The following is a 56816-nucleotide window of genomic DNA, read 5'->3' as shown; positions in this document are numbered from 1 at the left end:
GCATCGCATACATTGCTTTCCGGCGGCCCTTGCATCAAGGCCGCCGGACTGGTTATGACAGAGGAATGTCTCTCGAATCCGTCCGCGCCTTCTTCGCTGAAAACGCCCCCGACATCGACGTTCTCGTCACCGAGCAGAGCTCGGCGACCGTGACGCTCGCGGCCGAGGCGCATGGCGTGGCGCCCGAACAGATCGCCAAGACGATCTGCCTGCGGATCGGCGAGGAGACCGTGCTTCTGGTCGCAGCCGGTACGGCGCGGCTGAGCAACCGGAAATTCAAGGATCGTTTTGCGGCAAAGCCGCGCATGCTCGATGCCGAGCAGGTGCTGGCCGTCACGTCCCATCCCGTGGGCGGCGTCTGCCCCTTCGGCCTGCCAGCGCCGGTTCCAGTCTATTGCGACGTGTCGCTGAAACCCTTCGACGAGGTGGTTCCGGCGGCGGGTGCGACGAATGCGGCGGTGCGCATTGCACCCGACCGTATGGCAGGCCTCGTCAAGGGCGAGTGGGTCGACGTCTGCGAGTGATGCGACAGGCATCGTGAAAGAGTTTCGCGAAAATCCGGGGAAATGCCCGGCTGGCAAAATTGCGTTCCAGCAAGCAATATGACGAAACTGTGATCAACCGCGGCCGGCTTCCGGCGGACAGCGGCGCGCGGACGCGGGGTGACCCGCGGGCAGGCGGTTCGCAGTCGCGAGGCGTCGGCTTGGTTCCGGGCTGCTGGAGGAGCATCTGGCCCGGAGGTTTTGCACGGCGCGCCTCAGGCAGCGCCAGGGGGAGAAAACATGTTCGAAAAGCTTTTCAAGCTGAGTGAGCACGGCACGTCCGTGCGCACCGAAGTGGTGGCGGGTCTGACGACCTTCCTCACCATGTCCTATATCATCTTCGTCAATCCGGACATCCTGTCGACTACGGGCATGGACCGCGATGCCGTCTTCGTGGCAACCTGTCTGGCCGCAGCCCTCGGCTCGCTCGTCATGGCGCTCGTCGCCAACTGGCCGATCGGCATGGCACCCGGCATGGGTCTCAACGCCTTCTTCGCCTTCACCGTGGTGGCGGCCCTCGGCTTCACCTGGCAGCAGGCGCTCGGTGCGGTCTTCATCTCCGGCATCATCTTCGTGCTGCTGACGGTTACGGGGGTGCGCAGCTGGCTGATCGAAGGCATCCCGCATTCGCTGCGCAGCGCCATCGCCGCCGGTATCGGCCTTTTTCTCGGCATCATCGCCCTGAAGAACGCCGGCATCGTTGTCGATAACCCGGCAACGCTCGTCGGCCTCGGCAGCCTCAAGGCGACCGGCCCGCTGCTGGCCATCCTCGGCTTCTTCATCATCGCCGTGCTCGATGCGCTGCGCGTCAAGGGTGCGATCCTGATCGGCATTCTTGCCGTGACGATCCTGTCCTGGATTACCGGCGTCAGCCAGTTCCAGGGCATCGTCTCGGCCCCGCCCTCGATCCTGCCGACCTTCCTGCAGCTCGACATCATGGGCGCGCTGCATGGCGGTCTCGTGCATGTCATCCTGGTCTTCGTGCTCGTCGAAGTGTTCGACGCCACCGGCACGCTGATCGGCGTCGCCAAGCGCGCCAACCTCATCCAGGAAGGCAAGAAGAGCCGTCTCGGCCGCGCGCTTCTCGCCGACAGCACGGCGATCGTCGCCGGCTCGCTGATGGGCACCAGTTCGACCACGGCCTATGTCGAAAGTGCCTCGGGCGTGCAGGCCGGCGGCCGCACCGGCCTGACGGCCCTTACCGTCGCCGTCCTGTTCCTCGCCGCCCTCTTCATCTCGCCGCTCGCCGGCTCGGTGCCGAGCGTCGCGACCGCCCCGGCGCTGCTCTATGTCGCCGGCCTGATGATGCGCGAGCTGACGGAAATCGAGTGGGAAGACCTGACGGAAGCGGCTCCGGCGGCGCTCACCGCGCTCGCCATGCCCTTCACCTATTCGATCGCCAACGGTCTTGCCTTCGGCTTCATCAGCTACGTCGTCATGAAGCTCTTCACCGGCAAGTGGAAGGACATCCATCCGGCAACCGCCATCGTCGCTCTCCTTTTCGTCATCCGCTTCGCCTTCTTTGCGGAATAGGACGATAGTCATCATCAAGAAAACGGGCCGCGCTCTCCGCGCGGCCCGTTTGCGTTTCAGGGCTTTGAAATGGCATCGAGCCAAGCTTGCCACCTGGGTCGCGCGGCGGTAGCCGTCGCGCCGGCCTTGGCACCGTAGAAGAAACGGCAGAGGCTGAGGCGGATCGTTTCGCCTGCGTCATAGAGCCCGAACAGGCCAACGCCGGGCGCGTCGCCGTCGATGCGCAGGATCACATAGCGCTGCACCGCGTTCTGGCGGACCTCGACGACTTCGCCGAACAGCGTCCCGCCTGCCTCGATCGTCCAGTTCTCCCCGACATCGGCCGTCTCGTGGCCGAGCCCGTCCAGCAGCCTGCGCCAGATGACGAGGGCATCGCCCCCGGCTTCGGCGAACGGCTGGAAGGAGGCGGCCTCCTCTCCGGCGTGATGGGCGAGGTACAGCCTGAGAACCGCGATGAAGCCCGGCCAGCCGGATTCGAAACCCTCCATCTGGCCGTCCCATTGCGACGACGGACTGGCGATGGAATGGGCCATGCGCACGAGGCATTCCTCAGGCGAGCGCGCGACGATGGTGATGTCGGTCGCGACGGGCGGGGCGCTTTCGGCCCAGTCGGCTTCGACATAGCCGAACCGGCAGGGCGGCTCCCAATGGGTGACGGTGCCGTGGCCCGTGACATCTGGCGTGAAATGGAAGGTGATGCGGCCGCCGATGTTCTCCTCGATCTCGGCGGCGGTGAACCAGGCCGTGTTGCCCGCACCGGTCGCCATGGCGTGCCAGACTTGTTCCGGTGTTCCTGGAACGAGAAATTCCAGCTCGATCCAGCGTCTGCCGTTTTCATCGAATTTTATCGGCATCGGTCTTCCTTTCGCTTGCGAAGGAAGCAGCCCTGCAAAGGCAAGCCGCTCCCGATATCGCGCGCAGGGTAACACGCGACAGGAGGAGCGGTCGTCACGCATCCGTGAAGACGAAAATGCCGGCCCGTGGAGGCGGGCCGGCGGATCCGCGTCTCCCCGGTGGTGGATCAGCGGACCAGGAAGGATTCCTGGTAGAAATGTTCCTCGAGGTTGACGCCCTCGCCGCCGCGATCGACCACGGCGAAATCCGAGGTCTTGTCGAGCGGCGTCAGGATGCCGTGCCAGACATTGCGGCCAATATTGACGCCCTGGCCGGGGGCGGTGCGGAAGGCGATGGGCTCGGCGGGGCCGTTTTCCGTTTCTTCCGCCACGACGACCAGGAAGGTGGCGTCGCTGAGCGGAATGAACGCCTGACTGCCGAGCGGGTGGCGCTCCACCATTCCCAGTTCCAGCGGCAGCGGGTAGGGCTCACCGCGCAGCAGGCTGATCATCGGGCGTGCCTTCTCGCCCGTCGTCTCGATGTTGGCGAGATCGTGGAAACGTGTGCACTTGCCCGCATTGATCGGGAAATTGTGTGCGCCGTCCTGTTCGATGACCTGGCCGAAGGGCGCGAAGGCCTCGCGGGTCAGCTCTCTGATTTCGATGGTCTTCATGTCTTTCCTCCCTCGGCCGGATGGCCAAAAACCCTCAGACGGCTGATGCCGCCGTCCGGATGAATGTTCAGGCGGACATGCGTCACGGCACCCGCCTGCTTCACGAGATGGCCATCGAACGTATGGATACGGTCGGCGGCCAGTTTCTGCTCGGGCAGGATTTCCTGCCAGAACATCGACGCGGCGGTGACAAGGGTGGGGAGGTCCCCCGTCGTGCCCGTCAGATCGGCGGCCTGCAGGGAGCAGGCATCCGGATAGTTGCCCTTGAAATGGGCGGTATCGACGACGATGCTTTCGACCGTCGCGCGTGCGGCGAGCTTCACCACGATCCACTCGTGGCCCGGCTGCCGGCGGCGGCTGGTCTCCCAACCGTCACCCATATTGATGCCACGGCCGGGCGCGAGCAAGCGCTGATGGCCGTAATGCCCGTTGGAAAAGGCGATCACCTGTCCACCCGAAAGCGCCGAGGCAAGGTCGATCGGCCCTTCTGCGGGACCGAGCGCCGGAATACCGTAGACGCGAAGCCGCGCCACGCCGCCATCGGGATAGATTCTCAGCCTGACATGGCTGAACATGCTGTCCGTGGCGCAGTCGAAGAAATGCTGGGCGCTCGGCCCGAGCGGGCTTGGCGCCAGAAGCTCCACCCATTGCGTCGTCTCGTCCGGGCCGCCGGGCGCATGGCAGGCCTCGATGGCGCAGGCCGTCGGGTAGTTGCCGGTGAAGAAGGCCGTGTCCACGTCGAAGCCGCGAATCCGGCCCGATGTCGCCAATGCCACAACGGCATGGTCATGGCCCGGCCCGCGCCGTCGCCGCGTCTCCCAGCCGTCCATCCATTTGCCATGCGCGTCGTAGACGCCGGCATGGTAGACGGCGGGTTCGTCGGACAGCATGCGCGACAACGGCCCGAAGAACTCGTCGGTGGCGAAAAGCGCCCTGGCCCCGAGACCCGCCGAGGCCAGGTTGATCGTTCCGCGCGCGAAGGCGGGCAGGGCGGCGGTCGACATGGCCGCGTCTCTCAGGCCGGTAGCAGCGCCTTGAGCCGCAACAATCCGATCCGCTCGACCTGCTTGCAGGCCGTGGCGAACTCGGCGTCTCGGTCATGGGCGATGCGCTTTTCGAAGGCGGCGAGGATGCTGGATTTCGTGTTGTCACGCACGGCGATGATGAAGGGAAAGCCGAACTTCCTCACATAGCGCTCGTTGAGATCGGTGAAGCGGGCACGCTCTTCGTCGGTCAGCGCGTCGAGACCGGCCGACGCCTGCTCGTCCGTGGAGCTTGCGGTCAGGCGCTTGGCCTGTGCGAGTTTGCCGGCAAGGTCCGGGTGGGCGACCAGCACGCCGAGACGCTGTTCGTCGCTTGCCGCGCGGAACTGGAAGGTAAGGGCTGCGGCCAGGCCGATCGCTGTATCGTTCGCCGGTGAAAGTTCGTCCGCCCAGGCACGCCGTGCGATCCACGGCGAATGCTCGAAAATGTCGCCGAAATGCTGGACGAAAGCCTCTTCCGACATCTGCGAGGGACGGTCCGCCAGCGGCTGTGGCGGATGGGTCCTGGCCCAGTGCTCGGCGATATCGACGCGCCGGGGGATCCAGACCTTCTCATGGCTCTGGATGTAATGGATGAAGCGGGCGAGCGCCATGACGCGGCCGGGGCGGCCCATCAGGCGGCAGTGCAGGCCGATACTCATCATCTTCGGGCTGCCGGCCTTGCCTTCGGCGTAGAGCGCGTCGAACGAATCCTTCAGATAGGTGAAGAACTGGTCGCCGCTGTTGAAGCCCTGCGGCGTGGCGAAACGCATGTCGTTGGCGTCGAGCGTATAGGGAATGATCAGCTGCTGCCGGCCGTCGTGCTCGTACCAGTAGGGCAGGTCGTCGGCATAGGTGTCGGAAATGTAGTCGAAGCCGCCGGCCTCGGCGACGAGATCCACCGTATTGACCGAACAGCGGCCGGTGTACCAGCCGCGCGGGCGTTCGCCGGTCACCAGCGTGTGCAGGCGGATGGCTTCGGCAATCGCTTCGCGCTCCTCCTCGGGCTTCATGTCCTTGTGCTCGACCCATTTCAGGCCGTGCGAGGCGATCTCCCAGCCGGCCTCGATCATCGCCGCGACCTGGGCGGGGGAGCGCTTCAAGGCGGTCGCCACGCCATAGACCGTGACGGGCACGTTCCTTTCCGTCAAAAGCCGGTGCAGGCGCCAGAAACCGGCGCGCGCGCCGTATTCATAGATCGATTCCATGTTCCAGTGGCGCTGGCCCGGCCATTGCGCGGCGCCGACGATTTCCGACAGGAAGGCTTCGGAGGCCGCATCGCCGTGCAGCACGCAGTTCTCGCCGCCTTCCTCGTAGTTCAGCACGAATTGCACGGCGACGCGCGCATCATCAGGCCATGCGGCCCTGGGCGGGGTCTGGCCGTATCCGTGCATGTCACGGCAATATCGCATGGAACGCTCCTCCAAACGTTTCTGATGTGCAATGTCTAACCCGGAATCACGTGCATCATTTCTCCGGAAATTTTGAAAGTCTCGAACGATACCGCCGCTTTTCAGAGGAATGCGCCTGACAGATAGTGGAAGGAGGAGCGCTGTGCTCGGGAGGAAAACATGCAGTCTCATTCGAACGGAGCCGGCCGGCTCACGACCCACGTTCTGGACACCGCGCGCGGCAAGCCGGCCGAGGGTCTGCGCATCGATCTCTACCGGGTCGAGGGCGAGGCCTTCCACCTGATCAAGACGACCGAGACGAACGACGACGGCCGCTGCGATGCGCCGCTGCTCTCCGGAGAGACGATGAGGTCCGGCACCTACGAGCTGCGCTTTCACGCCGGCGATTATCTCGGCCGCACGGATAATGGCCCGCTGTTCCTCGACATCATCCCGATCCGCTTCGGTCTTGCCGACGAAGGCGCGCACTATCATGTGCCGCTGCTCGTCTCGCCCTTCAGCTATTCCACCTATCGTGGGAGCTAAACCCATGGCGGCCCCAGAAATCCGCTCCGAACTGCGTTTCATCCTCAACGGCCAGGATGTCTCGCTTCGCGCCGTCGCGCCCGATCAGACGCTGCTCGACTGGCTGCGCCTTTCCAAGCTGCTCAAGGGCAGCAAGGAAGGCTGCGCGGAGGGCGACTGCGGCGCCTGCACGGTGCTGGTGGGGCGGCTCACGCCTTCCGGCGGCCTCGTCTATGAAGGCGTCAATGCCTGCATCCGCTTCCTCGGCTCGCTCGACGGCTGCCATGTCGTGACGGTCGAGCATGTCGCCGCCCGCGATGGCAAGTTGCATCCCGTGCAGCAGGCGATGGTCGATTACCACGGTTCGCAGTGCGGCTTCTGCACGCCCGGCTTCGTCATGTCGCTCTATGCACTGTGGATGCAGGTGCCGAACCCGAGCGACCAGCAGATCGAGACGGCGCTGCAGGGCAATCTCTGTCGCTGCACCGGCTATGAGCCGATCCTGCGCGCGGCGCGGGCCATTTCCAGCTATGGCGGCACGGAGAAGGATCCGCTGCTCCTCGAGCGCGACGCGATGATCGCACGCCTCAAGGCGCTGAAGGACGGCGCCCGCGTCGAGATCGGTGACGGCAAGAGCCGCTTCGTCGTTCCCGCCAATCTCGACGATTTCGCTGCCGTGCTGGAGGCCTCGCCGACTGCGACCGTCGTTGCCGGCTCCACCGATGTCGGCCTCTGGGTCACCAAGCATATGCGCGATATCTCGCCCGTCGTCTTCATCGCCGGGTTGGATGAGCTGAAGTCGATTTCGGTCGAAGGTGACACCGTCACCATCGGCGCCGGCGTCACCTATACGGAAGGGTTGAAGACGCTGGCGAATCATGTGCCGGCCCTTGGTCCGCTCATCGAGCGCATTGGCGGCCAGCAGGTGCGCAATATGGGCACGATCGGCGGCAACATCGCCAACGGCTCGCCGATCGGCGACACGCCGCCGGCGCTGATCGCGCTCGATGCGAAGCTGACCTTGCGCAAAGGCACTGAGCGGCGCACCATCCGCCTCGAAGACTACTTCATCGCCTATGGCAAACAGGACCGCCAGCCGGGCGAATTCGTCGAGGCCGTGCATGTGCCGGCCCCGGCAGTCGGCGAAAAATTCGCCGTCTACAAGGTGACGAAGCGCCGCGACGAGGACATCACGGCATCGCTCGGCGCGTTCCGCCTGGCGCTTTCGGCCGATGGCACCGTCACCGGTATCACCATTGCCTATGGCGGTATGGCGGCGACGCCGAAGCGCGCCTTTGCCGTGGAGCAGGCGTTGCTTGGCCAGAAATGGACTGAGGCAACGGTGGAAGCGGCCATGGAGAAATATGCGGAGGATTACGCGCCGCTGACCGACATGCGCGCCACCGCCGAATACCGCGCTCTGGTGGCGAAAAACCTGCTGCTACGGTTCTACACGGAAACGATTTCAGGCGCGGCATCCGCGCAAGTGTCCAGATACGAGGCTGCGTGAGCCATGAACAAGCACACACCCGATCTCAAGGCTGAGAAAATCCAAGGCGGCGTCCATGCGAGCGTGCGCCACGATTCCGCGCACAAACATGTGGCCGGAACCGCCGTCTATATCGACGACATCACCGAGCCGGCCGGCACGCTGCATGCGGGCCTCGGCCTTTCGACCGTCGCGCACGGCCTGCTGAAAACCGTCGATCTCTCGGCGGTTCGCGCCGCTCCCGGCGTCGTTGACGTGCTGACCTACGAGGACATTCCCGGCGTCAACGACATCTCGCCTTCGGGCATGCATGACGACCCGGTTCTGGCGGAAGGAAAGGTGCAGTTCCACGGCCAGCCGATCTTCTGCGTCATCGCGGAAACCCGCGAGGAGGCGCGCCGCGCCGCCCGCCTCGCCAAGATCGAATATGAGGAACTGCCGGCCAATATCGATATCTGGGATCTCGACCAGACGACGCATCCCCAGGTGTTCCCGCCGCTGACGCTGAAGCGCGGCGATGCGGCCGCTGCACTTGAAAGTGCGCCGCGCCGCGTCAAGGGCCGCATGCGGCTCGGCGGACAGGACCATTTCTATCTTGAGGGACAGGTGTCACTTGCCGTGCCCGGCGAGGACGACGAGGTTCTCGTCCATTGCTCTACGCAGGGTCCGAGCGAGACGCAGCACATGATCGCGCATGCGCTCGGCGTGCCGAGCAATGCGGTTGCGGTGGAAGTGCGCCGCATGGGCGGCGGTTTCGGCGGCAAGGAGACGCAGGCCAACCAGTGCGCCGCGCTCGCTGCCATCGCGGCCAAGAAATTGAACCGCGCCGTCAAGGTTCGCCTCGACCGCGACGAAGACATGGTCGCCACGGGCAAGCGGCATGATTTCGCCATCGACTACGATGTCGGCTTCGACGACGAGGGCCGCATCCTCGGCATCGACTACACGTTCGCTCTCCGGGCCGGTTTCTCGGCGGACCTCTCCGGCCCGGTGGGCGACCGTGCCCTCTTCCACTGCGACAACGCCTATTTCTTCCCGCATGTGCATGCCAAGTCGGCGCTTCTGCACACCCACACGGTGTCCAACACCGCGTTTCGCGGTTTCGGCGGTCCGCAGGGCATGGTGGGTGCGGAGCGCGTCATCGACGAAGTGGCCTTCGCCGTCGGCAAGGACCCGCTCGATATCCGCAAGCTGAATTTCTATGACGCCATGGGCGTCGAAGGGACACGCAACCTCACGCCCTATCACCAGAAGGTCGAGGACTGCATCATCCAGCGCATCGTCGCCGAGCTGGAAGAGAGCGCCGACTATGCCGGCCGCCGCAAGGCGATCCAGGAATTCAACGGGAACAGCCGCTTCATCAAGCGCGGCCTGGCGCTGACGCCGGTGAAGTTCGGCATTTCCTTCACCAAGACGGAATCCAACCAGGCCGGCGCGCTGGTGCATGTCTACACGGACGGTTCCGTGCACATGAACCACGGCGGCACGGAAATGGGCCAGGGCCTGCATCTGAAGGTGGCGCAGGTGGTGGCGGAAGAATTCCAGATCGATCTCGACCGCGTGAAGATCACCGCGACGACGACGGCCAAGGTGCCGAACACCTCGCCGACCGCCGCTTCCTCGGGTGCGGACCTGAACGGCATGGCCGCGCAGGATGCCGCCCGCCAGATCAAGGACCGGCTGACCGATTTCGCGGCTGAAAAATACCAGATTCCGCGCGATCAGGTGGTCTTCCTGCCCAACCGCGTGCGCATCGGCAATGCCGAGATCTCGTTCAACGACCTCGTCAAACAGGCCTATATGGCGCGCGTCCAGCTCTCGGCGGCCGGCTTCTACAAGACGCCGAAGATCCATTGGGACCGTTCGAAGGGTCGCGGCCACGCCTTCTACTACTACGCCTATGGTGCGGCCTGCTCGGAAGTCTCCGTGGATACGCTGACAGGCGAATATATCGTCGAGCGCACCGACATCCTGCACGATACCGGTCGTTCGCTGAACAAGATCATCGATATCGGCCAGATCGAGGGCGGCTTTATCCAGGGCATGGGCTGGCTGACGACGGAGGAGCTGTGGTGGGACGGCAAGGGGCGGCTTCGCACGCATGCGCCTTCCACCTACAAGATCCCGCTCGCGTCGGACCGCCCAAAAATCTTCAACGTGAACCTGACCGACTGGTCGGAGGCCTATGAGCCGACGGTTCATCGCTCCAAGGCGGTTGGCGAACCGCCGTTGCCGCTCGGCCTCGCCGTGCTGCATGCACTGTCGGATGCCGTGGCGAGCGTTGCGGACCACACGATCTGCCCACGGCTCGACGCGCCGGCGACGCCCGAGCGGGTACTGATGGCCATCGAACGCCTCAAGGCCCAGAAGAAAGGGTAAAAAATGCCGGCCGCGCGCGAAGATATCCGGGATTTTCTGCGCCGGGCGCAGGCAGTCATCCTGGTGGAGGTGACGGGCGCGGCGGGCTCGACGCCGCGTGACACGGATGCCTGGATGCTGGTGTCGGAGCGGGCGATCTTTTCGACGATCGGCGGCGGGCAGCTGGAATATATGGCGATCGACCATGCCCGCCGGGCGCTGCGTCTGGGCGCTGCCGCCGAGCCGATGAACGTGCCGCTCGGGCCGGAGATCGGCCAGTGCTGCGGCGGTCGCGTCGGTCTCTCCTTCTCCGCCGTCACGCCACTCGTCGCCCGCGATCTGATAAGCCGGAGCGACCGCGAGATGGCCACAAGACCGCATGTCTACGTTTTCGGCGCCGGCCATGTCGGCGATGCGCTCGCCATGGCGCTTTCGCTTGCGCCGCTGCGTGTCGTTCTGGTGGATACGCGGGAGGACGAACTGATCGCCTCCACGGTGCCGCGCATCGAGACCTGCCTCACGGCGATGCCGGAAGCCGTGGTGCGCGATGCGCCCGCCGGCAGCAGCTTCGTCATCCTGACGCACGATCACGCGCTCGATTTCCTCATCGCCGCCGAAGCGCTGAAACGGCCGGACGCCGCCTATGTCGGCATGATCGGCTCGAAGACCAAGCGCGCCACCTTTCGCAACTGGCTGTCGCGCGAAGTCGGCCAGCCGGATATCTTCGAAAATCTGGTCTGCCCGATCGGCGGCGCTGATGTGAAGGACAAGCGCCCCGCTGTCATCGCGACGCTTGCCGCATCGGAGATTCTGACGGCCGCCCTGAACTGGTCGGCAAAAGGCGCTCAGTCCTCGTCGGCGGTTTCGATGGCCGGCTCCTCGCCGAGCAGCTTGCCGATCAGCCGCTGACATCGCTCGGCCATGAAGTCGATCATCAGGCGCACCTTCGGGTCCTGAAAACGCTTGTGTGGATAGATGGCGGCGAGCTGGACGGAGGCGGGCGGCGTCTCCTTCAGGATTTCCACCAGACGGCCTTCGGTGAGGTGAGCCTTCACCTCGAAGAGCGGCTTGTTGATGATGCCGCGGCCTTCCAGCGCCCATTGGGTCAGCACGTCGCCGTCGTCGCTGTCATAGGGGCCGCCGACTTCGAATTTCCGCGTGCCTTCGGGCGTGACGAGTGTCCAGAAATATTCCTTCGAGCCGGGATAGCGCAGCAGCAGACAGTCGTGTTTGTCGGCGATCAGCGCATCGGCATTGGCGGGCGTTCCCCGGCGGGCCAGGTAGTCCGGCGAAGCACAGAGCACGCGCTCGCATTTGAGGATGCCGCGCATGCGAAGATTGGAATCCTCGAGCACGCCGAGCTTGAAGGCGACATCGACGCCCTCGGCGAGAATGTCGACATTGTGGTCCGACAGGCGCACGCGCACCTCGATATCGGGATACTTGTCATGGAATTCCGGAATGCCGGAGGCGATCAGCCGCCGGCCGATACCGAGCGGCGCGGTGATGCGCAGCGATCCTTTCGGATTGCGCGAGAGATCGGCAATCGCCGCCTCCGCCTCGTTGACCGCTTCGATGATCTTTACCGCGCCTTCGTAGAACACGCGGCCATGCTCGGTCGGCGAGAGCTTGCGCGTCGTGCGGTTGAACAGCCGCACACCGAGATGGCGCTCCAGTTCCTTGATGCGATTGCTGGCGACTGCCGGTGTGACGCGCTGGTCGCGCCCCGCTGCCGAGAGGGTACCGAGTTCGACCACGCGAACGAAGACACGCACATTATCGAGATAGGACATGGCTCTTTCTACCACATCGGCGTGCGGAACAAAGAGGCGGCTATCTTCTAGTTTTTTTTGAAAGTGTTCGGGATTCACCGGGATTTTCGGGAAAATCACTTGATGGCAAACAATCCGATGAAAATCGGGAGGAGGTCCCCATGTACGAATATGCCATAGCCTGGGACTGGGCCATGTTTGCGGTCCGCTGGCTGCACGTCATCACAGCCATCGCGTGGATCGGCTCGTCGTTTTATTTCGTGGCACTTGATCTGGGCCTGAAGAAGCACCCCGACCTGCCGCCGGGCGCCCATGGCGAGGAATGGCAGGTGCACGGGGGTGGTTTCTACCACATCCAGAAATACCTCGTGGCGCCGGCCAAGATGCCCGAGCATCTGGTGTGGTTCAAATGGGAAAGCTACGTGACCTGGCTCTCCGGCTTCGGCATGCTCTGTCTCGTCTACTATGCAGGCGCCGACCTCTACCTCATCGATCCGAGCGTGCTCGACGTTTCCAAGCCGGTGGCCATTGCCATCTCGCTCGGTTCGCTCGCCGTCGGCTGGATCCTGTACGACCTCATCTGCAAGTCGCCGTTCGGCAACGACAACACGCGCCTGATGGTGGCGCTGTATTTCATCCTCGTCGTCGTCGCCTGGGGGTATACGCAGCTGTTCACCGGTCGTGCCGCCTTCCTGCATCTCGGCGCCTTCACGGCCACGATCATGTCGGCGAACGTGTTCTTCATCATCATGCCCAACCAGCGCATCGTCGTCGCCGACCTCATCGCCGGCCGCACGCCCGACCCGAAATACGGCAAGATCGCCAAGCAGCGCTCGACGCACAACAACTACCTGACGCTGCCCGTGCTGTTCCTGATGCTGTCGAACCACTATCCGCTGGCGTTCGGCACGGAGTTCAACTGGATCATCGCCTCGCTGGTCTTCCTGATGGGCGTCACCATCCGCCACTATTTCAACACGACGCACGCCAATGCCGGCAACCCGACCTGGACCTGGCTGGCCACGGCCCTGCTCTTCGTCATCATCATGTGGCTCTCGACGGTGCCGAAGGTGCTGACGGGCGAAACTGCCGATGCCAAGGTCTCGGCCGCGCAGCAGCCCTTCGTGACGGCCGAGGCCTTTCCGCAGGTGCGCGACACGGTGCTCGGCCGCTGCGCCATGTGCCACGCCAAGGAGCCGGGCTGGGAAGGCATCGTCACGCCGCCAAAGGGCGTGACGCTCGAAACGGATGCCGAGATCGCCAAACATGCCCGCGAAATCTATCTGCAGGCCGGCCGCTCGCATGCCATGCCGCCTGCCAACGTCACCCAGATATCGGATGAAGAACGCAAGCTCTTCGTCGCCTGGTACGAAACCGCAGTGAACGGGGAGAAGACCCAATGACCGAACGCCTGATCCGCGGACGGGTGCTGACTTTCGTCGCCGAGCCCAAAGGCATCGACGACACGGCCGCCTGGCGCTACTTCGAGGACGGTGCCGTTCTCGTGCGTGGCGGCAAGGTGGTGGACACAGGCGACTATGCTGACATCAGCAAACTCGCCGGCGCGGATGTCGAGGTAGCCGATCATCGGCCTCACCTCGTTCTGCCGGGCCTTATCGATACGCATTTGCACTTTCCGCAGACCCAGGCGATCGCCTCCTACGGTGCCCAGCTTCTCGAATGGCTGAACACCTATATCTTCGTTGAGGAGCAAAAATTCGCTGAGGCCGCCCATGCGGCTGCCGTGGCGGACCGTTTCATGGACGAGCTCCTGTCGAACGGCACCACCACCGCCGTGGCCTATTGCTCGGTGCATGCCGAAAGCGTCGACGCCTATTTCACGGCGGCCGAAGCGCGCGGCATGCGCATGATCGGCGGCAAGGTGATGATGGACCGCAACGCGCCGGATGCGCTGCGCGACACGCCGCAGCAGGGCTATGACGAGACCAAGGCGCTGATTGCGAAATGGCATGGCCGCGGCCGGGCGCTCTACGCGATCAGCCCGCGTTTCGCCATCACCTCCACGCCGGAGCAGATGGAAATGAGCCAGACCCTCGTTGCCGAGCACCCGGAATGCTATGTCCAGACGCATCTGTCGGAAAATCGCGACGAGATCGCCTTCGCCACTTCGCTTTATCCGGCCGCGAAGGACTATACGGATATCTATGCCCGCTACGGCCTGCTCAATGAGCGCATGCTGCTCGGTCACTGCATCTATCTGAGCGATCGGGAGATTTCGGCTCTTGCGGAAAGCGGCGCCGTCGGCGTGTTCTGTCCGACATCGAACCTGTTCTTGGGGTCGGGCCTGTTCGACCGCGACCGGTTCGACAGGCTCGGCGCGCGCTGGTCGGTCGCCACCGATGTCGGCGGCGGCACGAGTTTCTCCATGCTGGAGACGATGGACGAGGCCTACAAGGTGCTGCACCTCCAGGGCCAGCGCCTGACGCCGTTCGCCTCGTTCTATCGCATGACGCTCGGCAATGCCCGGGCTCTGGGGCTGGAAAAGCAGATCGGCTCGCTGCATGCCGGGGCGGATGCGGATATCGTCGTGCTGGATTCCAGCGGCAAGTCGGCGATGGAATACCGCATGCGCACGGCGCGGTCGCTCGCCGAGGAACTCTTCATCCTCCAGACGATGGGCGATGACCGCTGCGTGGCGGAGGTCTATGTCGCCGGCAAGCCGATGAAGGCCAAGGGCAAGCGCGCAACGGCGGCAAGCCGCTTTCTCGAAAACGCCTGATCCTTCAAACGTCGAAGATTGTTTGCGCCGCTGTGTCCTTGGGATGCGGCGGCGTTTTGTGTCGGCTCAGCGGACCAGCCGCCCGCCCATCGCTTTCGTCAAACCTTCCGCCGCCGCCCGGATGACCGGGCCGAACGCTTCGATCTTGCTGTCGGGCAGACGTACGGCCGGGCCGGAGACGGAAATGCCGGCGACCGCCTCGCCATATTCGTCAAAGATCGGTGCGGCCACGCAGCGCATGCCGAGCGTGTGTTCCTCATCATCGATCGACCAGCCGCGGGCGCGGATTTTCGCGATATCCGCAAGCAGCGTCGGGATCGTGTCGCGCGTCTTGTCGGTGAAATGCGCCAGCGTGCGGCCGGTCAGCAGCGTTTCGATGCGCGCGTCCGGCCAGGTCGAGAGGATCGCCTTGCCGATGCCCGAGGCATGGATCGGCCCGCGCCGGCCGGGGCGGAAGAAGGCGCGCATCGGCGCATGGCTCTCCACCTGCGAGATGAAGACCACGTCGCCGTCGTCCTCGATGGCGATATTGGCGGTCTCGCCGCAGCCTTCCATCAATTGTTTTAGGAAGGGGCGACTGATCGTGCCGAGCTTGCGGAAGCGCAGATAGGCGGTGCCGATCTCGAAGGCCTTGACGCCGATGGTCCAGGCGCCCGTCTCGCCGTCATGGGTCACCATGCCGTGCTGGGCAAGCGAGGTGAGCAGCCGATGCACCGTGGACGGCGCCATGCCGGACTGATCGGCAAGGTCGGTAAGGGCAGCGCCATCGGCCTGCGCCACGAGATCCAGCAGTTTCAGGCTCCTGTCCAGCACCTGTACGGAGGACGGTGCGGCATCGGCCGCCGGTTTGCGGCCGGGCCGCCCGCGCGTCTTTTCCTGATGCTCCGCCATGTCTTTCTCCCTCGCCGATGCATCATTCCATATCCGGCCTGAGGCGATTGTTCCAGATTCGTTGAAAATGTTTATTTCCATCTGATGAGATTGATTTCCATTTTATGATTGCGCGCCGAACGGAATCCGCTACCTTCGCTTCCAAGAGACGGAGGAAATTCCCATGGCAAAAATGCGTGCTGTCGATGCAGCGGTTCTGGTTCTGGAGAAGGAAGGCATCGATTGCGCCTTCGGCGTTCCGGGCGCTGCGATCAACCCCTTCTATTCGGCGCTGAAGGCGCGCGGCTCGGTCCGCCACGTTCTGGCCCGCCATGTCGAAGGCGCAAGCCACATGGCCGAAGGCTATACCCGTGCCCGCGCCGGCAATATCGGCCTGTGCATCGGCACATCAGGCCCCGCCGGCACCGATATGATCACCGGCCTCTATTCGGCCCAGGCCGACTCGATCCCGATCCTCTGCGTCACCGGCCAAGCACCGCGTGCCCGCCTCGACAAGGAAGATTTCCAGGCGGTCGATATCGCCAAGATTGCCGCGCCGGTCACCAAATGGGCTGTCACCGTCATGGAACCGGGCCTCGTTCCCTATGTCTTCCAGAAGGCGTTCCACACCATGCGGTCGGGCCGTCCCGGCCCTGTCCTGGTCGACCTGCCCATCGACGTCCAGCTCGCCGAGATCGAATTCGACATCGACGCCTACGAGCCGCTCGAGCCCTACAAGCCGGCTGCGACGCGCGCCCAGGCCGAAAAGGCGCTTGCGATGCTCAATGAGGCCGAGCGTCCGCTGATCGTCGCCGGCGGTGGCATCATCAATGCGAACGCTTCCGACCTGCTGGTCGAGCTTGCCGAGATCACCGGCGTCCCCGTCATCCCGACCCTAATGGGCTGGGGCACGATCCCGGATGACCACCCGCTGATGGCCGGCATGTGCGGCCTGCAGACCTCGCACCGCTATGGCAACGCGACGCTGCTCGCTTCGGACTTCGTCTTCGGCATCGGCAACCGCTGGGCCAACCGCCACACCGGCAACATCCCGACCTACACGGAAGGCCGCAAGTTCGTCCACGTCGATATCGAGCCGACCCAGATCGGCCGTGTCTTCACGCCGGACCTCGGTATTGTTTCGGATGCGGGCGCTGCTTTGCAGGTCTTCGTTGAAGTTGCGACCGAATGGAAGGCTGCCGGCAAGCTGCGCGACTGGTCCAAGTGGGCCGGCGAGTGCCAGGACCGCAAGCGCACCATGCTGCGCAAGACGCATTTCGACCAGATGCCGCTGAAGCCGCAGCGCGTCTATGAAGAGATGAACAAGGCCTTCGACCGCGACACCTGCTACGTCTCGACCATCGGTCTTTCCCAGATCGCCGGAGCACAGTTCCTGCATGTCTACAAGCCGCGCAACTGGATCAACTGCGGCCAGGCCGGCCCGCTCGGCTGGACGCTGCCGGCAGCGCTTGGTGTTCGTGCCGCCGATCCGGACCGCAAGATCGTCGCGCTCTCGGGCGACTACGACTTCCAGTTCATGATCGAGGAACTGGCCGTCGGCGCCCAGCACAAGCTGCCCTATCTGCATGTCGTCGTGAACAACTCGTATCTCGGCCTCATCCGCCAGGCCCAGCGCGGCTTCAACATGGACTTCGAGGTCTCGCTCGCCTTCGACAACATCAATGCGACGGGCGATTCGGAAGCCGGCTACGGCGTCGACCATGTCGCGGTTGCCGAAGGTCTCGGCTGCAAGGCGATCCGGGTGCGCAGCGCCAACGAGTTCCAGGAGGCCTTCAACACGGCTGAGAAGCTGATGAAGGAACACCAGGTCCCCGTCGTCATCGAGTTCATCCTCGAGCGCGTCACCAACATCGCCATGGGCGCCGACATCAACGCTGTCGTCGAGTTCGAGGAACTGGCAGAACGCGGCGAAGATGCGCCCACCGCCACACTGGCCGCACTGCTGGATTGATTTTAGGGAGAAGAAAATGCCGAAATTTGCGGCCAACCTGACCATGCTCTTCAACGAGGCGCCCTTCATGGAGCGCTTCGCCCTCGCCGCCAAGGCGGGTTTCGAAGGGGTCGAATATCTCTTCCCCTACGACTTCGACAAGGACGCGATCCGTGCTGCTCTCGACCTGCATGGCCTGACGCAGGTGCTGCACAACCTGCCGGCCGGCAACTGGTCGAGCGGCGAACGCGGCATCGCGGTCCTACCGGATCGTGTCGACGAGTTCCGCCGCGGCGTGGCCTCGGCCATCGACTATGCGACGGCACTCGGCTGCAAGCAGGTCAATTGCCTCTCGGGCATCGCCCCGGTGGGTGTCTCGCACGAGGTGCTGCGATCGACTTTCGTCGCCAACCTGAAGCTGGCAGCGAATGAGCTCGGCAAACACGGCATCAAGCTCTTGATCGAGCCGATCAACCGCTTCGACATTCCCGGCTTCTATCTCAACACCCCGGATCAGGCCGCCTCGATCATCGCGGAGGTTGGTTCCGACAACCTCTACATCCAGTACGACCTCTACCACCAGCAGCGCACCGAGGGAGAACTGATCGGCACGTTCAAGAAGCACCAGGCGCAGATCGCCCATGTGCAGCTTGCCGACAATCCGGGCCGCAACGAGCCGGGCACTGGCGAGATCGCCTATCCCTTCGTGTTCAAGGCGCTCGATGCGCTCGGCTACGGCGGCTGGATCGGCTGCGAATACAAGCCGCGCGCCACCACCGAGGAAGGCCTCGGCTGGCTGGCTGAAGTCGGTCGCTAAACCAACAAGAATTCAGATTGGGAGTAAACATCATGGCAAATATCGGTTTCATCGGCCTCGGCATCATGGGTACCCCCATGGCGCGTCACCTGCAGAATGCCGGCCACACGGTCATCACCTCGAAGTTCTTCATCCCGCCGCACAAGGATCTGGTCGATAACGGCCTGCAGATCGTCGACAGCCCGAAGGCGCTGGCCGAGACCGTCGACACGATCATCCTCATGCTGCCCGACACCCCGGAAGTGCAGGACGTCCTGTTCGGTGAAAATGGCGTCGCGCTGGGCCTGAAGGCCGGCAAGCTCGTCATTGACATGAGCTCGATCTCGCCGATCGCCACCAAGGAATTCGCCAAGAAGGTCCGCGAGACCGGTGCCGAATATGTCGATGGTCCGGTTTCGGGCGGCGAAGTCGGCGCCAAGAACGCCTCGCTGTCGATCATGGCCGGCGGCTCGCAGGAAAGTTTCGACCGGGCGCTGCCGCTCTTCCAGCTGATGGGCAAGAACATCACGCTCGTCGGCGATTGCGGCGACGGCCAGGTGACCAAGGTCGCCAACCAGATCATCGTCGCCTTGACCATCGAAGCGGTTGCCGAAGCCCTCGTCTTCGCCTCGAAGGCCGGTGCCGATCCAGCGCGCGTCCGGGAAGCGCTGATGGGCGGCTTTGCCTCCTCGCGCATTCTCGAAGTGCATGGCGACCGCATGGTCAAGCGCACCTTCGATCCTGGCTTCCGCATCTCGCTGCACCAGAAGGACCTCAACCTGGCCCTCCAGGGCGCCAAGGCGCTGGGCGTTTCGCTGCCCAACACCGCCTCGACGCAGGAACTCTTCAACCAGTGCGCCGCGCACGGCGATGCCGGCCTCGATCACTCAGGTCTCGTCACGGCGCTGGAGCGCATGGCGAACCACGCCGTCGCTTGACGACGGCCTGACCGGGCGGGGAGGGGAGCCCCGCCCGGTCATCCCTTCTGGAGGAGACATGACCCCTCATCCCGCCTCGCCTTCTCTCATCCGGGAAACGGCGTGGCTTGCGGATGAGGGGTTATGTTTTATAAGACCTGCGCACCGCAGACTTGGAGGAACCCGATGCCCGCTATCGTAGACCCGCGCGCCTTTCTCGAAACCCTGTTTTCCGTCGCGGTCGCCGCTGCCGACCCGGAGAAGGTGCTTGCCGCCAATCTGCCGGAAAAGCCCAAGGGGCGCACGGTGGTGATCGGCGCCGGCAAGGGTGCGGCACAGATGGCCCGCGCCTTCGAGCGCCTGTGGGATGCGCCGCTGACCGGCGTGATCGTCACGCGCTATGGTTATGCCGTCCCGTGCGAACGTATCGAAGTCCTCGAAGCCGCCCACCCGGTGCCCGATGACAGCGGCCTTCTCGCCTCCGGCCGCCTGATGGCTGCCGTGCGAGACCTGACCGAGGACGATCTCGTCGTCGCGCTGGTCTGCGGAGGAGGATCCGCTCTCCTGCCGGCCCCGGCCGGCGACCTGACGCTGGCCGATGAAATAGCCGTCAACAAGGCACTTCTGGCCTCCGGCGCACCGATCAGCGCCATGAACGCCGTGCGCAAGCAGGTCTCGCGCATCAAGGGCGGTCGGCTTGCGGCCCTCGCCCATCCGGCCCGCGTCGTCTCGCTCGTCGTCTCCGATATTCCCGGCGACAATCCGGCGCTCGTCGCCTCCGGCCCGACCATCGCTGACGCCACCACGCGCGCCGATGCGCTGCGTCTCATCGAACGCTACCGCCTCGATCTGCCTGAGGCCGTCATGCGCCATATCCAGGGCGGCAAGGATGAGCCGCCGCTGCCGACGGACGCCTGTTTTGCCCGCAACGAGGTGAAGCTCGTCGCGTCCGCCGCCGTGTCCTTGGAGGCTGCGGCCGACGCCGCCCGCAAGGCCGGCGTCGAAGCCGTCATCCTGTCCGACGCCATCGAGGGCGAGGCCTCCGAAGTCGGCCGCGTGCATGCCGCCATCGCCGCCGAAGTGGTGCGTCGCGACCGGCCGTTCACGAAGCCTGTGGTCATTCTCTCGGGGGGCGAGACCACCGTGACGATCAAGGGGAAGGGCAAGGGCGGCCGCAATGGCGAATTCCTGCTCTCCTTCGCCTGCGCCACCGATGGTCTGGAAGGCCTCTATGCGCTTGCCGCCGATACGGACGGTATCGACGGTTCGGAGGACAATGCCGGCGCCTTCGCCGACGGCACCACCGTCGCCCGCCTCGCCGACAAGGGCAAGGATGCTGCCGAGTACCTCGCGCGCAATGACAGCTGGTCCGTCTTCGACGCTTTGGGCGATCTTTTCGTGCCAGGGCCAACGGGCACGAATGTTAATGACTTCAGGGCGATCCTCATTCAGTAGCCCAAACGAAAACAGCCCCGGTTTCCGGGGCTGTTTTGTTATAGGCGATCGTTATCCTCCGCACTGACGTCATCCTCGGCCTTGAGCCGAGGATCCACGCCCCACCCGCAGCGGGTGGGATGCTCGGGTCGAGCCCGAGCATAACGGAGGAAAGGGCGCGTGCCTTAGGCAGCCGGCTGCTTGGTCTTGCGCAGGTAGGGCAGAACCGTATCGAACGAGCCGAAGCGCGCGATGGCGTCCTCGTTGGAGACGGCGGCGGTGATGATGACGTCGTCGCCCTGCTGCCAGTTGGCCGGGGTCGCGACTTGGTGCTTGCTGGTCAGCTGAATCGAATCGATGGCGCGCAGGATTTCCGCGAAATTGCGGCCCGTCGTCATCGGGTAGGTGAGGATCAGCTTGATCTTCTTGTCGGGGCCGATGACGAAGACCGAGCGGACCGTCGCGTTGTCGGCAGGCGTGCGGCCCTCGGAGCTATCGCCGGCGGCGGCCGGCAGCATGTCGTAGAGCTTGGCGACGGCGAGGTCCTTGTCGCCGATCAGCGGATAATCGACGTCGAAGCCGGTGGCGGTGCGGATGTCGGCCTTCCACTTGGTGTGGCTGTCGACCGGATCGACGGAGATGCCGATGATCTTGACGCCGCGCTTGCGGAATTCGCCCTCGATGCCGGCCATGGCGCCGAGCTCGGTGGTGCAGACCGGGGTGAAGTTCTTCGGGTGCGAGAAGAGCACGGCCCAGCCATTGCCGATCCACTCATGGAAATTGATCGTGCCGGCGGTGGTTTCGGCGGTGAAATCAGGAGCGATGTCGTTGATGCGAAGGCTCATGGGTCGTCCTCTCTGTCGTGCGGGATCGCAGGCAGAGCCCGCGAAAAGTGTATCCGGGCGGTTAGATAGACCGAAAATCTCCGATTGCCTATAGCGGCCGGGTGCAGACGGACGAGGGGCGGCGAGCGCATCTTTGCGCCGTTTTCGCCCCTGGAAAGAAGGCTTTCGGCGAGACCAGCGCCGCACGCCAAACCGTTCCGCCAAGCCGCTTGCGAATGGAAAGGTGATTTTATTTCGCGGAAAGCGTGAAGCAGGCCCTATTCGCCGATTTCGGCACGCCCGCTCGTCAGATCGACGATCAGCCGCAGCGTTTCTTCCGCCCGCTCCGAGGGAATGCGGAAGAACAGGCGCGCGCCGCTATCATGGAAAACCTCGTCATCGATCATCAAGCCGGGCAGCGCCGCAAGCCGCGCCTTGACCAGCGACAGATCGGAAAAGCCGAGCGAGACGGAAAGTGCTGCGCGTTCGACATATTCGGTCTTCGCCGCCGCCCGCAGGCAAAGTGCTGCCGTGCCGCCATAGGCGCGCATCAGTCCGCCGCTGCCGAGAAGAATGCCGCCGAACCAGCGCGTGACGACCACCAGCGTGCGGTCGAGCGTCTGGCCGTCGATCGCCTGCAGGATCGGTTTGCCCGCCGTGCCGCTCGGCTCGCCGTCGTCGCTGAAACGGTAAGCTTGTCCGATGCGCCAGGCCCAGCAATTGTGGTTTGCCGAGAGATCGGAAACCTCCGCCAGCCGCGCCTTCGCCTCCGCCTCGTTCTCGACCGGGCAGGCGATCGCCAGGAACCGGCTCTTGCGGATCTCCTGCTCGAAATGCTCGGTCTGGTCCAGTGTGTACAAGGGGTGGCATCCGTTGGTCTGTATCGCCTCCTAGCCGCGCGGACGTCCTCCAGCAAGTGCAGAATAGAGCACAAATTCTATAGACTATTGACAGTCGCCACGATTCCGCCATGATGTTTGCCGGGACGTTAAGGAAACGGAGTAGCGCATGATGTATCTCGGCGGCGTGACGCTTGGTTATTTCAACCTCTATCCGGTCGGCTTCCAGCCGAAGGACGAACAGGTGCGTGAGGACACTACGGCCGGTGCCGTCAGCGAAGAACGTCTGCCGCTTGAAGGCAGCCGCCTCTCGTCCGCTCGTCGCCCCGTGCAGTGGCCGCTGCATGTCTTCTTCTGAGGGTTGATGGCGCGACCACAGGAAATGACGGGTGATTTCCTGTGGTCAGGGTTTTTCCGGTTTGGCCGGAACGGCACGCATCTGTCGGTTTTTTTGGGGCCATTCATCCTGCATTAAGGTTTTGTAGACAAATTGCGTGAGACGGGCGGGAGACCGCACCGTCGCCGCCACCATCGATCGTTTGCAAGGCCTGCTCATGTTTCCGGACGATCCGGTTTTTCTCCTGTCGATGGTTGTCGCAACGCTCGGTCGCTCCAGCGAGCTTGAGCTGCTTTTCGCTTCGCTCGCCGCCTTCGGCCGGCGCGATTTCGAAGTCATCCTCGTCGATCAGAACAGGGACGACCGTCTCGTGCCCGTCGTCGCGGCCTGGGCCGACCGCCTGCATATCCGGCATCTGAGAACCGATCGCCCCGGCGTCTGCCGCGCCCGCAATCTGGGTGCCGCCGAGGCGCGGGGCACATGGCTCCTCTTCCCGGATGACGATTGCTGGTACCCTGCCGATCTCCTGAAACGCTTCGATGCGGTTTCCGCCGCCGCTCCGGTCGATTTCTATTGCGGCCGCGCCGTCAATGCCCAGGGCGAGACGATCATGGGGCGCTTCTCGTCCATGCCTCAGCCCATCGAGCGGGAAAACGTCTGGACGACGCTGATCGAATGGATGCTGTTCGTCCGCCGCGAGGCTTTTGCGAAAGCCGGCGGCTTCGACGCCCGCATTGGCCCGGGTTCCGGCACGCCATGGGGCGCCTACGAGGTGCAGGATCTGGCCTTGAACCTGCTCTCGGGCGGTGCGAAGGGTCGCTACGACCCCGATCTTACCGGCCATCATCCCGATGACCGGCTGCTTGCCGAAACCCCTGACGGCGCGCGTAAAATGCGTGTCTACGGCGCGGGACTTGGCTACGTCATGCGCAAGCATGGCTATCGTTTTCTCGATTACCTGCCCCATCTCCTGCGCCCGGTCGCCGGCATGGCGGTCTATACGCTGACCGGCCGGCCCGCCCTTGCCCGCCGTTCGCGGGAAATCCTCGCCGGCCGCTGGTCCGGCTGGCGCGCGGCCCCCGGTGGAACGACGATATCTTAAGGGTTTCGCCATAGGGTTCCCCCGTGAAGAACCGTAGGATTGTTACGGTTGATGCGGCGGATGGAACGACCGATGAGCAAGGGCATCATGTCCAATTCGATCATGAACGCGGCGGCGGGCATGCTGCTGCTGGTGACGGGTTTTGCCTGCTCGATCCTTGTCGCGCGCCTGCTCGGACCGGAGGCGAACGGCACCGTCGCCTTCGCGCTCTGGATCGGCGCCACGGGTGCGCTGGTCGCCGAACTCGGCACGGGCGTGCTGCTGCTGCGCCTCCTGCCGCAATTGAAGGCCCGCGGCGTTGACGAAGCGGGCCGGCGCGGCTTCGCGGCCTATCTCGCGCTGCCGGTCATCGCATCGACCCTCATTCTCGTTGCGCTCTATTTCGGCCTGTCGTTCAAGACGGAACTGCTCTACGGCACGGATGTCACGACGGGCATCGTCGTGCTCACCGCCACCCTGCTGCTCATCCAGTCGATCGGCTCGTTTTCCAAGAACTTTCTGATCGGCGAGCAGCGCGTCGGCACCTTCTTCCGCATCACGGCGCTCTCCTCCCTCCTCCAGATGACCTTCGTCATCGCCGGCGCCGTTCTATACGGCATTGAAGGCGCGCTGTTCGGCTATATCACCGGCCAGTGCGTGCAGTTTCTCTTCACGCTCGGCCTGTTCGGCGTGCGCCGCGACAGCGCGGGCTATCGCCGTCGCTACCTGCTCGCCACTTCCGCGGTTATCTTCGTCGAATATGTCGTCAGCGCCATCTTTCTCAACCGGCCGGAACTGTTTTTCCTGCAGCATTTCCGATCGCTCGGCGAGGTCGGCTTCTATGCGGTGGCGCTGTCGCTTGCCAACCTGGCGTTGCAGCTTCCGGTACAGCTGACCGGGAGCCTGCTGCCCTACTATGCCGAGCGGCGCGAGGCCTCCGGCGATATGGCGCATGCGGCGATATTCGATGGCGTGGTGCGTAGCTTCGCCTATATCACCTTCCCGCTGTGCTTCGGCCTTGCCGCGATCGCCCATCCGCTGGTCACGGCCGTCTATGGGGCACCCTTCGCCGAGGCTGGATTGATCGTGGCGATCCTGGCGGCAGGCTCGCCCGCTTATGTTCTCGGCCAGCTCATCACCCAGTATCTCTATTCCATGGACCGGGTGAAGATTCGCCTCGTCGCCAGCGGTATCGGTGCGACGCTGATGGTCATCGGCTGCCTGCTCGTCGTGCCCGCCTGGGGCGGGACAGGAGCGGCGGCGGTGCGCGGCGTGGTCTTCGCCGTCATGGCCGTGCTGCTTCTGACCGGCGTCGGCCGTGGCGCCATGTCCGCGCGTCTGCCGCTCGTTCTGGTCAAGGTGGCGGTTGCCGGTGCCGGCTGCGGCCTTGCTGCCTGGCCTGTCGCGGAGGAGATCGGCGGCTTTGTCGGCGTCGGGGCCGGGATCGTTGCCGGCGCCACCGCCTATGCGGTGCTGCTGCGCCTGCTGCGCGCCGTGCCGCCGGAAGACGGGGCGGTGATTGACGGCATGCTGAAATCGCTGCCAATGAAGCCCGGCCGCATCGCGCGCCGGCTGCTGGCCTTCGTTGTGCCGCTGCCGTCCGCCCAGCCGGCCGGGGAATGAGGGTGGCATGCACCGGGACGATGGCAAGAGCGAAGCAATGTCAGAGAACGCAGCCGTGCCCGCCTGGCATCCGGGCGAGGCGGCATGTCCCGTCGTTTTCGCAGAAACCGTCGGTCTCTATACGCCGCCGGCGGCTGGAAGCCTGCCGTCAGATGCCGCCGTGCTGTTCCTCAGCCCCTGGGGCTTCGAAGAAATGTGCACGCGAAAACTCTGGCGTCTTCTCGCCGAACGGGCCGCGGTACAAGGTCTTGCCAGCCTGCGCTTCGACTATCCCGGCACCGGCGATGCACTCGATCCGGCAGCCGCGCCCGATCTCGAAACCTGGGATCTGGCTGCCGCCGAAGCGGCACGCACCCTTCGCCGCCTCTCCGGCGCCCGCCGGCTGGTGCTGATCGGCCACGGCCTCGGAGCCACGTTCGCCACCCGGCTCGGCATGACGCTCGGCGCAGACGCGGCCGTGTTGATGGCCCCCGTCGTCAGCGGCCGATTCTATCTGCGCGAGCTCTCGGCCTGGTCGAAGATGGTCGACGAGGGACTGGGATTGCGGCCGGAGCAGCGCATTGCCGGCGGCATTGCCATTGCCGGTCTGGTCCTGCCGGAAAAGATCGCGGAAAGCGTACGCGGCCTCAATGTGGAGCGGCTGGAAGCGCTGCCTTTTGCGAAGACCCTGGTGGTCGAGCGGCCAGGGCGGGACAAGGATGCGGCCCTTGCCGCCCATCTTGCCAGCCTCGGTGCAGAGGTGGCCCGCCTCGACTATGCCGGTTATGACGATCTTGTTTCAAACCCCACGCTGGCGCGTCAGCCGCTGGCGGTGATCGACGGCGTCGCGGAGTGGCTTGCGCGGTTCGCGCGTGAGGAAGCAGCCGCCGGCGCGACCGAGCCGTTGCCTTGCCCGGCCCTTCTGCAAGGGGACGGTTTTGTCGAGGAGCCGCTGCGCTTCGCCGAAAACGGCCGCCTTGCCGGTACGCTCTGCACGCCCGCTGGCCCGCGCCGTGGCGCCACCGTCCTCCTCTTCGGTACGGCGTATGACCGGCAGGCCGGCTGGGCAAGGGGCGTGACGGAAACGGCGCGTCATCTTGCCCGAAACGGCATCGCCTCGCTGCGTTTCGACGCGGCGAATGTCGGCGACAGCCCGCCGGCGCCCGCCGCGCCCGAGCAGGTACAGTACAGCGATACGCAGCTTGCCGATGCGCGTGCGGCGCTCGACCTTCTGTCTGCACGCGGTTTCGGGCCGGTCATTGCTGCCGGCCGGTGCAGCGGGGCCTATCTCGCCTTCCGTGCCGCCGTTGCCGACAGCCGCATTGCCGGTGTCGTCCCAGTCAATGTCTATACGTTCCGCTGGGATCCGGACATGTCGGTCGACGAGGCGCTCAGGGCCAATCCGCGCTCGCTCGGCGACTACCGTCAACGCCTCTTCGACCCGGCAACCTTCCGTCGCCTTTTCGCCGGGGATATCAATCTCGGCCGGGCGCTGTCCAATGTAGGCCTGCAGATCCTTCGCCGGCTTGTCGCGCTGGCGCCCGGTCTTTTCGGTCGCTTCACCCGCGCCGGCCGGCTGAGCCTGGCGGCGCATGGCGATTTCCACGATCTTGCGGCCCGCAAGGTTCCCGTCCTGTTGATCTACAGTGAAGGCGACGTCGGGCTGGAGCGTTTAAAACTCGATTTCGGCCGCCGGGGCCTCTCGCACCACGGCAATGTCACGATCGCGACGATCGCCGATGCCGATCACAACCTGTCGCCGCCGCAGGCGCAGGCTGCCTATCGCGCGCTGCTGCTCGATACGGCCCTGAAGGCCGGCTGACCTCAGAAGGAAATGACGGTTTCCGCGCCGATGCCGCGGACGGTGCCCTGCGGCTTTGCCGCGGTGTCTGTACCGACGCGCGGTGAGAGCCGGATAGACTTGATCCTGCCCGGCGCCAGATGAAACCAGCTGTCCCCGGCCAGAAAGCCCTCCGCCTCGATGGCGACGGACTGGACGAAGCGGTCCGTCGACAGATCGAGCACCCAGTTCTCGGCATCTTGCCGCAGCTCTGCCGAAAGCATGGCGGGCGACATTGCCTTCGCCCGGCCGCGCGGAAAATGAAAGGCCTCGGCCACCGTCCGCCCCTCGCCATCCACCAGCCGGCCGACCGTGATGTCATGGGCCGGCGGGCCGAAGCGGAACGCGTAGGTCGTGTCGAAGAAGGCGCCAAAGAGATCGGTCGCCGGCAGCGTCGTGGATGAATGCGGGGCGAGCGCCATCTCGCGCTTGCCGGAAACGACGGTCTGTCGGCCGTGGCGCAGGCAGGCGAGTTCCAGCGTCAGTTGATGTTTGCGGGCGCTGTCGTTGCGCACATGTACATCGAGGCCGTTCGTGCCCTCGTCGGACAGCGTGACCTGCACGGGACGGAAGGCGCGGCGCAGCGCATGCCAGGCGGATTTCGGCAGGCCCGTCGCATCGACGATGCCCCAGCCCGCGCCGGGCAGCAGGTCCTGATATGTCCAGACCAGCGCGCCGTTGCAGGTCGATCGTTCGCGCCGCCATTCGGCAAAGGTCGCTTCCATCACCTCGGCGACGGCCGCGCGGGAGAGATCAAGATAGCGCGAAGGGTCTTCGCGGCGCAGGCGGGCCGGGTCTTCTTCATAGAGCAGGCCGAGATAGTGGTCGCGCACATCCTCGAAATCCCAGGAGGCGCCGCGGTCGCGTGGCACGCGGGCTTTCCAGCGCGGATCGTGCACCGCCGGCACGGGCAGATGCGCATCGAGCGTTTCCTGCTCCGGCACATTGGCGAAGGCGAGGCTTTCGGCGGCAAAGCGCACTTCCGCGCGGCGCGCATCGTCCAGCGCCCGGCAATAGGCGCCGACGCCATAATAGTGCGTAACGCCGGTATTGGGCGAAAAGGGCATGGCGCCGCCACTGGGTGAATTTTCGACATAGGGCACGTCGGGTCGGTGCGCCGCAACGAGCGCCGGCAGGATGTCTAGCGTCAGCGGCCCGGCCCAAGCCGTCTCCGGCAGGCCGAGCATCGCCGCCTGCTGGTCGATCTCGCTGCCGCCGCAGAGTACAGCGAGTGACGGCGAAGCGGCGGTGGCGTCGAGGAACTGCGAAACTTCCGTCTGCACATTCGCGACGAAAGCCGGGTCGTTCGCCGGGTAATCAAAATTGGCGAACTGGAAATCGTGCCAGACGAGGATGCCGAGTTCGTCGCAGAGCGCGAAGAACTCCGGCGTCTCATAGGCCATGGTGCCGCCGATGCGCAGCATGTTCATGTTGGCGTCGGCGGCGAGCCTCAGCAGCGGTTCGTAGCGCTCGCGCGTGCCCGGCAAGTCGACGATATCGGCATTGGTCCAGACCGCGCCGCGGCAGAAGATCTTTGTGCCGTTGACGACAAGCGCGAAGTCGCGGCCGTCGGAACCACGGTCGATCTCGATGCGGCGGAAGCCGGTGCGGCCGAGGTTTTGCCTGACGCCATCCACCACGAGGGAAATGTCGTGCAGGACGGGTCCACCATGGGTGTGCGGCCACCAGGCTTCGACGCCAGGAATGGTGAGGCTGGCGCTGAAGCTGCGGTCGCTGTTCGGGATCGCTTCGACGGCAACGCCGGCGCATTCAACGACCGGCGCTCTCGCACTGTCGAGCGTGAAGCCGATCTCCAGCTGGCCCTTGCCGTTTTCGTGCAGGCGCGCGGAGAGGCGGATATCGCTTGCCATGGCCGGCGTCGGCCGCGTCAGGCGCACCGGTCGCCACGGACCAGTGGCATGGACCTCCGGGCACCAGCCAGGCATGCGGCCGAGCAGCGTGGTGCGCACGAGGCGCAGGCCCTGCGGCGTGATCATCTGCGGGCGCCAGCGGGCACGGGCGGCGCGTTTTTCCAGATGCGGTTTCAGCGCACGAAAGCAGAGAAAGAGCCGATCGTTGCCGGTCAGCGTGACCGGAAGCGCGTGGCGCACGAACATGCTGTCGGAGGCGAGCACAAGCGCGCCGTTCCACCAGATTTCGGTGATCGTCGCGAGGCCTTCGAAATGCAGCATGGCCTCGCCCGGCGCCTCGCCCGCGAGGTCGAGCACGTACCAGGCGTCGAGATGGTCGAGCGGTTCGGGCGCGGTGCGGTCGAAGCGGCCGGCGCGTTCCAGCGCACCGGCGACAGTGCCGGGCACGGGGGCATCGAGGAGATCGGAAAGGCTTTCCAGCGCGGCCGGGTCGGCGGCGGCATTGGCCGCGGTCAGCGCCATGCGCCAGCCGGTGGAAAGCGCCTTTCCGGTCTCGGACATTTCGTCTTCCTCAGTCGATGCGGGTGGCCAGATCAGCCATCAGTGTATCCCACGCTTCGATCGCCGGATCGAGTGCTGTCGCCAGCGGATCGAACTTCCGGCGCGTCACGGCGCGGGCGAGCTGGAACTGCACCGACTTCGCCGTCTCCGAGATTTTGCGCGCGGTGTCTCCGCCATCAAGACCGAGCCAGTCGAGATGGCTGCCGGCCAGCTCGAAATTGGCGCCGAGCTGGCGCAGCGTGTTGAAGGCATATTTGTGGAAGAAGCCGAAGGGACGCTCCGCCACCGCCTCGACCTGCTTCGGAAACACCTTCGCGAAGGCCGCAACCGGGTTTTCCGTCGGGCGCCGGCCGAAATGGAAGGCGAGCAGGCGCTTGGCTCCGCGGCGCAGATGCGCTTCGTCGGGCCGCTGTTCCGGGAACTTGGCGAATTCCGTATAGGGCAGGAAGGGCAGAGCGTCCGGGCCGTTGTTCAGCTGGAGCAGGCCATCGAAATCCTCGCCTTCCAGCCGGAAGAAGCCGGCATTGTGGAAGTAGTCGAGCTGCTTGTTTTCGAGATCCAGCCGGTTGATGGCGACCGTCGTCTTGCCGTGCTCCTGCCGGTAGGCCACACCGCGGGTATCAGGCATGTAGAAGCTATCCATCTCGACGAGGCAGAGGCGGCCGCGGGCGATCTGCGTCGCGACGTGGCTTTCCACTTTATCGAAGATGGCGAGTTCCGTCGTGCGGATGCCGTAGAGCGCTTCGAGGTCTTCCAGCGGCACCTTGAAGAAGGTGAACTGGTCGCCTTCGAAATCCTGGGTCAGCGAAAAGCCGAGCATCGCCTCGGGATGGGTGCCGAACGCGTTCAGCACCTCGATCCAGAGATCGACGTAGCAGTTCGTCTCCGGCCACATGCGCTCCGCGTCGTGCAGGGCATGCGGCCGGTAGGTCTCGGGATTGGCCCCGGCGAAGACGGCAGCCATGTCAGTCCTGGTATCCGAGCGTCTTGCGGACATCGGCCGGCCAGAGCGCGATATCCATGCCGTGACGGGCAAACAGCGCGAGCGCGATGCGCTCCAGGCCGAAGCCGACGCAGGCGGTGTGCGCGACGTCGCCGTTTTCGAGGTTCAGGCCCCACTTCGCGCCGAAGGCGTCCTGATGGTAGTTGAAGCTCATGCAGGCCGTCGGCTTGGCAGCCGAGGTGACGGGGATCAGCAGTTCGAACTTCAGGTTCTGGTCGCGCTGGTTGTTGGCCATCATGCGGCCGGCGCGGCCGAAGAACGGGTCGTTGGCCACGTCCATCGTCACGTCGAGGCCGACCTTGGCCATCATCTCGAGACCGCGATCCATCCAGGTCTGGCGGAACTCGGTGACGTGCTCCTGCGTGCCCATGCAGACATATTCGCGCATGCGGAACAGCTGCTGGCGGGCCGGGTCGTTCGACGGCTCATGGCGGAAGCAGTAGGACTGCAGGTCGTAGAGGCCGCCCTTGGCCGGCAGGCGGCCGCGCTTGGCGATGGTCGGATAGAGCGGATAGCAGGCGGCCGGCGTCAGCACGATGTCGGTCGCCTTCTGGTCCTTGGTCCAGTCGCCGTTCACTTCCATGCACTGCAGCAGGTTCATGTGGTCGGCATCGCCGCCGCAGAAGCTGTGCACGGTGCCGGCGAGCTGCGGGAAGCTCTTCATGTAGCCTGATGTTTCGAAATGCGCGCGGTTCATGCCCGGCGGAAAGCGCATGGCCTCCGCGCCATCGGCACCGCCGAAGGCATCGATCAGCCGTTCGAAGCGGGCGATCACATCCTCGAAGGCGCCCGAGCGGCCATAGAGGCCCTCGACGCCGGTATCGATGAGCAGACCGGAATCGAAGAGCCGGTCGAGAAGCGAAGTCTGCATATCCATGGTGTCACCCGATCAGGCTGGTGTCCTGCTTGTGAACAAGCAGGAGGTTGGACGTGTTGCCGAGGATGCGGTCGTTGGAAATCATCAACTGGGCGGAATGCGCATCTCGCAGGTGCCGGCCGATGCTGAACGGCGTGCCGTTCTTGTAGCCCATGATGCCGACGATCAGCATCGCCTGGTTGATGATGGCAAGGATCGTCTCGGAAGAGGCGATCTTCACGTTGTTCATCGCGACCGCGAAGCCCATGGAGGAGAGCCGGTCCGGATCCGCCTTTGCCGCTTCGTATTCGCGAAGGCCGGCGATGGTGTTGGACTTCACGAGCTGCAGCAGGTTGGAGGCTTCCGCCAGGCGCAGCGCGCCGGGCGGTGTCTGGCCGGGGCTCTTGCGGGCAGCGGCGCGGACGAAGGCCTGGGCGCGGGCAACCGCGTTGACGGCGATGCCGTACCAGACGGCGCTCCAAAGGAGGTGCGAGGTGGCGAGCATCGACTGTGCCGCGATCTCGGCGAAGGGCTTGGGAAGGATCTGTTCCTTCGGCGCCTCGCCCTTGAACAGCCAGCCGTCCGAGCAGGTGCCGCGCATGCCGAGCGTATCCCACACATGGGTCTGCTCCAGTGTGTACTGGTCTTTGGTGAAGACCGTCATGACCTGGTCGGTCGAGGCGGCATCCGCATGCGCCCGCGAGGTGATGAGGATCGCATCGGCATGGGCGCCGTAGGAGATGACGGTGGCGTCCTTGGTCAGGCGGCAGGTGTCGCCTTCGATTTCGATGGCGCAGATGCTGTTGCGCAGATTGCCGCCGATGCCGCCCTCGGTCGTCGCCGAGGCGAGCAGCAGCTGTTCGTCGGAGACCCGGCGCATGAAGGCGGAATGCCAGGCATCACCCGCGCCGTGCGAGACGAGGCTCGACAGCTTGATGTGGTGCATGGCGAAGACCATGGCCGCCGCCGAGCAGCTCTGGCCGAGCAGTGAACAGACTTCCGCGATCTGCGAAAGCGACGCGTCCTCGCCACCGAGAGCGGCGGGGATCTGGATGGACAACAGCCGCTCGGCGATCATCGCGTCGACGGCTTCCCGCGGGAAGCGGCCCTTGACGTCCACATCGTCGGCATGCACTGCGGCCACGGCGGAAACGCGCTCGGCGCGTTCCGCAAGGCTCGAACCGACGGTGAGGGTCATTCGGCGGCCTCCGCATTGCCGACGAGGCTCGAGACCGCCCGCGTGATCGCGTCCACGCTCTGGAAGGACTTGCGGTTGAGCAGGTTGTCGGGGAATTCGACATCGAAGGCTTCCTCGATGCCGAGCATCACCTGCACGGAGGCGAAGGAGGACAGGCCTGCCGCATAGAGATCGGCATCGTCGGCGAGCGTCTCGACCGGAACCGGGAGGCCGCCATGTTTGCCCAGGATATCGCGGATCTTCTGCTTCATGTTCGTCTCCATCGGTTTCTCGGCCGGCCGGGGCTGGCTGTGCTTATTCTTCGAGAAAGATATAACCGACGGTTGATAAGATCGGCTGAAGGGACATGGATAAGATTCTGTGAAGCCGGAAAAGCAGGTGAATCGTACTGAACCGGTCGTCACCGAGGCTTCATGAAGAAATACTAAATGACCCTGCTTTTTCAGCGTGTTGCGCGCAATCCCGGCTGTATTGCAATGGCACGGTTCGATGCCATTTGCATTGCGTTAGCCATACTCTGAAAGCGTATGGGATTGGCGGCTCCGGGGCTTGAAAAATCAGCTCAGGGAAGGGCCGGGCAGGCGCCGAGCTTCGCGGGCAGGCCGCCACCGGCGACGAGGGCGGCGAGCTGCGGCCGGTCGCCATCGGCGGTCGGCTGGATGTTCAGCGCCTCCGTCGCCGGCCACCAGTCGCCGCCGGCCCAATAGGTCCAGCCGGTCCAGACGGTCTGCTCCTTGTTGACCAGCGCCGTCATGCGGGCCAGTCCGTCGAGGCAGGCCTTGTCGGCGGAGCCGCCGAACTCGCCGAGGAAGCCGCGTTTGCCGTTGCGCTTCAGCCAGTCGGTGAAACCCTGCAGGGCCTTCACCGCATCGTCGGCCCGCGCGCAGGTTTCCGCCTTGCCGGAAAAATCGTCGTCGAGATACTGGTGTACTTCGTAGGCATGGTTGTCGGCGGGGTCCTCGATGCCGAGCATGACGGTTCCGTTGGCGCCGCCGTCGCGCTCTTGTTCCCAGCTGTGCGCGCCGGTCCAGATGGTGCCGGGCACCAGCACGAGGTTCTTTGCGCCCGTCTCGCGGATGGCGGCGATGGCGGCATTGGCGGAGGCGAGCCACTGCGTTGCCGTCACGTCATACGGCTCGTTCATCAGGCCGAACTGCACGCCGGCATCGTCCTTGTAGTCCTCGGCCAGGCGCTTCCAGAAATCGGCGAAGGCGCTGTCGGGCACCTTGGTCGAGCCGATCTGATTGTCGCCGTAATAGGCATAATTGTGCGGATCGAGGATGACGGTCTGGCCTGCGGCGCGCAGCGCCTTCACGGTCTCGGAAAGCCGCTTGCGCTCCGCCTTGTCGAAGTCGCGCTTGAGGCGCGGTTGCAGCCGCTCCCATTTGAAGGGCAAGCGCACGGCGTTGAACCCCTTGCCGGCGAAATAGGCGATCGTCTCGGCGGAGGGATAGGCATAATCCTTGCCATGGGTGCCGCGACCCTTGCCGAACTCGGCGCCGGCCAGATTGACGCCGCGCAGGCAGGCAGCACCCGCCTGAGCGGGGATCGCAAACGAGACCATGGCTGCCACCACCAGTTTCGAGAGTGCCGATGCGCGGCCCGAGGATACCATGCCTGTCTCCGTTCCGGGCTTGGTGCCGCCGGACCTGCGTGAAAACAAAGGGGCCGAACGCGTCAGGCGCCGGGACGTTCCGCGAGACGCCCGTGCGGCACGCCGTATTTGGTCCCGCCAAGGGTGGCACGATACACGTCTGCGTAGCGATCCGCCACGCGATCCCAGGAATAGGCTGCCGCAGCGTCCATTGCCGCGCGGCGATAGCCGGCGGGATCGAGCGCCAGCATGGCGTGAGCGCCTGCAATGCCGTCGGCGGCCGTGCGCGCATCGGAAAAATCACAGAGCCGGATTTCCGGGTGGCTGGCGGCAAGGTCCGTATAGGCGACGTTCGGATGCAGCACCGGCACGAGGCCGGCGCTCATCGCCTCGATGGCGACGAGGCCGAAGCCCTCATATTCGGACGCCGACGCGAAGAGCGAGGTGTCGCCGATCAATCCGCGCACGGCTTCGTTGGAGAGGCCGATATGCACGGTGACATTGGCGTCGAGGCCACGGGCGCGCACCATGCCGGCCAGGTCGTCGGCGGAATGGTCGCCGGGCACGCCGGCAATGTCGAGATGCCAGGTCGGGTCGGCGGCGGCGAGGGGCACCATGGCGTCCATCAGCCGGTCGAGGCGCTTGTTGACGGAGAAGCGGCCGACGGTGATCAGCCGGCGGCAGGCGTCGCGAGCGCCTGCATCGCCGAATTTCTGCGTATCCGCACCGTTGTCGATGCGCACGACGCGGCTGCCGGCGACTTTCTGAAAGGTGCGGGTATCCTGCGCGCTGCAGCCGATGATGCGGCGATAGGCGAGCGCCGAAAGCCGCGTCGTCGTGTTGAACCAGACGGTCTTGAGGCCGGAGAATTTCGCGGTGTGGAAGAAGCCGCCATGGGTTGTGGCGATCAGCGGCTTGCGATGCGCCAGCCAACCCCAAGCGAGTGCGTCATAGAAGAAATCGATGGCGTGCACATGCACGATCGCAGCGTCCGAGAGGTGGCGGAAGACCTGCGGGGCGATCGGATAGCGCGTGCTGCCGGAATAGGGGATGCGCACGACTTCGACGCCATCGATGATCTCGCGCGCCGGCAAGGTCTTGTCGGGGGCGGAAAACAGCCGGTCGAGTGTCACGACCCGCACGCGAAAACCGCGCGACAGAAGCTGGCGCGACAGCTGTGCCACGACATCCTCCAGCCCGCCGCGGTTCGGGATGTACTGGCGCACGACCTGCACGGCCAACGGCGCTGATGCATTCGAGGCGGCAAGGGTGGCAGGGCTCATCGCGGTCATCCATAGCAGGGATCGAGCGCCGCAGCCGCTCGAGCGACGACGCTGCCGGGCGACACCATCGCGCCCAATCGCGTCGATCAAGGCGCCTGCGATGTTAAGGCCGCGTTAAGGCGCGCGGCCTTCCGCAAACAGGATTAAGAGATTGCAACCGCCGCGCGCCCTGACAAGCATGCGTAGTGGCACGCCTCAGTGCGCCTCGTCCCAGTTGGTCGCGGCGCGCGCATCCACCTTCAGCGGCACTTTCATCGAAAGCGCCGGCATGGAGGCGTTTTCCATGACATCGACGATGACCGGGATGGCCTTGTCGACTTCGCCGTCCTCGACCTCGAAGATCAGTTCGTCGTGCACCTGGAGCAGCATACGGGCGGACAGACCGGCCGCGGCCAGCGCCGGCTCCATCTTCACCATGGCGCGGCGGATGATATCGGCGGCGGAACCCTGGATCGGCGCGTTGATCGAGGCGCGTTCGTTGAAGGCGCGCACCGAGGGGTTGGACGACTTGATCTCGGGATAGTGCGCGCGGCGGCCGAAGATGGTTTCGACATAGCCGTTCTCGCGGGCGAAGGCCTTTGTCGAATCCATATAGTCCTTGATGCCGGGGAAGCGTTCGAAATATTTCTTGATGTAGTCGCTCGCTTCCGACCGCTCGATCGACAGCTGATTGGCGAGGCCGAAGGCTGAGATGCCGTAGATGATGCCGAAATTGATCGCCTTGGCGCGGCGGCGCACTTCCGACGGCATGCCCTCGACGGGAACGCCGAACATTTCCGATGCGGTCATGGCATGTATGTCGACGCCATCGGCAAAGGCCTGTTTCAACTGCGGGATTTCAGCGACATGGGCGAGCACGCGCAGCTCGATCTGGCTGTAGTCGGCCGAAACCAGCTTGTTGCCCGGCGTCGAAATGAAGGCCGTGCGGATTTTTCGGCCTTCGGCGGTGCGGACCGGAATGTTCTGCAGGTTCGGATCGGACGAGGACAGGCGGCCTGTTGTCGTCGAGGCCAGCGCGTAGGAGGTGTGCACGCGCTTGGTGTCGGGATGCACGAAGCCGGGGAGGGCGTCGGTATAGGTGGATTTCAGCTTGGTGAGCTGGCGCCAGTCGACGATCTTGCGCGGCAGCGGGATGCCCTGGGCGGCGAGGTCTTCCAGCACCTGCGCGGAGGTCGACCACTGGCCGGTCTTCGTCTTGGAGGCGCCCGGCAGGCCCATCTTGCCGAACAGGATATCGCCGAGCTGTTTCGGCGAGCCGATGTTGAAGCGCTCGCCGGCCAGCTCGTAGATTTCTTCCTCGTAGCCTGCGGCCCCCTGCGCCAGCTCGCCCGACAGGCGGGACAGGACCTGCCGGTCGATGGTGATGCCGCGCTCTTCCATGCGCGCGAGCACCGGCACCAACGGGCGTTCCAGCCGCTCGTAGACGGCGGTCATGCGGTTTGCCGCAAGGCGTGGCTTCAGCACATGCCAGAGGCGCAGCGTCACGTCGGCGTCCTCGGCCGCGTAGGCCGTGGCGCGGGAAATGTCGACCATGTCGAAGGTCTGCGCGCCCTTGCCGGAACCGGCGACGTCCTTGTAGGCGATCGGCTTGTGGCCGAGCCAACGCTCCGAGAGCGTGTCCATGCCATGTGTCGTCACGCCGGCATCGAGCGCATAGGACATCAGCATCGTATCGTCGAAGCTCTGCACGGTGATGCCGTGGCGGCGCATGACGAGGTAATCGTATTTGAGGTTCTGCGCGACCTTGAGGACCGAGGGGTCCTCAAGCAGCGACTTCAGTCGCTCCAGCGCCGCGCGGATCGGGATCTGCCCTTCGGCAAGCCCGCCGCCGAGCAGATCGCCGACGCCGGTCTTGTGGTTGAGCGGCACGTAGCAGGCGCGGATCTTCACACCCGTCGGGTCCTTGGCATTGTCGGCAATGGCGAGCGAGAAGCCGCAGAGCTCGGCCTGCATGGCATCGAGCGAGGTGGTCTCGGTGTCGAACGCGACGAGGCCGGTGTCGCGCGCCGCGGCGATCCAGCGGTCGAGGGTGGCGAGATCGCGCACCGTCTCATAGGTGGAATGGTCGATAGGGGCGGCAGAAAAACGCTCGGCCCGCGATCCGGCGAGCGAAGCGGGTGTTGCGCCACCGGCGCCGGCGGTGGGCAGCAGCGTCTTGGCCGCCTCGGCCGCCGTCTCGTTGCCGTCGAGCACGAGGGCAGGGCCGGCGACATCGCCCTTGTCGAGATCCGGGCCGCGCGCCTCTGCACCCCATTCGACCGGCACATCGGCCGCATCGATGGCGCCGGCATCACAGGCACAGTCTTCCGCGACGCGGCGCGTTAGCGTGGTGAATTCCATCGCCTTCAGGAAGGCGATGAGTTTCGGGCCGTCCTGCGGGTGCAGCGTCAGTTCGTCCAGCGTCGTGTCGAGCGGCGTATCGGTCTTCAGCGTGACAAGCTGGCGCGAGATCAGCACGAGGTCGCGGTTGGCAATGATGTTCTCGCGGCGTTTGACCTGCTTGATCTCCTCGGCGCGAGCGAGCAGCGTGTCGAGATCGCCGTATTCCTCGAGCAGCTGTGCAGCGGTCTTCGGGCCGATGCCGGGCACGCCCGGCACATTGTCGGTGGAATCGCCAGTCAGCGATTGCAGGTCGATCATCTTCTCCGGCGGCACGCCCCATTTCTCGATCACTTCGGGAATGGAGATCTGTTTGTCCTTCATGCTGTCATACATCGAGACCTTGTCGGTCACGAGCTGCATGAGGTCCTTGTCGGAGGAGACGATTGTGACGTCGGCGCCGTCGGCCTCGGCAAGCCGGGCATAGGTGGCGATCAGGTCGTCGGCCTCGAACCCTTCCTTCTCGATGCAGGGCAGGTTGAAGGCGCGCGTCGCATGGCGGATCAGGCCAAACTGCGGGATCAGGTCTTCCGGCGGTGCCGTGCGGTTCGCCTTGTACTGGTCGTAGAGCGCATTGCGGAAGGTCTTCGAGGAATAATCGAAGATGACCGCGAAATGCGTCGGCGTGACACCCACATCGGTGTTGCGCGCATCCTTCAGCAGCTTCCACAGCATGTTGCAGAAACCCGAGACGGCATTGACCGGCAAACCGTCGGATTTGCGGTTGAGCGGCGGGATGGCGTGGAAGGCGCGGAAGATGAAACCGGAGCCGTCGACGAGGAAGAGATGATCACCTTTTTTCATGGGGAATGGATAGCGCGGGCTTCCTTCCGCGTCCATCTCTCATTGCGGTTCGAGGGCCTTTCAGAAGGCCTGAAACCCTCACACGAACGTTACCAATTTGTAATTCTCGAAAGCCTCCGAATCCCTTGAAAAGCCACATTCGGACCCACAAATATTCCTCATCGGCACCTGATCAAGCCGCTGTCTGGCATCCCGGCCTGTCCCCCGCCGCGCCAGACAAGGACAAAGGCCTCATCCCCCTCTCCGGGCCTTTGTCCATCATTCGCAGAAGCCGCCGCGACAAGCCTCCTGTCGTCGGCGGCTTCTTGCATTTCGGGCCCGCGCGGAAAATGTCGCGCAGCCTGCGTCAAGCCATTTGCAATGCCTGCGATCCATCATTGTCTTCCAACGGGAACCGGCATAGCTTTCGGCATGGACTTTGACCGGAAGGAGTCGGCTGCTTACCTCGCCAATCTCCTGGCGAAGGGGGCGTCCCGCGCGCTGCAGGCGCGGGCGGACGGGAGCGGCTTTGCCCCCGGCCAGTTCCCGGTGCTCCTGGAGCTGTGGAGCGGCGACGGCCTCACCCAGCGCGAACTTCTGGATCGGCTCGACATTGAACAGGCGACTATGGCCAACACGCTGTCACGCATGGAGCGCGACGGGCTGATCTCGCGGAAGAAGCACCCCAAGGACAAGCGGGCGTCGCTCGTCTATCTCACCACGCGCGGCAAGGCATTGCGCGAGACGGCGATGGCGGCGGCCTCCGAGACGGAAGACGCGCTGTTCCAGGGGTTTCGCCGCTTCGAGCGGGAGCTTCTGCTGGAATATATGCGCATGGTGCTGGCCAATCTCGGCCGCGACCCGCGGCTCTGACGTCGCAGAACCGTCATACGATTTGCCCTCTCCGACGCGATCGGTCTAATGTCGCGCCCGAACGTCATTTGATTTGCGCATGGTGTGCCCGCAAAGCGCTCGAAACGCCTTGCGCGCCATGCACTGGGGAATCCGACCATGACCAATATCCTGCCCGTCCTCGATCGCGCCAGCGCCGATATTCCGGCCAGCCTCGAACGCCTGTTCGAATTGGTGCGCATCAAGTCCATCTCCACCGATCCGGCCTTCAAGGCGGACTGCCGCCGGGGGGCCGAATGGCTGGTCGCGGAGCTGCGTTCGCTCGGCTTCGACGCCACGGTGCGCGATACGCCCGGCCATCCGATGGTCGTCGCCCATCATGACGGCGCCAAGCCCGATGCACCGCATGTGCTGTTCTACGGCCATTATGACGTCCAGCCGGTCGATCCCCTGAACCTGTGGGACCATGATCCCTTCGAGCCGGCCGTGCGCGATGCCGGCGAGGGCCGCCGCGTCATCACCGGCCGTGGCACGTCCGACGACAAGGGGCAGCTGCTGACCTTCGTGGAGGCCTGCCGCGCCTACAAGGAAACCGTAGGTGCGCTGCCCTGCCGCGTCACCATCCTGTTCGAAGGCGAGGAGGAATCCGGCTCACCCTCGCTGAAGCCTTTCCTGGAAGCCAATGCCGCCGAGCTGACCGCCGACTTCGCGCTGGTCTGCGATACCAGCATGTGGGATGCTGATACGCCGGCCATTTCCGCGGGCTTGCGCGGCCTTGTCGGCGAGGAGGTCGTCATCAAGGCGGCCGACCGGGATCTGCATTCCGGCTATTTCGGCGGTGCTGCGGCAAATCCGGTCCATATCCTCTCGACCATTCTCGCCGGCCTGCACGACGAGACCGGCCGCGTGACGCTCGATGGTTTCTATGACGGCGTCGAGGAAACGCCGACACAGATCAAAGCCGCCTGGGAAACGCTGGGCAAGACGGCGGAAGGCTTCCTCGGCGAGATCGGCCTCTCGATCCCCTCGGGTGAAAAGGGGCGTTCGGTACTCGAACTCACCTGGGCACGGCCGACGGCGGAAGTTAACGGCATCACCGGTGGCTATACCGGCGAGGGTTTCAAGACGGTCATCGCTGCCGAAGCCTCGGCAAAGGTCTCCTTCCGCCTCGTCGGCAAACAGGATCCCGCAAAGATCCGCGACGCCTTCCGCGCCTATGTGCGCTCGAAAATCCCGGCGGACTGCTCGGTGGCGTTCCATGCTCACGGCGGTTCGCCGGCGATCCAGCTGCCCTATGATTCGGCGCTGCTGTCCAAGGCGAAATCGGCTCTGTCCGACGAATGGCCGAAGCCCGCCGTCGTCATCGGCATGGGCGGATCCATCCCGATCGTTGGCGATTTTCAGAAGATGCTGGGTATGGAATCCCTGCTCGTCGGCTTCGCGTTGTCGGATGACCGCATCCATTCGCCGAACGAGAAGTACGAATTGCGCTCCTTCGAGAAGGGCATCCGCTCCTGGGTGCGTATTCTCTCCGCGCTCGCGGCGCACTGACTAAGATGTGATGACGATTTGGGCTGGCATTAACCCGATGACACGGAAATGCTGGTCCACTGACCGAACAAAGGGCCGCGTCGCCTTGAGGGCGAATGACAGGTCCGGACGGTGGGGTAACGGAATGGCTTTTTACGGGGCATATGCGGGAAGACCCTGCTGCCCCGGCGGTGGGACGCCGGGCACGCGGGGGAAGGCGGGATGAAGCGACTGAAAAAATTCTTCTGGCCGCTGGTCAGCACGCTCGCGATCATCCTATCGGTCTATATTCTCTACAAGGACCTGAGGGGCCTTTCGCTCGACGACTTCATGGCGAGCATCCATGCCATTCCCGTTTCGGGCTGGGTGCTGGCTTCCTGCGCGACGCTCCTCGCCTATGCGGCTCTTGCGGCCTACGACCATCTGGCGCTGGAACATCTCGGCCATCGCATCTCGCTGTGGTTCATCACCATCACCTCGTTTACGACCTATGCGCTCTCGCACAATATCGGCGCCTCGGTCTTCTCGGGCGCGCTGGTGCGCTATCGGGCCTATACATCGAAAGGGTTGACAGCCTCGGAGGTCGGCGTGCTCGTCGCCTTCTGCTCCTTCACCTTCGCGCTCGGCACGGTGATGCTGTTCGGCCTCGTTCTGGTGCTGGAACCGGAGATCGTCGGGCGCTTTTCCCATGTCCTGCCGATCGAGGCGGCCTTCTCGACCGGCATCTTCATTCTGGCGCTCGTCGTGCTTTATGTGATCGGCAGCCTCGTCGGCTTCCGGCCGATCAACACGCGCTGGCTCAAGCTTGAATACCCAAAACCCTCGCTGGTCTTCCGCCAGCTCTTCATCGCGCCCATCGAGCTGATCGGCGCGGCGGCGATCATCTATTTCGTGTTGCCGGCGGAGGGCAATCCCGGCTTCTTCGTCGTGCTCGGCATCTTCCTCGCCTCTTTCTCCGTGGCGCTGCTCTCGCATGCGCCCGGTGGCATCGGCGTTCTGGAACTGGTCTTCATCGCCGGCCTGCCGGACATGGATCCGGCGACGGTGCTTGCGGCGCTCGCCGTCTTCCGGCTGTTCTACCTGATCATCCCTTTCATCATGGCACTGGTGGTTATCCTGATCTACGAACGACAGCGTTTCCTCGCCCGCCGCAGCAACGGCGAAGACTGACGGTACGGATAGTTTTGGTTCATCCCGGGTTCAGCCGAATTCTTTCATGCTATGAACCGTCTAGATCACTGTTCAACAGTGACAACCAAGGGAGATCGACATGAAGACAACGATCAAGAGCGGCTTTGCCGCTGCCATGGCCGTCGCCATGTTCGCCACGACATTCGTATCGGCGCCAGCCGTCGCCATGCCGCTTGCCAAGGTCGGTGCCGCGCAGACGAGCGATGTCGAGCAGGTGCAGTACCGCGAGCGTCGTGGCTGGCACGGTGGCCATCGCGGCTACAGGCATCATCGCCATGGCTATCGTCGCCATTCGGATGGCTGGTGGTATCCTATGGCAGCTTTCGGTGCCGGCGCGATCATCGGCGGGGCGATTGCCAACAGCTATGACGAGCCGCGCTATGCGGGCATCAATCCGCGCCACGTCGAATGGTGCTATGCGCGCTATCGCTCGTACCGGGACTACGACAACACGTTCCAGCCGAACTATGGCGGCCGCCGCCAGTGCTATTCGCCTTACTACTAAGGTTTTTACCGGGCGGCTCGAAAGGCCGCCCGGTCTCCTTCCGGGGGCGGGCTGAGGCGGCTACTGGAAGAGCCGTAGCACGCCCTCGGCATTGGTGTTGGCGATCTGAAGCGTTTGCAGGCCCAGCTGCTGCTGGGTTTCCAACGCCTTGAGTCGGGTCGATTCCTCGTTCATGTCGGCATCGACGAGCCTGCCGATGCCCTGGCCGATGGCGTCGCTCAGATTTTCCAGAAAGGCCGATGACAGGGAGATGCGGCTCTCCAGCGCCCCGAACATCGAGGCGACCTTGATCATGCGCTCCGTCATCAGGTCGACGACCACGGTCATTTCCTCGAGCTCCTGTCGCGTCGTTTCCGGCGTCAGCGTGATTTCCGGATGGCCGCCGTGGTTGGCGCCGCTGATCAGCACCCAGTCCTGGCTGTAGCCCTGCATGGTGGCAAAGCCGGAATTGGTGATGATGCCGTCGCAGCCGCCATCCGAGACGAGGTAGAAGACCTGGTCCGTGTCGAAGACGGCGGTCATGTCGAACTTGATATTGGTGATCGCCACGCCGCCGGCCTCGTTGCGCACGAAGGAGGCGGGCAGCGATTTCACGCCGTTCTGCATCGGGTCGGTCGGATCGGTCATATGCAGCCAGTTCTGGCCGGCAAAGGAGGCCGAATCGGCAATCGACCGCAGCTGGTCCTTCAGTTGGTCGAGTTCGGTGTTGATCTTCACCTTGTCGACGCCGTCTTCATGGGCGGCCACGAGTTTCGCCTTGACCTGGTGCATGACCTCGATGGCCGAGGACATGCCGGCATAGGCGGTGTTGACGATGCTTTCGCTGATGCCGAGTGCGTCGGAAACCGCATCCAGCGCCATGCTATCGGAGCGCATGGTGGTGGCAACGGCCCAATAGGCGACATTGTCCTCGGCGGTCTGCACGCGAAGGCCGCTGGAAACACGGCCTTGCGCGTCCATCATGCTGGAATTGAGCGCGCGAAGGGTCTGCAGCGCGGAAACCGCGCCCGCATTCGTAAGGATGCTGGTCATATCAAATCATTCAAAAAGGGGATTGTGCCCGTCATGGGCCGGGAAGGTCATGCCGAGTAAGCGGGATTATGGTTAACGAAATCTGAATCACCCAATTTTTACCAAACTTCTCAATGGATTAGCGATGTCTTGAATGTGTTTTTCTGAAATGCCCGGGCTTTCATGGCGGACGAAGGAACGGTGGAAAGCGCGAAAGCCGGGATGGGGCGTTTGCTATTCCTTAACCACCCCTTAAATCGCCTCATTTAAGGTTCAGGGACCGCAACGTTTTCAAGGGTATATCCGACCGTTCATGGCAGCCAATCGCAAATCCCAACGCATCGAGCCCTCGTTCCAGGCATCGGGGGGCCGAGACGACGACGATTTTCATGTCGGCGCCGGCGATCGTGTGGCAGGAGGCGGCGGGCGCAAGGGACGCGGCAAGGCAGCGAAGGCCGAGCGGCCGCAGCGCGGCTCCGGCCGCCGCCGGAGCAGGTCGTCGGGTGGGGGCGGCGGCCTCTTCGGCCTGGTGCGTCGGCTCATCTATTGGTGCGTCGTGCTCGGCATCTGGGGCGCCATCGGCGTGGGCGGGCTGGTGCTCTACTACGGCGCGCGCATGCCGAGCGCCACGAGCTGGTCGATCCCCGACCGACCGCCCAACATCAAGATCCTTGCCGTCAGCGGCGATGCGATCGCCAATCGCGGCCTGACGGGCGGCGAGGCGCTGTCGCTGGAAAACATGTCGCCCTATATTCCGCAGGCCGTTATCGCCATCGAGGACCGCCGCTTCTATTCGCATTTCGGCGTCGACCCGCTCGGCCTTGCCCGCGCGATGCTCACCAACATCACGACCGGCCGGATGGTGCAGGGCGGTTCCACGCTGACGCAGCAGCTGGCGAAGAACATGTTCCTCTCGCCGGACCGCACGCTGGAGCGCAAGGTGCAGGAGGTGCTGCTCGCGTTCTGGCTGGAGCACAAATACTCCAAGGACCAGATCCTTGCGATGTACCTGAACCGCGTGTTCTTCGGCTCGAATTCCTACGGCGTCGAGGCTGCCTCGCGGCGCTATTTCAACAAGTCGGCGCGCGATGTGAACCTTGGCGAGGCCGCCCTTCTCGCCGGTCTTCTGAAAGCGCCGTCGCGCCTTTCTCCGGCGCGCGATCCGGAAGCCGCCGAAGCCCGCGCGCAGGTGGTGCTCGGCGCCATGCGCGAGGAAGGTTTCGTCACCGAAAACGAGATCACGACGGCGATGTCGCAGACGCCGGCACGGGCAAAAAGCTACTGGTCCGGTGCGCAGCACTATGCCGCCGACATGGTCATGGCCCAGCTTCCCGGCATGATCGGCGACATCAAGGAAGATCTCGTCATCGACACGACGATCGACCTCGACCTCGAAAAGAAAGCCGACGAGGCGATCACCGCGGTCATGGACAAGGAAGGCGCCAAGCTGAACGCCTCGCAGGCCGCCCTCGTCTCCATCGACGGCACGGGCGCCATCCGCGCGCTGGTTGGCGGGCGTGACTATGCCGAAAGCCAGTTCGACCGTGCCTCCAAGGCCAAGCGCCAGCCGGGCTCGGCCTTCAAGCCCTTCGTCTATGCGGCAGCGCTGGAAGCCGGCCGCTCTCCGCTTTCCATCCGCAACGACGCGCCGGTGCGGATCGGCAAGTGGACGCCGGAAAACTACGATCAGAAATACCGAGGCGAGGTGACGCTCGCCTCCGCTCTTGCCAATTCGCTGAACACCATCGCCGCCCAGCTCGTCATGGAGGTCGGCCCCGACGAGGTGATCAAGCTTGCCCGCCGGCTTGGCATCGAATCGGAGCTGCAGTCGAACGCCTCCATCGCGCTCGGCACGTCGGAAGTGACCCTGGTGGAGCTGACGGCCGCCTATGCGCCCTTCATGAACGGCGGCTACAAGGCGACGCCGCACATCATCCGCCGCATCTCGACGGCCGATGGCAAGGTCCTCTACGAAAACACTTACGACAACCCGCCCCGCGTGCTGGGTGAAAACATCGTCGCCCAGATGAACGGCATGATGATGCGCGTCATCACCGAGGGCACCGGCAAGAACGCCCGCGTTCCCGGCTGGTCCGTCGCCGGCAAGTCGGGCACGACCCAGTCGTTCCGCGACGCGCTCTTCGTCGGCTACACCAGCAACCTGACGACCGGCGTCTGGTTCGGTAACGATGACGGCAAGTCGATGAAGAAGGTCACGGGCGGCGGGCTTCCCGCCAAGGCCTTCAGCCAGTTCATGACCGCCGCCCACACCGGCCTTGCGCCTTCGCCGCTCTTCGGCACGGCAAACGGTGGCCTGCCGGCAGCCGGCGAAACCGTGCCCGAGCCGGAAGGCGATCAGCTCTTCGACATCATCTCGCGCACGCTCGGCACGGACGAACAGCCCGCCGGCAATGGCGCCGCCGTCGCAAGCGAACAGACAGGCTCCGTCCCCTTCGAAGACGGCCTGACGCCCCCCGCCGATGTCGGCGGTGAGCGCCAGCCGGGCACGCGGCGCACGACCTTGCTGGATGTGCTACTGGGTGGCTGAGGACGTCGGCGCGGTGTCATCGTTCGTCACGGGCGGCGGGCAACCGTGCTCGAGCCGCCTCTATCCCCAAGCGATAACCACGTTCGACGGCTCGATCGGATGATCCACCCAGACGCGGATGCGTGTTTTTGTGGATGGCACGTGCGCCACCGCATACTGAGGCTCGTTCGCGTCGAACAGAATCAGCTCTTGGTTGGGCGTGTTCAGAATCGTGTCGGAATCCGGCTTCCTCGCCTCCGCAATCTCGCTATACGGGCCGAGTGTCACATGGGTATCTCCGTCGCTCCAGTAGTAGGCTGGAATGTTGACGCAGTCTTCCGAAACAAAGATCCCCTGCCTGTTCATATGAACTGGAATATCGACATTCCGACGACCCGCAACGTAAAAGCTTACATATTCTGGAGCGATCGACATGTGTTGCACGGACATAACGTCAATACCTCCCCTTCGATAAAAGTCCGCCCTGCGAAATTTTGCACCACCAACAGTGTGGATAAATCCTGCTTGGTTTGCCAATTGATCTCGGCACTTGATGGTCGCCAATGAAGTGGTCGCGAGGTGTTCCCGGCGTTTTTATACCACACCAATGGCATCCATAGGTGCGGCCGATGCGGTCAACTTCCGCTTGCTCCGTCCTGTTAAGCCGCCTGTTGGTTGCCGGTGCAGCGACCCACTCTTTTGCATAAGGCCCGACCCCGGTGCGTGTTAGTCGCCGCTGGAGCGCGCGAAGCGTCGCCTCCCGTGCTATCGCCTCATTGGCGCGTATCAACCCATCGACTGTCTCACAGGCTTGCGGCGTTGGCTTCCAGTTCGGTTCACGCCTGTGAACGGCGCGTAGCGCCTCCTGCATCCGGCTCGTACTGACCGCCAGCCTTGCCTCCTGTGCGGGTGTTATGGCCTGCCCTCGCCCGAGGATGCGGGCCTGTCCCCACCACGTGGTCCACGACGACTGACGAGGATTGGTTGGTTTTCGGCACCGTCGCCAACCCATTGTCCACCGTCGGGATTGCCGGCGGGGACGCGCGGTTGATCAACGCGAAAGCCGGCTTTTAACCGGAGGGATAGAGCGAGCGCACGGATTTCGACGGCGATCGCTGCATACCGGTAGCTCAACCGTAAAATGCCAGGGTCTGTCGGGCCCTTCGAAATCATTGCCGCACAGTCCGCCTTTGACTAGCGGATAATTGTGCGCGTGGTTGTGGTGACGGGGACAATTGGCGTTAGAAAATTGGGTGAGCCCAGTGTAAGCTTTTGAATATGCGAATGTGTTTTACCGCTTTTCGCATCCTGGCATTCTCGTTCAGGCCGGAGTCTCGCCATTTTTTGGTAGGTTCGACTTCCGCAAATCAGCCGCTCTGCGCCTGAGCAGGTGTCGGGGCTGTACGAATATCCGCGCGACGACACCAACGGATCGTGCCCTTTGGCTTGACGCCCGTCGGGAACCTCACCACATTGCGTCCCGCAGACGGCTCACCCCTCTCATAGTGCTGATTTTGCGCGCTTTGCGGCGCGGCAATGTCTTGCAGTCGTCTGGAGGCGTCCTTATATACCCCGCAAAGCTTCGGATCCGTTCGATGCTTTCGCTACGACCATACCATTAGGGGCTGCCAAAAGAATGCCTGAATGGGTTCCGGCAGTTCGCTTGAAGGAGAGAATGACATGGCTAAAGTAATCGGTATCGACCTCGGGACGACCAATTCCTGCGTATCCGTCATGGACGGCAAGGACGCGAAGGTCATTGAAAATGCCGAAGGCGCGCGTACGACCCCTTCGATCGTCGCCTTCAACGATGATGGCGAGCGCCTGACCGGCCAGCCGGCGAAGCGCCAGGCCGTCACCAACCCGGAAAACACCCTGTTCGCCGTGAAGCGCCTCATCGGCCGCCGCTACGACGACAAGCTCGTCGAGAAGGACAAGGGTCTCGTTCCCTACAAAATCGTCAAGGGCGACAACGGCGACGCCTGGGTCCAGGCCCAGGGCACCGGCTATTCGCCTTCGCAGATCTCCGCGATGATCCTTCAGAAGATGAAGGAAACTGCCGAATCCTACCTCGGTGAAAAGGTCACGCAGGCCGTCATCACCGTTCCGGCCTACTTCAACGACGCGCAGCGTCAGGCAACCAAGGATGCCGGCAAGATCGCCGGTCTCGAAGTTCTGCGCATCATCAACGAGCCGACGGCTGCGGCCCTCGCCTACGGCCTGGACAAGAAGGACGGCAAGACCATCGCCGTCTACGACCTTGGCGGCGGCACGTTCGATATCTCGGTTCTGGAAATCGGCGATGGCGTCTTCGAAGTGAAGTCGACCAACGGCGACACCTTCCTCGGCGGTGAAGACTTCGACATGCGTCTCGTTGAGTACCTGGCGGCCGAGTTCAAGAAGGACCAGGGCATCGACCTGAAGAACGACAAGCTCGCTCTGCAGCGCCTCAAGGAAGCTGCCGAAAAGGCCAAGATCGAACTCTCGTCCTCGCAGCAGACCGAAATCAACCTGCCGTTCATCACGGCGGATGCGTCCGGCCCGAAGCACCTGACGATGAAGCTGACCCGCGCCAAGTTCGAGGCTCTGGTCGACGACCTCGTGAGCCGCACCGTCGCGCCTTGCAAGGCAGCCCTCAAGGATGCCGGCGTCACGGCGGCCGAGATCGACGAAGTCGTTCTCGTCGGCGGCATGAGCCGCATGCCGAAGGTGCAGGAAGTCGTCAAGCAGCTGTTCGGCAAGGAGCCGCACAAGGGCGTCAACCCGGATGAAGTCGTCGCCATGGGTGCGGCCATCCAGGCCGGCGTTCTGCAGGGCGACGTCAAGGACGTTCTGCTCCTCGACGTGACCCCGCTGTCGCTCGGCATCGAAACGCTGGGTGGCGTCTTCACCCGTCTGATCGAGCGCAACACGACGATCCCGACGAAGAAGTCGCAGACCTTCTCGACCGCTGAGGACAACCAGTCGGCCGTGACCATCCGCGTCTCGCAGGGCGAGCGTGAAATGGCTGCGGACAACAAGCTGCTCGGCCAGTTCGATCTCGTCGGCATTCCGCCGGCCCCGCGCGGCATGCCGCAGATCGAAGTCACCTTCGACATCGACGCCAACGGCATCGTGCAGGTCTCGGCCAAGGACAAGGGCACCGGCAAGGAGCACCAGATCCGCATCCAGGCTTCCGGTGGCCTCTCCGACGCCGACATCGAGAAGATGGTCAAGGACGCCGAGGCCAATGCCGAGAACGACAAGAAGCGCCGTGAGGGCGTCGAGGCGAAGAACCAGGCCGAAAGCCTGATCCACTCCTCGGAAAAGTCGCTCAAGGAATATGGCGACAAGGTCACAGAAGACGACCGCAAGGCCATCGAAACCGCGATCGCCGACCTCAAGACCGCTGTCGAGGCTTCCGAGCCGGATGCCGAAGACATCAAGGCCAAGACCAACACGCTCATGGAAGTCTCCATGAAGCTCGGTCAGGCGATCTACGAGGCCCAGCAGGCTGAAGAGGCTGCGTCCTCGGGCGATGCCGGCGACAACGTCGTCGATGCCGACTACGAGGAAGTCAAGGACGACAAGAAGTCGGCCTAAGCCTCCAGACAGACCGGCCGCGTTTTTCGCGGCCGGTGCACTTGGATAGCGAAAAGGCGGAAGTCAGCGCGAAGGGAACAAGGCCGAGATGATCACGCCCGTTTTCAGCGGTGACGATGTCCTGGCCCTGTCTTTTGCACCGGCTCCCGCCTTTTTTCATGCGCGCTTTTCAGGCGCGCAGGCTGAAGGCAAGTTTGCTCATCCATAACAAGAAGACCGTTCCCGCGAAACGGATGTGAACCCGAATGGCAAAAGCTGATTTTTACGAGACGCTGGGTGTCTCCAAGACCGCCGACGAGAAGGAGCTGAAGAGCGCCTTCCGCAAGATGGCGATGAAGTATCATCCGGACAAGAATCCGGGCGATGCCTCTGCCGAGCAGAAGTTCAAGGAAGTCAACGAAGCCTACGAGACGCTGAAGGACGCGCAGAAGCGCGCGGCCTACGACCGCTACGGTCACGCCGCCTTCGAGCAGGGCGGCATGGGCGGCGGTGGCGGCGGCTTCCAGGGCGGCGGCTTCTCCGACATCTTCGAAGACATCTTCGGCGAGATGATGGGCGGCGGGCGCCAGCGGCGCTCCTCCGGCGGGCGTGAGCGCGGCGGCGACCTGCGCTACAACATGGAAATCTCGCTGGAAGAAGCCTATGCCGGCAAGACCGCGCAGATCCGCGTGCCGACATCGATCACCTGCGACGTCTGCACGGGAACCGGCGCCAAGCCCGGCACCAGCCCGAAGACCTGCGCGACCTGCCAGGGCTCCGGCCGTGTGCGTGCCGCGCAGGGCTTCTTCTCGATCGAGCGCACCTGCCCGACCTGTCATGGCCGCGGCCAGACGATTACCGATCCCTGCACCAAGTGCCACGGCAACGGCCGCGTCACGGAAGAGCGTTCGCTGTCGGTCAACATTCCCGCCGGTATCGAAGATGGCACGCGCATCCGCCTGTCGGGCGAGGGCGAGGCCGGCGTTCGCGGCGGTCCGGCGGGCGATCTTTATATCTTCCTGTCGGTCAAGCCGCATGAATTCTACCAGCGAGACGGGGCGGATCTCTATTGCGCCGTGCCGATCTCGATGACGACGGCGGCGCTTGGCGGCACCTTCGACGTCGCGACGCTCGACGGCACAAAGTCGCGCGTCTCGGTGCCGGAGGGTACGCAGGCGGGCAAACAGTTCCGCCTGAAGGGCAAGGGCATGCCGGTGCTGCGCTCCAGCCAGGTCGGCGATCTCTATATCCAGATCCAGATCGAGACACCGCAGAAGCTGACCAAGCGCCAGCGCGAGCTGCTCAAGGAATTCGAGGAGATTTCCTCGAAGGACAACAATCCGGAATCCGCGGGCTTCTTCGCGCGGATGAAGGAATTCTTCGAAGGCTGATAACCTGAAGAGAACAAGGAAAAGCCGGGGTTCAAAAGACCCCGGCTTTTTTCATGCGGCGCGCAGGATGAAATTCGAAAACCGCTTCTGCACGAAGGGGGAGACGAAGAAGACGATCGAAAACACCATGACGGGTGCGATGACCGCCGTGCGCTGCCAGATCGTCCAGTTCTCGGTGAGTGGCAGCACGATGTAGAGGATCGCGGTGATCAACGGGTAGACGGGCAGCAGCATGGCGAGCGCTAGGTGCAGTTTGGAGAGCTTGCGGGGAGCGGATTGGATGGTCATGGGAGAGAGCCTTTATGGAACGGAACGTTTCGTTTATATAGAAACGAAACGTTCCGTTCAAGTAGCTTTTGTGCTAAAAGAGCAAAAAAGGAAAAACCAATGTCCGACGTCGTCGAAACCACACCCGCCCGCCGCTCGATAGGCGCCACGCGCAATCCCGACAGTGAGGCCGCAATTCTTGCGGCGGCGGAGGCCGTGCTCCTGGAAAGCGGACTGAACGGCTTCTCCATCGAAGCGGTGGCTAAGCGTGCGCGCGCCGGCAAGCCGACGATCTATCGCTGGTGGCCCTCGCAGGCTGCCCTGCTGCTTGATGTCTATCACAGCCGCAAGCGGGTGAACTTCATCTATCCCGATACGGGCACGATCCGCGGAGACCTGCGTGCCTATCTCTCCGGCCTGTTGACCACCTGGCGCGAGGGCACTAGCGGCGAGGTGTTTCGCTGCGTGGTGGCGAAGGCGCAGGCCGAGCCCGCGGCCTTGGCCGCCCTTTCGGCCTATATGAGCGACCGCCGCTGCCAGAGCGGAAAAATCATCGAGAAGGCGCAGGCGCGCGGCGAAGTCCGCGCCGACGTCAAGCCGGAGCTGATCACGGAACTGCTATCGAGCTTCGCCTGGGGGCGGCTCCTGACCGAGCGACTGGATGTTCCCGAGGACGAGATCGACGCGATCGTCGATACGGTATTGTCGGGCATCGCGCTGAAGCCGGTCGCCTGACGTTTCAGCCGGCTGTGCGGACGAGCCGCAGTTTGCCGTCTTTGTCCAGCTCGGGAGCAAAGCCCTCGTAGCTGTTCAGCAGCGGGTGGCTGGTTTCGATCGGGTGGTGATGCGTCGCCGTCATGACGGCCACATGCGCACCCGCTCCCTCGCCTGCCAGAATGCCGGCCGGGACGTCTTCGAAAACCAGGCAATCGGCCGGATCGAAGCCGAGGCGCTTGGCGCCGAGGATATAGCCATCCGGTGCCGGCTTGCCCTTCGTCACGTCATCTGCCGTCACGATGACCGTCGGCAGCGGAATGCCGGTCGCAGCAAGGCGGCGGTGGGCGAGCGCCACCGGCGCGGAGGTCACGATGCCCCAACGGCCCATCGGAAGCGCCGAGAGGAATTCGATGGCGCCGGGAATGGGAACGATGCCCTCGACATCCTCCATCTCCGCCCGCTCGACCTCTTTCGCCTCGGCAAGCGGATCGACGCCGGGCAGGCCGAGCCGCGTGATCGTGTCGATACCGCGCACGCCATGCATGGTCGGCAGGAAGGTCGCGACGTCGAGCCCGTGTTTGCGCGCCCAGTTGCTCCAGACGCGTTCGGTCGCCGGAATGGAGTTGATGATCGTGCCATCCATGTCGAACAGGAAGGCGGAAAAGCTGCGGTCGAAAACGGGACGTGCTGAGGAGGACAAGATGAAAACCTGCTGGCCGGGAGGGGAGGCGCATAGCGCGGCGGGAATTCTGGATTACCCGCTCCCGTCCGGGCAGGCAACCGGCTTCACGCCTTCGTGTCCCGCAGGGCGCCCGCGATGTTGATGCAGCGCGCGTGCGACCCCATCTTTCTGTTGCTCCCGGCAGAATGCGCCGACAAACGATTCCCCTCCGCGGAAAAATACTCTAGCTCTCGAACCATGCCGCACAAGGTTTCCCTCTCCCGCCTCAAGCTCACGGATTTCCGCAATTATGCGGGCCTGTCGCTGTCGCTCGATGGCCGGCATGTCGTGCTGACCGGGCAGAACGGCGCGGGCAAGACGAACCTCATGGAGGCCGTCTCCTTCCTGTCGCCCGGCCGGGGCCTTCGCCGCGCCGCCTATGCGGATGTGCCGCGCGCCGGCAGCGGTGGCGGTTTTTCCGTTTTTGCGACGCTCGACGGCATGATGGGCGAGGTCGATATCGGCACCGGCACCGAGGGCGGCGAAGAGGGGCAGGCGCGAAAACTGCGCCTCAACGGCACGGCGGCGAAGACGGTCGATGAGCTGCTCGATCACCTGCGCGTCGTCTGGCTCACGCCCTCCATGGACGGCCTCTTCACTGGCCCTTCGGCCGATCGCAGGCGTTTCCTCGACCGGCTGGTGCTGTCGCTCGATCCCGAACACGGCCGCCGTGCGGCGGATTTCGAAAAGGCGATGCGCGGCCGCAACCGGCTGCTGTCCGACCACCGGCCCGACCCGGCCTGGCTGACGGCATTGGAAAAGCAGATGGCCGAGCTCGGCATCGCCATGGCGCATGCCCGCCACGAGCTCGTTAGCCTGCTCTCCGGCCTGGTGGAGGCCGCCCGCGACGACGGGCCGTTCCCCTCCGCCACGCTGCGGCTCTCCGGCTTCCTCGATGACGCATGGCAGCGCCCGGCCTATGAGATCGAGGAAATCTATCTCGACATGCTGCAAAGCGGGCGCTACCGCGACGCGAGCGCCGGCCGAACGCTGGACGGCCCGCACCGCGCCGACCTGCTGATCCGTCACCGCGAGAAGGACATGGAGGCCGAGCGCTGCTCGACGGGCGAGCAGAAGGCGCTGCTGATCGGCCTGATCCTCGCCCATGCCGGGCTTGTTGCCGGCATGACCGGCCATGCGCCGGTGCTGCTGCTCGACGAGATCGCCGCCCATCTCGACGAAGGCCGTCGCGCCGCGCTGTTCGACCGGGTCGACGCGCTCGGCGGCCAGTCCTTCATGACCGGCACGGACCGGTCGATGTTCGATGCGCTCGGTGACCGGGCGCAATTCCTCACCGTCTCGAACGGAGGCATTCTGGCATGACCGATCCGCTCAGCCCGCAAGAAATCGACCGCTACCGCCGCCATATCGTGCTTGCCGAGATCGGCGGCGCCGGCCAGCAGAAGCTGAAGGCGGCGAATGTGCTTGTTGTCGGCGCGGGCGGTCTCGGCGCGCCGGTCATCCAGTATCTCGCCGCCGCCGGCATCGGCCATATCGGTGTGCTCGACGACGACACGGTCTCGCTCTCCAATCTCCAGCGCCAGGTGATCCACGATACGGCGGGCCTGGGCACGCCGAAGATCGAAAGCGCCGAGGCCGCCGTCGCCCGCCTCAATCCGCATGTGCGGTTTTCCGGCATCGCCGAACGGCTGACCCCGGAGAATGCGGCCCGCTTGTTAGCCGGCTACGATCTTCTTGTCGACGGGTCCGACAATTTCGACACGCGCTATGCCTCCGCCGATGCCGCGGAGGTCGCACGTATCCCGCTCGTAACCGGCGCCGTCGGCCGCTTCGATGGCTCACTGACGGTGTTGAAACCCTATGAGACGGCCGCCGATGGCCGGCTCAATCCGGGCTACCGTGATCTCTTCCCGTCCGCTCCGCCGCCGGGTGTCGTACCCGCCTGCGCGGAGGCCGGCATCGTCGGCGCGCTGACCGGCGTCGTCGGCACTCTGATGGCGATGGAGGTCATCAAGCTCGTGACCGGCGCCGGCGAGCCGCTGATCGGCCGGATCCTGCTCTATGACGGGCTGGCCGCCCGCTTCGAGACCCTGAAATATGCAAGGCGCCGGGCCGTCGGGGCATGACGGCGATCATCCGGATCGATGCAGATTTTCAGCGGTGGGACGACCTGCTCGCGCTTATCCTCGAAGCCTTCGCCTATATGGACGGGATCATCGACCCGCCGTCTTCCGCACACTTGCTGACGCCAGCTTCGCTCGCCGCGCGAGCACAGACGGAAATCGCCTATATGGCCCTGGACGGCCAAACGCTGCTCGGCTGCATCTTCTGCCGGCCCGAACCCGAATCGCTCTATATCGGCAAACTCGCGGTCGCCCCGTTCCTTCAGGGCCGGGGCGTCGGACGACTGTTGCTGGAAGCGGCGGAACATCTGGCGCGCGACCTCCGCTTGCCGGTACTGCGGCTGGAAACACGTATTGAGCTCACCGGCAATCACGCGACCTTCGCACGCTGGGGTTTCGTCCGGACGGCCGAAAACGCCCATCCGGGCTTCACCCGCATCACCTCGATCGAGATGCGCAAGCCTCTCGACTAGATCCGGCTCGGCAGCACGCGGTCCGGGGGGCGGTGGCCGTCGAAGAAGGTTCTGATGTTGATGACGACCTTCTCGCCCATGTCGACGCGGCCTTCGATCGTCGCCGAGCTCATATGCGGCAGGAGCACGACCTTGCCTTCGGCGGCCAATTTCAGGAGCTTGGGGCTGACCGAGGGCTCGTTTTCGAAGACGTCGAGGCCGGCGCCGGCGATCTTGCCTTCGCGCAGGCACTTGATCAGCGCCGTCTCGTCGATGATGCCGCCGCGCGCCGTGTTGACGATATAGCTTGTCGGCTGCATCAGCTCGAGCCTGCGGGCGGAGAGCAGGTGGAAGGTGGCGGGTGTCGAAGGGCAGTTGACCGAGACGATATCGACGCGCGCCAGCATCTGGTCGAGGCTGTCCCAATAGGTTGCCTCCAGCGCGTCTTCCGTGTCCGGGCGCACGCGGTGCCGGTTGTGATAGTGGATGGAGAGGCCGAAGGCCTTGGCGCGCTTGGCGACGGCCGTGCCGATACGGCCCATGCCGATGATGCCGAGGCGCTTGCCGGAGATGCGGCGGCCGAGCATCCAGGTCGGCGACCAGCCGGCCCACTCGCCCTTGCGGTCGGTCAGGATGCGCGCGCCCTCGGCCAGGCGTCGCGGGGCGGCGAGGATCAGCGCCATCGTCATGTCGGCGGTGTCTTCGGTCAGGACATTCGGCGTGTTGGTCACGGTGATGCCGCGCCTGGCGGCCGCCTCCACATCGACATTGTCGACGCCGTTGGAAAAACACGCGATCAGCTTCAGCTGCGGCCCGGCCTGCTCGATCAGCGCCGAATCGATCCGGTCGCCGAGCGTCGGCACCAGAACGTCGGCGCTCTTCACCGCGGCAACGAGCTCCGGCTGGCTGCGCGGCGTGTCGTCGATGTTGAGCTCTGCGTCGAACAGTTCGCGCATCCGGGTCTCCACCACCTCAGGCAGGCGGCGGGTGATATAGACCTTCGGTTTTTTCTTCTGCGTCATGGGATGTTCCGGCGTCCTGTTGACGGGTCCTTAACCAAGTTGGGCAAGGATTGCTTCATCAGGGGCATTTTCTACCAGACCCGGTCG

General features: G+C 64.3%; 48 protein-coding genes. 27 read left to right on the top strand and 21 right to left on the bottom strand.

Annotated elements, in window-relative coordinates:
- The first annotated feature begins 65 nt into the window (after positions 1 to 65).
- Positions 66 to 524, top strand: coding sequence for a YbaK/EbsC family protein (locus MUU55_RS14885; protein WP_244761507.1), 459 nt, complete (start codon positions 66 to 68; stop codon positions 522 to 524).
- Positions 525 to 782: 258 nt separating this feature from the next.
- The gene (locus tag MUU55_RS14880; RefSeq protein ID WP_244761506.1) at positions 783 to 2075 is read left to right on the top strand and encodes an NCS2 family permease; all 1293 of its coding nucleotides are present in this window, start codon (positions 783 to 785) and stop codon (positions 2073 to 2075) included.
- Between the two features lie 56 nt (positions 2076 to 2131).
- Here the strand turns inward: MUU55_RS14880 and MUU55_RS14875 are convergent, their stop codons facing one another.
- The 4 genes from MUU55_RS14875 to puuE all read right to left on the bottom strand — a co-directional run bounded on the left by MUU55_RS14875 (position 2132) and on the right by puuE (position 6016).
- Entirely contained in the window at positions 2132 to 2929 is a 798-nt protein-coding gene (locus tag MUU55_RS14875; protein ID WP_244761505.1) for an SRPBCC family protein, read from the bottom strand.
- Positions 2930 to 3096: 167 nt separating this feature from the next.
- A complete protein-coding gene (locus MUU55_RS14870; protein WP_244761504.1) occupies positions 3097 to 3582 on the bottom strand; it encodes an ureidoglycolate lyase in 486 nt (161 codons plus the stop codon).
- On the bottom strand, positions 3579 to 4586 hold the full coding sequence (alc, locus tag MUU55_RS14865; RefSeq protein WP_244761503.1) for an allantoicase: 1008 nt from the start codon (positions 4584 to 4586) through the stop codon (positions 3579 to 3581). Before alc ends, MUU55_RS14870 begins: the two co-directional genes overlap by 4 nt.
- An 11-nt stretch (positions 4587 to 4597) precedes the next feature.
- Positions 4598 to 6016, bottom strand: a complete 1419-nt coding sequence (gene puuE, locus MUU55_RS14860; protein ID WP_244761502.1) for an allantoinase PuuE — start codon at positions 6014 to 6016, stop codon at positions 4598 to 4600.
- A gap of 159 nt (positions 6017 to 6175) precedes the next feature.
- On the opposite strand from puuE, the gene uraH reads away from it, so the two are divergent.
- Genes uraH through xdhC form a run of 4 tightly spaced genes read left to right on the top strand, consistent with a single transcriptional unit; the run spans position 6176 to position 11276 of the window.
- Positions 6176 to 6541 carry a hydroxyisourate hydrolase gene (uraH, locus tag MUU55_RS14855; protein WP_244761501.1) on the top strand — a complete coding sequence of 122 codons (366 nt, stop codon included), beginning with the start codon at positions 6176 to 6178 and terminating at the stop codon, positions 6539 to 6541.
- A gap of 4 nt (positions 6542 to 6545) precedes the next feature.
- Positions 6546 to 8030 (top strand): xanthine dehydrogenase small subunit, encoded by a 1485-nt coding sequence (xdhA, locus tag MUU55_RS14850; protein WP_244761500.1) that lies wholly within the window; start codon positions 6546 to 6548, stop codon positions 8028 to 8030.
- 3 nt (positions 8031 to 8033) lie between these two features.
- Positions 8034 to 10388, top strand: a complete 2355-nt coding sequence (xdhB, locus tag MUU55_RS14845; protein ID WP_244761499.1) for a xanthine dehydrogenase molybdopterin binding subunit — start codon at positions 8034 to 8036, stop codon at positions 10386 to 10388.
- A gap of 3 nt (positions 10389 to 10391) precedes the next feature.
- Positions 10392 to 11276 carry a xanthine dehydrogenase accessory protein XdhC gene (gene xdhC, locus MUU55_RS14840; RefSeq protein ID WP_244761498.1) on the top strand — a complete coding sequence of 295 codons (885 nt, stop codon included), beginning with the start codon at positions 10392 to 10394 and terminating at the stop codon, positions 11274 to 11276.
- Here xdhC and MUU55_RS14835 read toward each other — a convergent pair.
- Positions 11213 to 12160, bottom strand: coding sequence for a LysR family transcriptional regulator (locus tag MUU55_RS14835; protein ID WP_244761497.1), 948 nt, complete (start codon positions 12158 to 12160; stop codon positions 11213 to 11215). The genes xdhC and MUU55_RS14835 overlap by 64 nt on opposite strands.
- 140 nt (positions 12161 to 12300) lie before the next feature.
- Between MUU55_RS14835 and MUU55_RS14830 the strand changes: the two genes are divergently transcribed.
- Together MUU55_RS14830 and guaD are read left to right on the top strand one after the other, a co-directional pair.
- The gene (locus MUU55_RS14830; protein ID WP_244761496.1) at positions 12301 to 13542 is read left to right on the top strand and encodes a urate hydroxylase PuuD; all 1242 of its coding nucleotides are present in this window, start codon (positions 12301 to 12303) and stop codon (positions 13540 to 13542) included.
- A complete protein-coding gene (guaD, locus tag MUU55_RS14825) occupies positions 13539 to 14879 on the top strand; it encodes a guanine deaminase (protein ID WP_244761495.1) in 1341 nt (446 codons plus the stop codon). The genes MUU55_RS14830 and guaD overlap by 4 nt, the downstream gene beginning before the upstream one ends.
- Before the next feature lie 66 nt (positions 14880 to 14945).
- Here guaD and bhcR read toward each other — a convergent pair whose 3' ends face one another.
- A complete protein-coding gene (gene bhcR / locus MUU55_RS14820; protein ID WP_244761494.1) occupies positions 14946 to 15770 on the bottom strand; it encodes an HTH-type transcriptional regulator BhcR in 825 nt (274 codons plus the stop codon).
- Positions 15771 to 15933: 163 nt separating this feature from the next.
- Here bhcR and gcl point away from each other — a divergent pair, with 163 nt between their 5' ends.
- The 4 genes from gcl to MUU55_RS14800 all read left to right on the top strand — a co-directional run bounded on the left by gcl (position 15934) and on the right by MUU55_RS14800 (position 20868).
- Positions 15934 to 17721 carry a glyoxylate carboligase gene (gcl, locus tag MUU55_RS14815; RefSeq protein WP_244761493.1) on the top strand — a complete coding sequence of 596 codons (1788 nt, stop codon included), beginning with the start codon at positions 15934 to 15936 and terminating at the stop codon, positions 17719 to 17721.
- A 16-nt stretch (positions 17722 to 17737) separates the two neighbouring features.
- The gene (gene hyi, locus MUU55_RS14810) at positions 17738 to 18517 is read left to right on the top strand and encodes a hydroxypyruvate isomerase (protein WP_244761492.1); all 780 of its coding nucleotides are present in this window, start codon (positions 17738 to 17740) and stop codon (positions 18515 to 18517) included.
- A gap of 32 nt (positions 18518 to 18549) precedes the next feature.
- Positions 18550 to 19434 (top strand): 2-hydroxy-3-oxopropionate reductase, encoded by an 885-nt coding sequence (locus tag MUU55_RS14805; RefSeq protein WP_117367240.1) that lies wholly within the window; start codon positions 18550 to 18552, stop codon positions 19432 to 19434.
- A gap of 165 nt (positions 19435 to 19599) precedes the next feature.
- Positions 19600 to 20868, top strand: coding sequence for a glycerate kinase type-2 family protein (locus MUU55_RS14800; protein ID WP_244761491.1), 1269 nt, complete (start codon positions 19600 to 19602; stop codon positions 20866 to 20868).
- 164 nt (positions 20869 to 21032) lie between these two features.
- Here the strand turns inward: MUU55_RS14800 and MUU55_RS14795 are convergent, their stop codons facing one another.
- Positions 21033 to 21692, bottom strand: coding sequence for a peroxiredoxin (locus MUU55_RS14795; protein ID WP_244761490.1), 660 nt, complete (start codon positions 21690 to 21692; stop codon positions 21033 to 21035).
- Positions 21693 to 21949: 257 nt separating this feature from the next.
- Complete coding sequence (locus tag MUU55_RS14790; RefSeq protein WP_244761489.1) at positions 21950 to 22531, bottom strand: IMPACT family protein; 582 nt, start codon at positions 22529 to 22531, stop codon at positions 21950 to 21952.
- 148 nt (positions 22532 to 22679) lie between these two features.
- Here MUU55_RS14790 and MUU55_RS14785 point away from each other — a divergent pair, with 148 nt between their 5' ends.
- The 4 genes from MUU55_RS14785 (at position 22680) to MUU55_RS14770 (ending at position 27352) form a co-directional block, all read left to right on the top strand.
- On the top strand, positions 22680 to 22868 hold the full coding sequence (locus MUU55_RS14785) for a hypothetical protein (RefSeq protein ID WP_244761488.1): 189 nt from the start codon (positions 22680 to 22682) through the stop codon (positions 22866 to 22868).
- Between the two features lie 136 nt (positions 22869 to 23004).
- The gene (locus MUU55_RS14780) at positions 23005 to 23949 is read left to right on the top strand and encodes a glycosyltransferase family 2 protein (RefSeq protein ID WP_244761487.1); all 945 of its coding nucleotides are present in this window, start codon (positions 23005 to 23007) and stop codon (positions 23947 to 23949) included.
- 72 nt (positions 23950 to 24021) lie between these two features.
- Entirely contained in the window at positions 24022 to 25551 is a 1530-nt protein-coding gene (locus MUU55_RS14775; protein WP_244761486.1) for a lipopolysaccharide biosynthesis protein, read from the top strand.
- Positions 25552 to 25588: 37 nt separating this feature from the next.
- Positions 25589 to 27352, top strand: coding sequence for an alpha/beta hydrolase (locus tag MUU55_RS14770; protein WP_244761485.1), 1764 nt, complete (start codon positions 25589 to 25591; stop codon positions 27350 to 27352).
- A gap of 2 nt (positions 27353 to 27354) precedes the next feature.
- Here the strand turns inward: MUU55_RS14770 and MUU55_RS14765 are convergent, their stop codons facing one another.
- The 8 genes from MUU55_RS14765 to polA form a co-directional block, all read right to left on the bottom strand.
- Positions 27355 to 29802, bottom strand: coding sequence for a glycoside hydrolase family 2 protein (locus MUU55_RS14765; RefSeq protein WP_244761484.1), 2448 nt, complete (start codon positions 29800 to 29802; stop codon positions 27355 to 27357).
- Positions 29803 to 29812: 10 nt separating this feature from the next.
- Positions 29813 to 30766 (bottom strand): DUF1839 family protein, encoded by a 954-nt coding sequence (locus MUU55_RS14760; RefSeq protein WP_244761483.1) that lies wholly within the window; start codon positions 30764 to 30766, stop codon positions 29813 to 29815.
- Position 30767: 1 nt separating this feature from the next.
- The gene (locus MUU55_RS14755; RefSeq protein ID WP_244761482.1) at positions 30768 to 31682 is read right to left on the bottom strand and encodes an amino acid--[acyl-carrier-protein] ligase; all 915 of its coding nucleotides are present in this window, start codon (positions 31680 to 31682) and stop codon (positions 30768 to 30770) included.
- A gap of 4 nt (positions 31683 to 31686) precedes the next feature.
- Positions 31687 to 32859, bottom strand: coding sequence for an acyl-CoA dehydrogenase family protein (locus MUU55_RS14750; RefSeq protein WP_244761481.1), 1173 nt, complete (start codon positions 32857 to 32859; stop codon positions 31687 to 31689).
- Complete coding sequence (locus tag MUU55_RS14745; protein WP_117368358.1) at positions 32856 to 33110, bottom strand: acyl carrier protein; 255 nt, start codon at positions 33108 to 33110, stop codon at positions 32856 to 32858. The genes MUU55_RS14750 and MUU55_RS14745 overlap by 4 nt, the downstream gene beginning before the upstream one ends.
- A gap of 311 nt (positions 33111 to 33421) precedes the next feature.
- On the bottom strand, positions 33422 to 34474 hold the full coding sequence (locus MUU55_RS14740; protein WP_244761480.1) for a glycoside hydrolase family 5 protein: 1053 nt from the start codon (positions 34472 to 34474) through the stop codon (positions 33422 to 33424).
- 62 nt (positions 34475 to 34536) lie between these two features.
- Complete coding sequence (locus tag MUU55_RS14735; RefSeq protein ID WP_244761479.1) at positions 34537 to 35736, bottom strand: glycosyltransferase family 4 protein; 1200 nt, start codon at positions 35734 to 35736, stop codon at positions 34537 to 34539.
- Between the two features lie 195 nt (positions 35737 to 35931).
- Entirely contained in the window at positions 35932 to 38919 is a 2988-nt protein-coding gene (gene polA / locus MUU55_RS14730) for a DNA polymerase I (protein ID WP_244761478.1), read from the bottom strand.
- 411 nt (positions 38920 to 39330) lie between these two features.
- Between polA and MUU55_RS14725 the strand changes: the two genes are divergently transcribed.
- The 4 genes from MUU55_RS14725 to MUU55_RS14710 all read left to right on the top strand — a co-directional run bounded on the left by MUU55_RS14725 (position 39331) and on the right by MUU55_RS14710 (position 42976).
- A complete protein-coding gene (locus MUU55_RS14725) occupies positions 39331 to 39771 on the top strand; it encodes a MarR family winged helix-turn-helix transcriptional regulator (protein ID WP_244761477.1) in 441 nt (146 codons plus the stop codon).
- A 138-nt stretch (positions 39772 to 39909) separates the two neighbouring features.
- Positions 39910 to 41301, top strand: coding sequence for a M20/M25/M40 family metallo-hydrolase (locus MUU55_RS14720; protein WP_244761476.1), 1392 nt, complete (start codon positions 39910 to 39912; stop codon positions 41299 to 41301).
- A 201-nt stretch (positions 41302 to 41502) separates the two neighbouring features.
- A complete protein-coding gene (locus tag MUU55_RS14715; protein WP_244761475.1) occupies positions 41503 to 42450 on the top strand; it encodes a lysylphosphatidylglycerol synthase domain-containing protein in 948 nt (315 codons plus the stop codon).
- Positions 42451 to 42550: 100 nt separating this feature from the next.
- Entirely contained in the window at positions 42551 to 42976 is a 426-nt protein-coding gene (locus MUU55_RS14710; protein ID WP_425314175.1) for a BA14K family protein, read from the top strand.
- A gap of 60 nt (positions 42977 to 43036) precedes the next feature.
- Here the strand turns inward: MUU55_RS14710 and MUU55_RS14705 are convergent, their stop codons facing one another.
- On the bottom strand, positions 43037 to 44008 hold the full coding sequence (locus tag MUU55_RS14705) for a flagellin N-terminal helical domain-containing protein (RefSeq protein ID WP_244761474.1): 972 nt from the start codon (positions 44006 to 44008) through the stop codon (positions 43037 to 43039).
- A 292-nt stretch (positions 44009 to 44300) separates the two neighbouring features.
- On the opposite strand from MUU55_RS14705, the gene MUU55_RS14700 reads away from it, so the two are divergent.
- Positions 44301 to 46535 (top strand): transglycosylase domain-containing protein, encoded by a 2235-nt coding sequence (locus tag MUU55_RS14700; RefSeq protein ID WP_244761473.1) that lies wholly within the window; start codon positions 44301 to 44303, stop codon positions 46533 to 46535.
- Between the two features lie 60 nt (positions 46536 to 46595).
- Here MUU55_RS14700 and MUU55_RS14695 read toward each other — a convergent pair whose 3' ends face one another.
- Positions 46596 to 47078: a hypothetical protein gene (locus tag MUU55_RS14695; RefSeq protein ID WP_244761472.1), complete on the bottom strand. Its 483-nt coding sequence runs from the start codon at positions 47076 to 47078 to the stop codon at positions 46596 to 46598.
- Between the two features lie 1116 nt (positions 47079 to 48194).
- On the opposite strand from MUU55_RS14695, the gene dnaK reads away from it, so the two are divergent.
- Positions 48195 to 50096 (top strand): molecular chaperone DnaK, encoded by a 1902-nt coding sequence (gene dnaK, locus MUU55_RS14690; protein ID WP_244761471.1) that lies wholly within the window; start codon positions 48195 to 48197, stop codon positions 50094 to 50096.
- 245 nt (positions 50097 to 50341) lie between these two features.
- Positions 50342 to 51466, top strand: coding sequence for a molecular chaperone DnaJ (gene dnaJ / locus MUU55_RS14685; RefSeq protein WP_244761470.1), 1125 nt, complete (start codon positions 50342 to 50344; stop codon positions 51464 to 51466).
- A gap of 51 nt (positions 51467 to 51517) precedes the next feature.
- Here dnaJ and MUU55_RS14680 read toward each other — a convergent pair whose 3' ends face one another.
- A complete protein-coding gene (locus MUU55_RS14680) occupies positions 51518 to 51754 on the bottom strand; it encodes a hypothetical protein (RefSeq protein ID WP_244761469.1) in 237 nt (78 codons plus the stop codon).
- 99 nt (positions 51755 to 51853) lie between these two features.
- On the opposite strand from MUU55_RS14680, the gene MUU55_RS14675 reads away from it, so the two are divergent.
- Complete coding sequence (locus tag MUU55_RS14675) at positions 51854 to 52468, top strand: TetR/AcrR family transcriptional regulator (protein WP_244761468.1); 615 nt, start codon at positions 51854 to 51856, stop codon at positions 52466 to 52468.
- 4 nt (positions 52469 to 52472) lie between these two features.
- Here the strand turns inward: MUU55_RS14675 and MUU55_RS14670 are convergent, their stop codons facing one another.
- The gene (locus tag MUU55_RS14670) at positions 52473 to 53150 is read right to left on the bottom strand and encodes an HAD family hydrolase (RefSeq protein WP_244761467.1); all 678 of its coding nucleotides are present in this window, start codon (positions 53148 to 53150) and stop codon (positions 52473 to 52475) included.
- Between the two features lie 219 nt (positions 53151 to 53369).
- On the opposite strand from MUU55_RS14670, the gene recF reads away from it, so the two are divergent.
- The 3 genes from recF to MUU55_RS14655 are packed head-to-tail and all read left to right on the top strand — an operon-like array spanning position 53370 to position 55728.
- Entirely contained in the window at positions 53370 to 54494 is a 1125-nt protein-coding gene (gene recF / locus MUU55_RS14665; protein ID WP_244761466.1) for a DNA replication/repair protein RecF, read from the top strand.
- Positions 54491 to 55258: a molybdopterin-synthase adenylyltransferase MoeB gene (locus MUU55_RS14660; RefSeq protein ID WP_244761465.1), complete on the top strand. Its 768-nt coding sequence runs from the start codon at positions 54491 to 54493 to the stop codon at positions 55256 to 55258. Before recF ends, MUU55_RS14660 begins: the two co-directional genes overlap by 4 nt.
- On the top strand, positions 55255 to 55728 hold the full coding sequence (locus MUU55_RS14655) for a GNAT family N-acetyltransferase (RefSeq protein WP_244761464.1): 474 nt from the start codon (positions 55255 to 55257) through the stop codon (positions 55726 to 55728). The genes MUU55_RS14660 and MUU55_RS14655 overlap by 4 nt, the downstream gene beginning before the upstream one ends.
- On the opposite strand, the gene MUU55_RS14650 is transcribed toward MUU55_RS14655, so the two are convergent.
- Complete coding sequence (locus MUU55_RS14650; RefSeq protein WP_244761463.1) at positions 55725 to 56729, bottom strand: 2-hydroxyacid dehydrogenase; 1005 nt, start codon at positions 56727 to 56729, stop codon at positions 55725 to 55727. The two genes, MUU55_RS14655 and MUU55_RS14650, sit on opposite strands and share 4 nt — an antisense overlap.
- Positions 56730 to 56816: the final 87 nt, after the last annotated feature.

Origin of the sequence: Shinella curvata, assembly GCF_022899935.1 — a bacterium.
GTDB classification, from domain to species: Bacteria; Pseudomonadota; Alphaproteobacteria; order Rhizobiales; family Rhizobiaceae; genus Shinella; species Shinella curvata.
The sequence above is the reverse complement of the archived record's forward strand: the minus strand, read 5'-3'. Positions and strand labels throughout refer to the sequence as shown.

Excerpts from the sequence above, each read along its gene's own strand:
- MUU55_RS14885 (WP_244761507.1), top strand. The coding sequence starts at position 66 with ATGTCTCTCGAATCCGTCCGCGCCTTCTTCGCTGAAAACGCCCCCGAC.
- MUU55_RS14880 (WP_244761506.1), top strand. The coding sequence starts at position 783 with ATGTTCGAAAAGCTTTTCAAGCTGAGTGAGCACGGCACGTCCGTGCGC.
- MUU55_RS14875 (WP_244761505.1), bottom strand. The coding sequence starts at position 2,929 with ATGCCGATAAAATTCGATGAAAACGGCAGACGCTGGATCGAGCTGGAA.
- MUU55_RS14870 (WP_244761504.1), bottom strand. The coding sequence starts at position 3,582 with ATGAAGACCATCGAAATCAGAGAGCTGACCCGCGAGGCCTTCGCGCCC.
- alc (WP_244761503.1), bottom strand. The coding sequence starts at position 4,586 with ATGTCGACCGCCGCCCTGCCCGCCTTCGCGCGCGGAACGATCAACCTG.
- puuE (WP_244761502.1), bottom strand. The coding sequence starts at position 6,016 with ATGCGATATTGCCGTGACATGCACGGATACGGCCAGACCCCGCCCAGG.
- uraH (WP_244761501.1), top strand. The coding sequence starts at position 6,176 with ATGCAGTCTCATTCGAACGGAGCCGGCCGGCTCACGACCCACGTTCTG.
- xdhA (WP_244761500.1), top strand. The coding sequence starts at position 6,546 with ATGGCGGCCCCAGAAATCCGCTCCGAACTGCGTTTCATCCTCAACGGC.
- xdhB (WP_244761499.1), top strand. The coding sequence starts at position 8,034 with ATGAACAAGCACACACCCGATCTCAAGGCTGAGAAAATCCAAGGCGGC.
- xdhC (WP_244761498.1), top strand. The coding sequence starts at position 10,392 with ATGCCGGCCGCGCGCGAAGATATCCGGGATTTTCTGCGCCGGGCGCAG.
- MUU55_RS14835 (WP_244761497.1), bottom strand. The coding sequence starts at position 12,160 with ATGTCCTATCTCGATAATGTGCGTGTCTTCGTTCGCGTGGTCGAACTC.
- MUU55_RS14830 (WP_244761496.1), top strand. The coding sequence starts at position 12,301 with ATGTACGAATATGCCATAGCCTGGGACTGGGCCATGTTTGCGGTCCGC.
- guaD (WP_244761495.1), top strand. The coding sequence starts at position 13,539 with ATGACCGAACGCCTGATCCGCGGACGGGTGCTGACTTTCGTCGCCGAG.
- bhcR (WP_244761494.1), bottom strand. The coding sequence starts at position 15,770 with ATGGCGGAGCATCAGGAAAAGACGCGCGGGCGGCCCGGCCGCAAACCG.
- gcl (WP_244761493.1), top strand. The coding sequence starts at position 15,934 with ATGGCAAAAATGCGTGCTGTCGATGCAGCGGTTCTGGTTCTGGAGAAG.
- hyi (WP_244761492.1), top strand. The coding sequence starts at position 17,738 with ATGCCGAAATTTGCGGCCAACCTGACCATGCTCTTCAACGAGGCGCCC.
- MUU55_RS14805 (WP_117367240.1), top strand. The coding sequence starts at position 18,550 with ATGGCAAATATCGGTTTCATCGGCCTCGGCATCATGGGTACCCCCATG.
- MUU55_RS14800 (WP_244761491.1), top strand. The coding sequence starts at position 19,600 with ATGCCCGCTATCGTAGACCCGCGCGCCTTTCTCGAAACCCTGTTTTCC.
- MUU55_RS14795 (WP_244761490.1), bottom strand. The coding sequence starts at position 21,692 with ATGAGCCTTCGCATCAACGACATCGCTCCTGATTTCACCGCCGAAACC.
- MUU55_RS14785 (WP_244761488.1), top strand. The coding sequence starts at position 22,680 with ATGATGTATCTCGGCGGCGTGACGCTTGGTTATTTCAACCTCTATCCG.
- MUU55_RS14775 (WP_244761486.1), top strand. The coding sequence starts at position 24,022 with ATGAGCAAGGGCATCATGTCCAATTCGATCATGAACGCGGCGGCGGGC.
- MUU55_RS14770 (WP_244761485.1), top strand. The coding sequence starts at position 25,589 with ATGTCAGAGAACGCAGCCGTGCCCGCCTGGCATCCGGGCGAGGCGGCA.
- MUU55_RS14765 (WP_244761484.1), bottom strand. The coding sequence starts at position 29,802 with ATGTCCGAGACCGGAAAGGCGCTTTCCACCGGCTGGCGCATGGCGCTG.
- MUU55_RS14760 (WP_244761483.1), bottom strand. The coding sequence starts at position 30,766 with ATGGCTGCCGTCTTCGCCGGGGCCAATCCCGAGACCTACCGGCCGCAT.
- MUU55_RS14755 (WP_244761482.1), bottom strand. The coding sequence starts at position 31,682 with ATGGATATGCAGACTTCGCTTCTCGACCGGCTCTTCGATTCCGGTCTG.
- MUU55_RS14750 (WP_244761481.1), bottom strand. The coding sequence starts at position 32,859 with ATGACCCTCACCGTCGGTTCGAGCCTTGCGGAACGCGCCGAGCGCGTT.
- MUU55_RS14745 (WP_117368358.1), bottom strand. The coding sequence starts at position 33,110 with ATGAAGCAGAAGATCCGCGATATCCTGGGCAAACATGGCGGCCTCCCG.
- MUU55_RS14740 (WP_244761480.1), bottom strand. The coding sequence starts at position 34,474 with ATGGTATCCTCGGGCCGCGCATCGGCACTCTCGAAACTGGTGGTGGCA.
- MUU55_RS14735 (WP_244761479.1), bottom strand. The coding sequence starts at position 35,736 with ATGAGCCCTGCCACCCTTGCCGCCTCGAATGCATCAGCGCCGTTGGCC.
- polA (WP_244761478.1), bottom strand. The coding sequence starts at position 38,919 with ATGAAAAAAGGTGATCATCTCTTCCTCGTCGACGGCTCCGGTTTCATC.
- MUU55_RS14725 (WP_244761477.1), top strand. The coding sequence starts at position 39,331 with ATGGACTTTGACCGGAAGGAGTCGGCTGCTTACCTCGCCAATCTCCTG.
- MUU55_RS14720 (WP_244761476.1), top strand. The coding sequence starts at position 39,910 with ATGACCAATATCCTGCCCGTCCTCGATCGCGCCAGCGCCGATATTCCG.
- MUU55_RS14715 (WP_244761475.1), top strand. The coding sequence starts at position 41,503 with ATGAAGCGACTGAAAAAATTCTTCTGGCCGCTGGTCAGCACGCTCGCG.
- MUU55_RS14710 (WP_425314175.1), top strand. The coding sequence starts at position 42,551 with ATGAAGACAACGATCAAGAGCGGCTTTGCCGCTGCCATGGCCGTCGCC.
- MUU55_RS14705 (WP_244761474.1), bottom strand. The coding sequence starts at position 44,008 with ATGACCAGCATCCTTACGAATGCGGGCGCGGTTTCCGCGCTGCAGACC.
- MUU55_RS14700 (WP_244761473.1), top strand. The coding sequence starts at position 44,301 with ATGGCAGCCAATCGCAAATCCCAACGCATCGAGCCCTCGTTCCAGGCA.
- dnaK (WP_244761471.1), top strand. The coding sequence starts at position 48,195 with ATGGCTAAAGTAATCGGTATCGACCTCGGGACGACCAATTCCTGCGTA.
- dnaJ (WP_244761470.1), top strand. The coding sequence starts at position 50,342 with ATGGCAAAAGCTGATTTTTACGAGACGCTGGGTGTCTCCAAGACCGCC.
- MUU55_RS14680 (WP_244761469.1), bottom strand. The coding sequence starts at position 51,754 with ATGACCATCCAATCCGCTCCCCGCAAGCTCTCCAAACTGCACCTAGCG.
- MUU55_RS14675 (WP_244761468.1), top strand. The coding sequence starts at position 51,854 with ATGTCCGACGTCGTCGAAACCACACCCGCCCGCCGCTCGATAGGCGCC.
- recF (WP_244761466.1), top strand. The coding sequence starts at position 53,370 with ATGCCGCACAAGGTTTCCCTCTCCCGCCTCAAGCTCACGGATTTCCGC.
- MUU55_RS14660 (WP_244761465.1), top strand. The coding sequence starts at position 54,491 with ATGACCGATCCGCTCAGCCCGCAAGAAATCGACCGCTACCGCCGCCAT.
- MUU55_RS14655 (WP_244761464.1), top strand. The coding sequence starts at position 55,255 with ATGACGGCGATCATCCGGATCGATGCAGATTTTCAGCGGTGGGACGAC.
- MUU55_RS14650 (WP_244761463.1), bottom strand. The coding sequence starts at position 56,729 with ATGACGCAGAAGAAAAAACCGAAGGTCTATATCACCCGCCGCCTGCCT.